At 62.8% G+C, this 55,802-nt stretch carries 55 protein-coding genes (2 of these 55 running past the window's edge); 31 read left to right on the top strand and 24 right to left on the bottom strand.

Translation table 11 applies throughout. The features are described 5' to 3' along the window. A protein-coding gene (locus LU682_RS16500) for a LysR family transcriptional regulator (protein WP_010953735.1) crosses the window boundary here: on the bottom strand, positions 1 to 89 show its start. 826 nt of this gene lie to the left of the window's left edge; the window shows 89 of its 915 coding nt (coding positions 1–89); the start codon lies at positions 87 to 89; its stop codon lies off the left edge, out of view. Between the two features lie 206 nt (positions 90 to 295). On the opposite strand from LU682_RS16500, the gene LU682_RS16495 reads away from it, so the two are divergent. The 3 genes from LU682_RS16495 (at position 296) to LU682_RS16485 (ending at position 4,573) form a co-directional block, all read left to right on the top strand. Beyond that, on the top strand, positions 296 to 1,318 hold the full coding sequence (locus LU682_RS16495) for a zinc-dependent alcohol dehydrogenase family protein (RefSeq protein ID WP_010953736.1): 1,023 nt from the start codon (positions 296 to 298) through the stop codon (positions 1,316 to 1,318). A 514-nt stretch (positions 1,319 to 1,832) separates the two neighbouring features. Next, complete coding sequence (locus LU682_RS16490; protein ID WP_010953737.1) at positions 1,833 to 3,218, top strand: hypothetical protein; 1,386 nt, start codon at positions 1,833 to 1,835, stop codon at positions 3,216 to 3,218. Continuing rightward, positions 3,218 to 4,573, top strand: coding sequence for a GntR family transcriptional regulator (locus LU682_RS16485; RefSeq protein WP_060488910.1), 1,356 nt, complete (start codon positions 3,218 to 3,220; stop codon positions 4,571 to 4,573). The genes LU682_RS16490 and LU682_RS16485 overlap by 1 nt, the downstream gene beginning before the upstream one ends. A gap of 127 nt (positions 4,574 to 4,700) precedes the next feature. Here LU682_RS16485 and LU682_RS16480 read toward each other — a convergent pair whose 3' ends face one another. Then, positions 4,701 to 6,002 carry an MFS transporter gene (locus LU682_RS16480; RefSeq protein WP_049586186.1) on the bottom strand — a complete coding sequence of 434 codons (1,302 nt, stop codon included), beginning with the start codon at positions 6,000 to 6,002 and terminating at the stop codon, positions 4,701 to 4,703. Between the two features lie 66 nt (positions 6,003 to 6,068). Further along, a complete protein-coding gene (locus tag LU682_RS16475) occupies positions 6,069 to 7,382 on the bottom strand; it encodes an L-fuconate dehydratase (protein ID WP_049586184.1) in 1,314 nt (437 codons plus the stop codon). Positions 7,383 to 7,483: 101 nt separating this feature from the next. On the opposite strand from LU682_RS16475, the gene LU682_RS16470 reads away from it, so the two are divergent. From LU682_RS16470 to LU682_RS16435, 8 genes are all read left to right on the top strand, one after another. Continuing rightward, positions 7,484 to 8,431: a LysR family transcriptional regulator gene (locus tag LU682_RS16470; protein WP_010953741.1), complete on the top strand. Its 948-nt coding sequence runs from the start codon at positions 7,484 to 7,486 to the stop codon at positions 8,429 to 8,431. A 27-nt stretch (positions 8,432 to 8,458) separates the two neighbouring features. Next, positions 8,459 to 9,430 carry a LysR family transcriptional regulator gene (locus tag LU682_RS16465; RefSeq protein ID WP_010953742.1) on the top strand — a complete coding sequence of 324 codons (972 nt, stop codon included), beginning with the start codon at positions 8,459 to 8,461 and terminating at the stop codon, positions 9,428 to 9,430. 146 nt (positions 9,431 to 9,576) lie between these two features. Next, positions 9,577 to 11,118 carry a UxaA family hydrolase gene (locus tag LU682_RS16460; RefSeq protein ID WP_060488914.1) on the top strand — a complete coding sequence of 514 codons (1,542 nt, stop codon included), beginning with the start codon at positions 9,577 to 9,579 and terminating at the stop codon, positions 11,116 to 11,118. A gap of 35 nt (positions 11,119 to 11,153) precedes the next feature. After that, positions 11,154 to 12,212 (top strand): Ldh family oxidoreductase, encoded by a 1,059-nt coding sequence (locus tag LU682_RS16455; RefSeq protein WP_049586182.1) that lies wholly within the window; start codon positions 11,154 to 11,156, stop codon positions 12,210 to 12,212. Between the two features lie 20 nt (positions 12,213 to 12,232). Beyond that, a complete protein-coding gene (locus LU682_RS16450) occupies positions 12,233 to 13,450 on the top strand; it encodes a fumarylacetoacetate hydrolase family protein (protein ID WP_010953745.1) in 1,218 nt (405 codons plus the stop codon). Positions 13,451 to 13,549: 99 nt separating this feature from the next. Further along, on the top strand, positions 13,550 to 14,851 hold the full coding sequence (locus LU682_RS16445; RefSeq protein WP_049586180.1) for an MFS transporter: 1,302 nt from the start codon (positions 13,550 to 13,552) through the stop codon (positions 14,849 to 14,851). Between the two features lie 124 nt (positions 14,852 to 14,975). Beyond that, entirely contained in the window at positions 14,976 to 16,625 is a 1,650-nt protein-coding gene (locus tag LU682_RS16440) for a VRR-NUC domain-containing protein (protein WP_010953747.1), read from the top strand. Then, entirely contained in the window at positions 16,622 to 18,883 is a 2,262-nt protein-coding gene (locus tag LU682_RS16435; protein ID WP_049586177.1) for an ATP-dependent DNA helicase, read from the top strand. Before LU682_RS16440 ends, LU682_RS16435 begins: the two co-directional genes overlap by 4 nt. Positions 18,884 to 18,983: 100 nt before the next feature. Here the strand turns inward: LU682_RS16435 and LU682_RS16430 are convergent, their stop codons facing one another. Beyond that, positions 18,984 to 20,165 carry an NnrS family protein gene (locus tag LU682_RS16430; RefSeq protein WP_010953749.1) on the bottom strand — a complete coding sequence of 394 codons (1,182 nt, stop codon included), beginning with the start codon at positions 20,163 to 20,165 and terminating at the stop codon, positions 18,984 to 18,986. Positions 20,166 to 20,380: 215 nt separating this feature from the next. On the opposite strand from LU682_RS16430, the gene LU682_RS16425 reads away from it, so the two are divergent. The 9 genes from LU682_RS16425 (at position 20,381) to ureG (ending at position 27,141) form a co-directional block, all read left to right on the top strand. Continuing rightward, positions 20,381 to 21,295: a site-specific integrase gene (locus LU682_RS16425; protein WP_003253931.1), complete on the top strand. Its 915-nt coding sequence runs from the start codon at positions 20,381 to 20,383 to the stop codon at positions 21,293 to 21,295. A gap of 277 nt (positions 21,296 to 21,572) precedes the next feature. Continuing rightward, positions 21,573 to 22,406, top strand: coding sequence for an urease accessory protein UreD (locus tag LU682_RS16420; RefSeq protein WP_010953751.1), 834 nt, complete (start codon positions 21,573 to 21,575; stop codon positions 22,404 to 22,406). A 9-nt stretch (positions 22,407 to 22,415) separates the two neighbouring features. After that, positions 22,416 to 22,718 (top strand): urease subunit gamma, encoded by a 303-nt coding sequence (locus LU682_RS16415; RefSeq protein ID WP_003253929.1) that lies wholly within the window; start codon positions 22,416 to 22,418, stop codon positions 22,716 to 22,718. 19 nt (positions 22,719 to 22,737) lie between these two features. After that, positions 22,738 to 23,055, top strand: coding sequence for an urease subunit beta (locus tag LU682_RS16410; RefSeq protein ID WP_010953752.1), 318 nt, complete (start codon positions 22,738 to 22,740; stop codon positions 23,053 to 23,055). Further along, positions 23,052 to 24,755 carry an urease subunit alpha gene (gene ureC / locus LU682_RS16405; RefSeq protein WP_010953753.1) on the top strand — a complete coding sequence of 568 codons (1,704 nt, stop codon included), beginning with the start codon at positions 23,052 to 23,054 and terminating at the stop codon, positions 24,753 to 24,755. The genes LU682_RS16410 and ureC overlap by 4 nt, the downstream gene beginning before the upstream one ends. Before the next feature lie 9 nt (positions 24,756 to 24,764). Then, positions 24,765 to 25,268: an urease accessory protein UreE gene (gene ureE, locus LU682_RS16400; protein WP_003253926.1), complete on the top strand. Its 504-nt coding sequence runs from the start codon at positions 24,765 to 24,767 to the stop codon at positions 25,266 to 25,268. 18 nt (positions 25,269 to 25,286) lie between these two features. Then, positions 25,287 to 25,832 carry a HupE/UreJ family protein gene (locus tag LU682_RS16395; protein ID WP_003253925.1) on the top strand — a complete coding sequence of 182 codons (546 nt, stop codon included), beginning with the start codon at positions 25,287 to 25,289 and terminating at the stop codon, positions 25,830 to 25,832. Further along, on the top strand, positions 25,832 to 26,506 hold the full coding sequence (locus tag LU682_RS16390) for an urease accessory protein UreF (protein ID WP_010953754.1): 675 nt from the start codon (positions 25,832 to 25,834) through the stop codon (positions 26,504 to 26,506). Before LU682_RS16395 ends, LU682_RS16390 begins: the two co-directional genes overlap by 1 nt. A gap of 11 nt (positions 26,507 to 26,517) precedes the next feature. Further along, on the top strand, positions 26,518 to 27,141 hold the full coding sequence (ureG, locus tag LU682_RS16385; protein ID WP_010953755.1) for an urease accessory protein UreG: 624 nt from the start codon (positions 26,518 to 26,520) through the stop codon (positions 27,139 to 27,141). A gap of 242 nt (positions 27,142 to 27,383) precedes the next feature. Here the strand turns inward: ureG and LU682_RS16380 are convergent, their stop codons facing one another. The 11 genes from LU682_RS16380 to mcpP form a co-directional block, all read right to left on the bottom strand. After that, on the bottom strand, positions 27,384 to 28,112 hold the full coding sequence (locus tag LU682_RS16380; protein WP_060488937.1) for a DUF899 domain-containing protein: 729 nt from the start codon (positions 28,110 to 28,112) through the stop codon (positions 27,384 to 27,386). A 94-nt stretch (positions 28,113 to 28,206) separates the two neighbouring features. After that, positions 28,207 to 30,408, bottom strand: a complete 2,202-nt coding sequence (locus LU682_RS16375; protein WP_010953758.1) for an LTA synthase family protein — start codon at positions 30,406 to 30,408, stop codon at positions 28,207 to 28,209. 135 nt (positions 30,409 to 30,543) lie between these two features. Next, the gene (gene fapF / locus LU682_RS16370) at positions 30,544 to 31,824 is read right to left on the bottom strand and encodes a fibril amyloid transporter FapF (protein ID WP_010953759.1); all 1,281 of its coding nucleotides are present in this window, start codon (positions 31,822 to 31,824) and stop codon (positions 30,544 to 30,546) included. Positions 31,825 to 31,870: 46 nt separating this feature from the next. Next, positions 31,871 to 32,623 carry a fibril amyloid subunit FapE gene (gene fapE, locus LU682_RS16365; protein ID WP_010953760.1) on the bottom strand — a complete coding sequence of 251 codons (753 nt, stop codon included), beginning with the start codon at positions 32,621 to 32,623 and terminating at the stop codon, positions 31,871 to 31,873. A gap of 45 nt (positions 32,624 to 32,668) precedes the next feature. After that, a complete protein-coding gene (gene fapD / locus LU682_RS16360) occupies positions 32,669 to 33,349 on the bottom strand; it encodes a fibril amyloid maturation endopeptidase FapD (protein WP_010953761.1) in 681 nt (226 codons plus the stop codon). A 61-nt stretch (positions 33,350 to 33,410) separates the two neighbouring features. After that, positions 33,411 to 34,862 carry an amyloid-like fimbrin subunit FapC gene (gene fapC / locus LU682_RS16355; protein ID WP_010953762.1) on the bottom strand — a complete coding sequence of 484 codons (1,452 nt, stop codon included), beginning with the start codon at positions 34,860 to 34,862 and terminating at the stop codon, positions 33,411 to 33,413. Between the two features lie 49 nt (positions 34,863 to 34,911). Then, positions 34,912 to 35,490, bottom strand: coding sequence for a fibril amyloid subunit FapB (gene fapB / locus LU682_RS16350; RefSeq protein WP_010953763.1), 579 nt, complete (start codon positions 35,488 to 35,490; stop codon positions 34,912 to 34,914). Position 35,491: 1 nt separating this feature from the next. Next, complete coding sequence (fapA, locus tag LU682_RS16345; protein WP_010953764.1) at positions 35,492 to 35,929, bottom strand: functional amyloid chaperone FapA; 438 nt, start codon at positions 35,927 to 35,929, stop codon at positions 35,492 to 35,494. Between the two features lie 297 nt (positions 35,930 to 36,226). Then, a complete protein-coding gene (locus LU682_RS16340) occupies positions 36,227 to 36,796 on the bottom strand; it encodes an AAA family ATPase (protein ID WP_010953765.1) in 570 nt (189 codons plus the stop codon). Continuing rightward, on the bottom strand, positions 36,793 to 37,359 hold the full coding sequence (gene pnuC, locus LU682_RS16335; protein WP_010953766.1) for a nicotinamide riboside transporter PnuC: 567 nt from the start codon (positions 37,357 to 37,359) through the stop codon (positions 36,793 to 36,795). The genes LU682_RS16340 and pnuC overlap by 4 nt, the downstream gene beginning before the upstream one ends. Positions 37,360 to 37,582: 223 nt before the next feature. Beyond that, positions 37,583 to 39,217, bottom strand: a complete 1,635-nt coding sequence (gene mcpP / locus LU682_RS16330; RefSeq protein WP_232914890.1) for a methyl-accepting chemotaxis protein McpP — start codon at positions 39,215 to 39,217, stop codon at positions 37,583 to 37,585. A gap of 300 nt (positions 39,218 to 39,517) precedes the next feature. On the opposite strand from mcpP, the gene LU682_RS16325 reads away from it, so the two are divergent. Together LU682_RS16325 and LU682_RS16320 are read left to right on the top strand one after the other, a co-directional pair. Beyond that, positions 39,518 to 40,348 carry an undecaprenyl-diphosphate phosphatase gene (locus tag LU682_RS16325; protein WP_049586319.1) on the top strand — a complete coding sequence of 277 codons (831 nt, stop codon included), beginning with the start codon at positions 39,518 to 39,520 and terminating at the stop codon, positions 40,346 to 40,348. Next, complete coding sequence (locus tag LU682_RS16320; RefSeq protein WP_049586170.1) at positions 40,341 to 40,754, top strand: DUF1294 domain-containing protein; 414 nt, start codon at positions 40,341 to 40,343, stop codon at positions 40,752 to 40,754. The genes LU682_RS16325 and LU682_RS16320 overlap by 8 nt, the downstream gene beginning before the upstream one ends. Positions 40,755 to 40,812: 58 nt before the next feature. Here the strand turns inward: LU682_RS16320 and LU682_RS16315 are convergent, their stop codons facing one another. Together LU682_RS16315 and LU682_RS16310 are read right to left on the bottom strand one after the other, a co-directional pair. Next, positions 40,813 to 41,172, bottom strand: coding sequence for an MmcQ/YjbR family DNA-binding protein (locus tag LU682_RS16315; protein WP_047605158.1), 360 nt, complete (start codon positions 41,170 to 41,172; stop codon positions 40,813 to 40,815). Further along, positions 41,165 to 42,067 (bottom strand): LysR substrate-binding domain-containing protein, encoded by a 903-nt coding sequence (locus LU682_RS16310; RefSeq protein ID WP_003253907.1) that lies wholly within the window; start codon positions 42,065 to 42,067, stop codon positions 41,165 to 41,167. Before LU682_RS16310 ends, LU682_RS16315 begins: the two co-directional genes overlap by 8 nt. Before the next feature lie 133 nt (positions 42,068 to 42,200). Between LU682_RS16310 and LU682_RS16305 the strand changes: the two genes are divergently transcribed. Next, positions 42,201 to 42,812 (top strand): FMN-dependent NADH-azoreductase, encoded by a 612-nt coding sequence (locus LU682_RS16305; protein ID WP_010953771.1) that lies wholly within the window; start codon positions 42,201 to 42,203, stop codon positions 42,810 to 42,812. 68 nt (positions 42,813 to 42,880) lie between these two features. Here the strand turns inward: LU682_RS16305 and LU682_RS16300 are convergent, their stop codons facing one another. The 3 genes from LU682_RS16300 to LU682_RS16290 form a co-directional block, all read right to left on the bottom strand. Further along, positions 42,881 to 44,083: an NAD(P)/FAD-dependent oxidoreductase gene (locus LU682_RS16300; RefSeq protein WP_010953772.1), complete on the bottom strand. Its 1,203-nt coding sequence runs from the start codon at positions 44,081 to 44,083 to the stop codon at positions 42,881 to 42,883. 80 nt (positions 44,084 to 44,163) lie between these two features. Beyond that, positions 44,164 to 44,763 (bottom strand): helix-turn-helix domain-containing protein, encoded by a 600-nt coding sequence (locus tag LU682_RS16295; protein ID WP_010953773.1) that lies wholly within the window; start codon positions 44,761 to 44,763, stop codon positions 44,164 to 44,166. Between the two features lie 39 nt (positions 44,764 to 44,802). Beyond that, entirely contained in the window at positions 44,803 to 46,755 is a 1,953-nt protein-coding gene (locus LU682_RS16290; protein ID WP_010953774.1) for an oxidoreductase, read from the bottom strand. Positions 46,756 to 46,929: 174 nt separating this feature from the next. On the opposite strand from LU682_RS16290, the gene LU682_RS16285 reads away from it, so the two are divergent. The 6 genes from LU682_RS16285 to LU682_RS16260 all read left to right on the top strand — a co-directional run bounded on the left by LU682_RS16285 (position 46,930) and on the right by LU682_RS16260 (position 50,969). Further along, the gene (locus LU682_RS16285) at positions 46,930 to 47,973 is read left to right on the top strand and encodes an ABC transporter substrate-binding protein (RefSeq protein ID WP_060488939.1); all 1,044 of its coding nucleotides are present in this window, start codon (positions 46,930 to 46,932) and stop codon (positions 47,971 to 47,973) included. Positions 47,974 to 47,995: 22 nt separating this feature from the next. Next, entirely contained in the window at positions 47,996 to 48,751 is a 756-nt protein-coding gene (locus LU682_RS16280; RefSeq protein ID WP_010953776.1) for a class II aldolase/adducin family protein, read from the top strand. Between the two features lie 162 nt (positions 48,752 to 48,913). Further along, complete coding sequence (locus LU682_RS16275; protein ID WP_003253899.1) at positions 48,914 to 49,798, top strand: EamA family transporter; 885 nt, start codon at positions 48,914 to 48,916, stop codon at positions 49,796 to 49,798. A gap of 70 nt (positions 49,799 to 49,868) precedes the next feature. After that, positions 49,869 to 50,189 carry a YbjQ family protein gene (locus tag LU682_RS16270; RefSeq protein WP_003258990.1) on the top strand — a complete coding sequence of 107 codons (321 nt, stop codon included), beginning with the start codon at positions 49,869 to 49,871 and terminating at the stop codon, positions 50,187 to 50,189. Between the two features lie 138 nt (positions 50,190 to 50,327). After that, positions 50,328 to 50,516 carry a hypothetical protein gene (locus LU682_RS16265; RefSeq protein ID WP_003253897.1) on the top strand — a complete coding sequence of 63 codons (189 nt, stop codon included), beginning with the start codon at positions 50,328 to 50,330 and terminating at the stop codon, positions 50,514 to 50,516. A gap of 141 nt (positions 50,517 to 50,657) precedes the next feature. Beyond that, on the top strand, positions 50,658 to 50,969 hold the full coding sequence (locus LU682_RS16260) for a hypothetical protein (RefSeq protein ID WP_010953779.1): 312 nt from the start codon (positions 50,658 to 50,660) through the stop codon (positions 50,967 to 50,969). 46 nt (positions 50,970 to 51,015) lie between these two features. On the opposite strand, the gene LU682_RS16255 is transcribed toward LU682_RS16260, so the two are convergent. Both LU682_RS16255 and ampC read right to left on the bottom strand, forming a co-directional pair. Further along, positions 51,016 to 51,348 carry a hypothetical protein gene (locus LU682_RS16255; RefSeq protein WP_003253895.1) on the bottom strand — a complete coding sequence of 111 codons (333 nt, stop codon included), beginning with the start codon at positions 51,346 to 51,348 and terminating at the stop codon, positions 51,016 to 51,018. Between the two features lie 300 nt (positions 51,349 to 51,648). Beyond that, positions 51,649 to 52,791 carry a class C beta-lactamase gene (ampC, locus tag LU682_RS16250; protein ID WP_010953781.1) on the bottom strand — a complete coding sequence of 381 codons (1,143 nt, stop codon included), beginning with the start codon at positions 52,789 to 52,791 and terminating at the stop codon, positions 51,649 to 51,651. Between the two features lie 106 nt (positions 52,792 to 52,897). On the opposite strand from ampC, the gene LU682_RS16245 reads away from it, so the two are divergent. Continuing rightward, the gene (locus tag LU682_RS16245) at positions 52,898 to 53,899 is read left to right on the top strand and encodes a bile acid:sodium symporter family protein (protein WP_010953782.1); all 1,002 of its coding nucleotides are present in this window, start codon (positions 52,898 to 52,900) and stop codon (positions 53,897 to 53,899) included. A 257-nt stretch (positions 53,900 to 54,156) separates the two neighbouring features. Here LU682_RS16245 and LU682_RS16240 read toward each other — a convergent pair whose 3' ends face one another. Both LU682_RS16240 and LU682_RS16235 read right to left on the bottom strand, forming a co-directional pair. Beyond that, on the bottom strand, positions 54,157 to 54,750 hold the full coding sequence (locus tag LU682_RS16240) for an eCIS core domain-containing protein (RefSeq protein ID WP_060488941.1): 594 nt from the start codon (positions 54,748 to 54,750) through the stop codon (positions 54,157 to 54,159). After that, a complete protein-coding gene (locus LU682_RS16235) occupies positions 54,737 to 55,300 on the bottom strand; it encodes a TetR/AcrR family transcriptional regulator (protein ID WP_010953785.1) in 564 nt (187 codons plus the stop codon). The genes LU682_RS16240 and LU682_RS16235 overlap by 14 nt, the downstream gene beginning before the upstream one ends. An 89-nt stretch (positions 55,301 to 55,389) precedes the next feature. Here LU682_RS16235 and LU682_RS16230 point away from each other — a divergent pair, with 89 nt between their 5' ends. Further along, positions 55,390 to 55,802, top strand: partial view of an SDR family oxidoreductase gene (locus LU682_RS16230; protein ID WP_010953786.1) — the 5' portion only. It continues 319 nt past the right edge of the window; only the first 413 of its 732 coding nucleotides appear in the window; its start codon is at positions 55,390 to 55,392; the stop codon falls past the right edge of the window.

Here is a 55,802-nt window from a genome sequence, read left to right as displayed (position 1 = left end):
GCGGCACGGGTCACGCTGCGCTCGTGCATCAGCGTTTCGAACACGATCAGCAGGTTGAGGTCTACACGACGCAGGTCGTTTCGATTCATCGGTGCGCTTCGCCTAATGTGGGGCAGAGGTGAATCTTAAGGCCAAAGGCTGTTACCCTGCACGGGTTTAGGGGGACCAATCGCAGGGAAAGTCAGGTGCCCAATCGATGACAAGCATGTCGACTATTAATGCCCACTGATGGTCTAACGGGCAAAGCCCGGATAGAGTCAGTGGTAATTAGAGGTTCACAAAGGCGAGGTATGCGATGTCCCGCATGATCCGTTTCCACAAGTTTGGCGCTGCCGACGTGCTCCGTTGCGAAGAGCAGGCCGAACCGTCACCCGCTGCCGACGAGGTGCAGATCCGCGTCGAAGCGGTTGGCGTCAGCTGGTATGACGTGCTGTGGCGCCAGAATCTGGCACCGTCCCAGGCGCGTCTGCCAGCGGGGATCGGTCACGAAATGGCAGGGGTGGTGACTGCGGTTGGTGAAGGGGTCGATGATATTGCCGTCGGTGACCGGGTCGCCAGCTTCCCGGCCACCAGTGCCAACGACCACCCGGTGTACGGCGATGTCATCGTACTGCCCCGTACAGCCATCACGCGCTACCCGAATGTGCTCACCCCGATCGAGGCCAGCGTGCACTACACCCCGCTGCTGATCGCCTATTTCGCCTACGTCGACCTGGCACGTGCCAAGGCCGGGCAGACAGCACTGGTCACCGATGCCAGCCATTGCGCCGGGCCTGCCTTCGTGCAGCTGGGCAGGGCCCTGGGGCTGAAAGTGTTCGCCGCCACCAAGGAAGCGGCGCAGCGTGACTACCTGCTGGGCTTGGGCGCAGACAAAGTGATCGTCACCGAAGAGCAAGACCTGCTGCTGCAGATTGGCAAGTACACCGATGGCCGTGGTGTGGACATGGTGCTCGACGGCATGGGCGGCCCGCAGATGTCACTGTTGGGTGATGTGCTGGCGCCGCGTGGCAGCCTGGTGCTGTACGGTCTGCAAGGCGGCAACCAGACGCCGTTCCCGGCTTGCGCGGCATTCCAGAAGAACATTCAGTTCTATGTGCACTGCATCGGTAATTTCACCGGCAAGCCAGAGCTTGGCATCAGCCAGGACCAGGTGGCGCTGCAGCGTGCCTTGCGCGATATCAACCAGTTCACGGCCGACCAGCTGCTGACACCGCAGATCATCAAGGTGTACCCGTTCGAGCAGGTGGTCGAGGCGCATCGTTACATGGACCAATGCCCGTGCGGCGGGCGCGTCGTGCTGGACATGGCGCAACACTGACGGTGGATGGCACAAGCGGCGAACCCGGGCAAGGTCCCGGGTTTTTTGTGCGCGGGATAAAGTGATTCAACACTTAAAGTAGGACTGTTCCTACAATAAATCACGATATGGACTACATATAAGTCCGTAGTTTTCGGGATGTCAGAAATATCCCGGCAAATAATCAGCCTTGAACGCTTTTGCCTTGCGAGTCACTGTGAACTGACACGGATGCTGAATGGTTTTTTTACCCTGAACTGTATCTTCAATTCGCGCTGCCTCCCTCTCGATAATGGCCCAATGATAGTTTGTGCAAGGAACGTGGGATGAGCATGGCTATGCCTGATATGGAGCAGTATGTGACAGCGACAGGCCATCGCAGGGGCGGTTTTTTCTCGATGGCTTGGCGACAGTGAAGGGTTACGTCATTACTTTCATTTTGTTGTAGGAAATTTCTTCTAGGTAAGTTTGGTGCATGTTCACGCTCAAATGTTGGGTGCATGCGCTGGCTGCATGAAGTTGATGAGGTGATTGCGTGACTGCTATTCACGACCAGGCGATGCATTATATCTACCAGCAAGTACTCGAGCGCTTGTTGAATCACATGTCCCAGGCGCAGCGCGCTTCCTTGCAGTTGCTGATACAACGCCTGTTGGTCGCTGCAGGTGGGCCGGAGTACATCGGTACTTTCAGCTTGCAGGTATTGCAAGGGAGCGACCGCCATAGCAGCCGGCTGCTGGCCATGTTGCGTGCCGCGCAACTGAGCATTGCCCTGCGTTCGCCGGTAACTTTCCAGCTGCGGGTATTGGTGGTCAGCCTGCCGGTTGCCGATAACGCCACGCTGGAAGCTCACGAGCGCAGTTTCAGTGCGTTGTTCATGCAGGATGACCCGCGGGTGCAATTGCAGATGATCGAGGGGCGCGCAGTGGTGCCGTTCAGTCGTCGGCTCTCGGTAATGCCTGAGCGCTGGCTGCTGGCGAGGGACGCGATGTTGATGTTCGGCCACATGATCGATGCCAGGCCGGAAGCCCTGCTGGGTTGCCGCCTGTACCTGGAGCTGGCGGGCGCCGTGGTTCAGGCGTTGCAGGCAGCGGTGCCTCCCGATGCGTTGGTCACCGCCATGCCCGGGCTCCAGCGGCGCCGATACCTGGCGTGGGCCCGGCGCAGCCTGCGCCTGGCCGGCGTGCATGCCCCGCATGCAGTGCACCAGTGCCTGGCGGCGCTGGCCCAAGGGCTGAGCCGATTGCACGGTGCTGTTGGGGGCGCACCGGGTGGTCAGCACGAGCCGGTTCCAGGCGCCGTACCGGAGCGTGCGCCGGTGCGGCTGATCGCTATTGATGACCTGTTGCCGCACTTGCTTGAAGAGCAGCAGCTTGACGCGATGCTGGGTTGTCACTTCGAGACGGCTGCGGATGCTTTGCCGCTGTCCGAATTCGTCGACTCGCTAGCCACGGCACAGCTGCATGAACTGCGCGCCCGCAGTCTGGAGCCGCTGGCCGGGCGCCCAGCGCTGAGGCTGGCAGGGCAGGCGGGTGGCAGCAAGCAGCGTGACGCCGTGCCGTTGCTATTTGGCAAAGCCTACGGCATCAACCAGGCCCAACTGGTGTGCCTGCTGTTCAGCCCGTTTGCCAGGCAGGGGAAAAACCTCGAGCGGTTCTTGCAGTGTCGGCACGCCGACATGGTGGTGGCGTTGCCGTACCTGCACAGGGCCTTGCAAGGCAAACCCTGCCCCGATGCAGTCAAAGCCTGGCTGGTGAATACCAGTGGCTTGCCGTTGGGGCAACTGCGGCAAATTTATGATGGGCAGTTGCCGTTGGCGGGATGGCGCCTGCTTAACAACCTGGCCCGCCGCGATGTACACCTGAGGCTGCTGCCACAGCTGGCGTTGGGGCGGCGGCGTGGTGTTGCGGGGCTGCCTTGATGGGGCGAGCGGCCCCAGGCGAGTTCGCGTATCGCAAGGTGTATCGCTACCTGGAAGCGTTGATCGAACAAGCTGCAGGCGTTGGCACATGCCGTTTGCCATCATTGCGTGAGCTGTCCCGGCGGCTGCGGGTGTCGTTGGCCACGGTCCAAAGTGCCTACAGCCTGCTGGAAGAGGAGGGCCGTGTACACTGCCTGCCGAGGTCGGGCTATTACGTACAGAACGGCGGCAAAGATCAGGCTGTGGCCTTGGCCCGGCAGCCTCCCTTGCCGACGCAGCCACTGTTGGAGCGCATGCTGCTTGGTCACGAACGGCGTTTGGCCCGTCAGCGTGATCGCAGCGTTGCGTCCTGGGAAGCGCTGGGTAGCGCCCGTTTGCGCAATGCCGTGGCTGAGCGATACACCCGCTGCTCCAACCAGTACTGGCATGCCGATGACGTCCATCTGGCCCCCGATGTGCTCGCGTTGCTGGAGACGCTGCTAGCGGCGCTGGCCCTTCAAGGTGGTACCGCATTGGTGCATTCGCCCTGTTGCTGGCAAGTGTTGCGCGCCCTGGCGCGTGCCGGCATGCGCGTGCTGGAGGCACCACTGGATGCCCGTGGCAACCCCGAGCTGCACGCGTTGGCCAAGCTGCTGGGTAGCGAGCCGGTAAGCCTGCTGGTCATGCCGTCTTGCCTGGGCATGCCACAAGGGCGGCTGGTTTCCCCGTATTACCAGCAGCAGCTTGGTCTTTTGCTTGGCCAGCACCCTGTATGGCTGCTGGAAAACGACCTGGACAGCGAGCTCTGTTACGACGGGCCGCCGAGCACACGCCTGCGTGACTGGATCGACCCGCGCTGGCTTCTGGTGATGGGCACGTTCGAGGCCGCAGTGGGGGCAGAGGCGCCGTATGCCTATTTACTGAGCCATGACACCGTGTTGGCCAAGGCATTCGCTGAACGGGCGTTTCGGCTTGCGCCGCTACGTTTACAGGCGCTTGCTCACATGCTCGGCAAAGGGGAAATCGAAACGCAGCTGGGCCAGCAACGCACAGACTTGCAAAGGCGTACGCAATACCTGGCGCATGTACTGCAATCGCAATTCGGCCAACGGGTGGTCTTCGACATACCGCAAGGTGGGCAGATGCTGTGGGTGAGCTTTTGCCAGCCGCTGGCGTGGGACGGTATTGCCGCAGCGTTGGCAGGTTCTGCACTGCACGCACTACCGGGTGAGCAGTTCGGCCTGCCGGGGCATTACCCTCAACACCTTGCGCTGATCTGGCTGGGTGGGCGCCCGGATGAACTGCAATTGGCGGTAAGGCGACTGGCGCAGGCGCTTGAGGTGCGCTGCGGGCGAAACACCCGCTTCACAAGTTGAAATCAAGACGCTTGCAGGTGCTGCCAAGTGCTGCGAGAGGGCCGACAGGTGAAATGACGGCCTGAAAACCTCAAGGCTCATTCGCAGCACAAAGAGCCACCTGCAGGCGGCGTAAATTGAGTTCTCCTCAGGGTTGCTCTTGCCCCTGACGCAAACGGGTACTGACCAGCGCCGCACATACCAGCAACGCGGCAATGATCCACAACCCGTTGCGGGTGCTGCCGGTGGTCTGCTCGATCAAGCCCATCACCGACGGCCCGACGAAACCGCCAAACAGACCGCAAGTGGTGACGAAGGCCAGGCCCGCCGCCAACGCGCTGCCGCTCAGTCGGCTGGAGGGGAAGACGAAGATGATCGACTGCACCACGAACAGCATCAGCGCGGTCAGGGAAAACCCGATCAGGCCGATGAACGAGTTGGTCAGCGATGCCAGCAGCAATCCGGCCGCCATGGTCAGCAGGCCAAGGAACAGCAGCGTGCGGCAGCGGCGCGGCGAGGTGGCCAGGCGTGGCAAGGTCGCTGCACCAATGGCTGCTGCAATCCACGGCACCGCTGTCAGCAGGCCGACCTGGAAGGGCGAAAGCGCAGCGTAGGTGCCGATAATGCCCGGCAGGAAGAAAATCACCGTGTAGATGGTGATCTGGTGCACGAAGTAGACCGCGATTGCCAGCCAGATCTGCCGGTCGCGGAACATCTGCCCCAGCTTGCTCTGCTGCGGTGCGGCGGCCTGCTCTGCGGCCAGGCGGCGCTCGATGTCCTGGGCGTCGGCAGCCGTCAGCCAAGGCGCCGAGGCCGGACCGTCCGGCAGCTTCTTCCACACCACATAGGCCAAGGCTACGGCGGGCAGGCCTTCGAGCACGAACAACCATTGCCAGCCATGCCAGCCCAGTACACCATCCAGCTCCAGCAGGGCACCGCCCAGCGGGCCGCTAAGGATGTTGGCCACGCACACACCCAGCAGGAAGTACCCCGTGGCACGGGCGCGTTGTTCGCGGTCGAACCAGTAGGTCAGGTACAGCATTACCCCGGGGAACAGGCCAGCTTCGGCTACCCCCAGCAACAGGCGCATGATGTAGAACGAGGTTTCACCCTGAACGAAGGCCATGCCTGCCGAGAGCAAACCCCAGGTAATCATGATACGGGTGATCCAGAAGCGCGCGCCCACCCGGTGCATGATCAGGTTGCTGGGCACTTCGGCCAAGGCATAGGTGAGGAAGAACAAGCCCGCGCCCAGGCCATAGGCTGCTGCCGAAAGGCCCAGGTCGATGCCCATGCTGGCTTTCGCCAGGGCGATGTTGGTGCGGTCAAGAAAGCTCATCACGTAGACGACGATGAGCAGTGGCATCAATTTGCGTAGCAGCAGGCCGTTCAAGCGCTGCTCATGGGTGGTGGCAGGGGCGCAAGCCGCTGCGCGGGTGAGGGTTGTCATTGTTTTTTTCCCCGTGAAAAGTGCTGGTGGTGTGCCGCGCAGCAGCGGCACACTCAGGTCTGTGGGTCAGGAACGGTTGATGTCGAGCCACACGGCGCCGTTGGGGTACTGGTAACGTTCCAGGGTCTCAGCGTGCATCTCGATGCTGTAGCCAGGGCGTTGTGGCGGCATGTAGCGCCCGCGATGGATCACCACCGGGTCGATGAAGTGCTCGTGCAGGTGGTCGACGTACTCCAGCACCCGGTTGTGCAGCGAGGCAGAAACCGCGATGTAGTCGAAAAGCGCGATGTTCTGCACATATTCGCACAGCCCGACGCCACCGCCGTGCGGGCAGACCGGCACGTCGTACTTGGCGGCCATCAGCAGCACGATCAGGACCTCGTTCAGGCCACCCAGGCGGGCTGCGTCCAGCTGGCAGAAGTCCAGTGCACCGGCCTGGAACATCTGCTTGAACATCACCCGGTTGTGGCAATGCTCACCGGTGGCGACACCGATTGGCGCAATGCGCTGGCGAATGGTGGCGTGGCCAAGAATGTCATCGGGGCTGGTCGGTTCTTCGATCCAAAGCGGTTCGAATGCGGCCAGGCGGCGCATGTTGGCCACCGACTCTTCGACGCCCCACACTTGGTTGGCATCCATCATCAGGGTGCGTTCCCAGCCGATTTCGTCGCGCAGGATGCTGGCGCGGCGGATGTCTTCTTCCAGGTCGGCCCCGATCTTCTGTTTGATGTGGGTCCAGCCGTCTGCCACGGCCTCGCGGGCCAGTTTGCGCATTTTCTCTTCGCTGTAGCCCAGCCAGCCCGGGGCAGTGGTGTACCCGGGGTAGCCTTCACGCAGCATGTGTGCCTCGCGCTCGGCTTTGCCCGGCGCCTGGCGGCGCAGCAGGGCGATGGCCTCTTCGGGGGTGAGCACGTCGGTGACGTAGCTGAAGTCCAGGCAGCGCACCAGCTGCTCCGGCGTCATGTCGGCCAGCAGTTTCCACACGGGCTTGCCTTCGTGCTTGGCCCACAGGTCCCACACTGCGTTGATGATGGCGGCGGTGGCCAGGTGGATCACGCCCTTTTCCGGGCCCAGCCAGCGCAACTGGCTGTCGCTGACGGTAAAGCGATGCCAGAAAGCGCCCATGTCGGCGCTGATTTCTTCGAGCGTAAGGCCGACGATCAAGGGGGCCAGCGACTGCACCGCTGCTGCGCATATTTCGTTGCCACGGCCGATGGTGAAGGTCAGGCCGTGGCCTTCGAGGGCGGCAGCGTCGGTGTGCAGCACCACGTAGGCCGCCGAATAGTCGGGGGCACTGTTCATGGCGTCGGAGCCATCCAGCGACAGCGAAGTGGGGAAACGGATATCGCGAACGCTCAGGTGGGTAATGCGTATGCTCATGGTCGACTCTTGTTCTGTTCAGGCACAGGGAGACCTGACTGTAGGTTGTCGAGCGATACAGGCATAATCGCCAAATCTTAATCAGTGATACCGGATTCGATATGTCTCGCTTGCCACCTGACAAGGCTCAGGCGCCTGCCAGCCTCGGTGCCTTGAAGATTTCCAGCCGTCAGATCACGTTGCTCAATGCGCTGGGCGAATTCGGCAACCTGCGCCGCGCCGCCGCCGCGATGCACACCACGCAACCGGCCGCCAGCCTGTTGCTACAGCAGCTTGAGGAGCGCCTGGGGGTACGTCTGTTCGAGCGCCTGCCCCGGGGGATGCAAGCGACGCTGTATGGCGAGGTGATGATTCGCTATGCGCAAAACGCATTGCATGAGTTCGATCATGCCCAGGCGCAAATCGCCGAACTGGCGCGCGGAGCCTTGGGCCTGGTGCGGGTGGGCAGCGTCATGGGCCCGGTACCAGGCGTGCTGACCAAGGCGGTGCTGGCCTACAAGCGCGACCAGCCCAAGGTGCGTATCTCGCTGGAGGTGGGCACCAGCGACACCTTGCTGCCGGCCTTGCTACGCGGTGATTTCGATATGGTGGTGGGGCGCCTGCCGGACCAGAGTGACAGCCAGGAACTGAATATCGAGCTGTTCGACGGCGGTGAGCAGATGCGCATAATTGCTCGCGCAGGTCATCCCTTGGCGACAGCCACAGGGCTGCAGTTGGCCGACCTGGTGAGCTTGACGTGGATCTTGCACCCCATCGGCAGCCCGATGCGCCGTCGCGTCGAAAGCGCATTGCAGGCCGGCGGCATGGTGCAGTCGCTGGATATCGTCGAAACCGCTTCGATCCTGGCGACCACTGCCATGCTCGAAGCGTCCGAAATGATTGCGGTGGTGCCCAATGACGTGGCCCAGCATTATGCCCGCTATGGCATGGTCGCCGTCCTGCCGGTGGAGTTGCCACTGGCGATGGCCAACCTCGGCGTGCTGACCCTGCGCTCGCGGCCCAACTCGGTTGCCCTTGATACCTTGCTGCGTTACCTGCGGGCACAATAACTTTCACCTGCATGAGGCCCTGCGTCTATGCCGCCGGACATGACCCATTCCAGCTTTTGCAACTGGATCCGCTACAAGCACCTGGTGTTGATCGACACGCTAGCGCGCACGCGCAACATGCACGCCACCGCCACGCGCATGAACCTCAGCCAGCCGGCGCTCAGCAAAATGCTGCGTGACCTTGAGGAGCAGTTCGGCTTTGCCCTGTTCGAGCGCCTGCCGCGCAGCATGCCACCCACCGAGTTGGGTGAATACGTGGTGCGGTACGCCCAGGGTGCCCTGGCCGAGTCGCAACAGTTCGTCGACCAGGTCAACCGCCTGCGCAACGGCGGGCACGGTTTCATCCGCGTTGGCGGGATCTTTGCCGCGACCGCATTGGTATTGCCGCAGGCCATCGCCGCCATCAAGGCGCGAAGCCCGTTACTGTCGATTGAAGTGGTGGAGCATTCCAGCGATCACCTGCTGACCATGCTCGAGCAGAACAAGCTGGACATCATGATTGGCCGCTTCACCGAGGAACGCTTCGGTCAGCTGTTCGACTTCCAGCCGCTGGAGCCCGAACCCTTCAGCCTGGTGGTGAACAGCGAGCACCCGCTCAACCAGCTCGATAACACACCGCTTGAAGCGCTAGGCGATTGGCCGTGGGTGCTGTACCCGGTGGGTACGCCCATCCGCAACCGCCTGGAGCAGGCGTTCCGGGTGGCCGGAATCGCCACGCCTGCCGACTGCGTGGAGACCATCTCCATGCCGATGTTCCTGCAGTTGCTGCAATCGGCACCGATGATTGCCATGCTGCCGCGCTCGATGGTGGCCGCGCAGTTGGCCAGCGGGCAGTTCAAGGAGCTGCGCAGCCCTTTGCAGGTGCCCGCGCTGGAGTATGGTGTGGTCACCCGCAAGGATGAACCGCTCAGCGCCTCCGCCAGGGCGTTTGTCGAGATTCTGCTGGAGGGCGCGCAACGCCGGCGGCAATCTTCGGAAGACACTGCGTTCTGCCCCTAGCCGATTGAAGATCACGTACCGAAATACCCTTTCGATAACTTCAGGTTATCGCTCGATCGGATCATCTCATTGGGAATGCGGCACCAGGCTTCTTACAGTGGCTACAGCCATAACAAGAAGTCAGCCGCTCCGCCCTGAGAGGTCCCATGCAACTGATTGCCAAATCCGGTGACCCCGCCGTCATCCGCCTCAACCCTTTGGACAACGTCGTCATCGCCCGCCAGGCCCTGCTGCCAGGCGTGCGCCTGGATGCCGAGGCGATTACCGTGCGCCAGCCCATCCCTTCAGGCCACAAGCTCGCCACCGAGCCTGTGGCGCAAGGCCAGCCGTTGCGCCGTTACGGGCAGATCATCGGATTTGCGTCCCAGGCGATCGACGCTGGCGACCATGTGCATGTGCACAACGTGCAGATGGGCGATTTTGCCCGCGACTATGCGTTTGGTGTCGATACCCGCAGCCTGCCAGGCAGCGCCGCGCAGTTCCAGGGCATCGTGCGCGCCGATGGCCGTGTCGCCACCCGCAACTACATCGGCATTCTCACCTCGGTGAACTGTTCGGCGACCGTGGCCCGGGCCGTGGCCGACCATTTCCGCCGTGACATTCACCCCGAGGTGCTGGCCGACTACCCGAATGTCGACGGTGTGGTCGCCCTGACCCACAGTGCCGGTTGCGCAGTCGACCCGAGCGGTGAAGCCCTGGGCCTGTTGCGCCGCACCCTGGCCGGGTACGCCGTCCACCCCAACTTCGCTGCCGTGCTGATCATCGGCCTGGGCTGCGAAACCAACCAGATCGAAACCCTGCTGGAAACCCAGGGCCTGCAGGCGAGTGCGCAACTGCGCGCCTTTACCATCCAAGGGATCGGGGGCACTTCGAAAACCATCGCTGCCGGTATCGCCCAGGTCAAGGCGCTGTTGGCCGAGGCCAATCAGGTACGGCGCCAGCCGGTCAGTGCCCGCCACCTGGTGGTCGGCCTGCAGTGCGGCGGCTCAGATGGCTATTCGGGGATCACCGCCAACCCGGCACTGGGCAATGCCGTTGACCGCCTGGTGGCCGCCGGTGGTACCGCCATTCTCTCCGAAACCCCGGAAATCTATGGTGCCGAGCACTTGCTCACGCGCCGCGCGGTAAGCCGTGAGGTGGGGGAGAAGCTGGTGGCGCGCATTCGCTGGTGGGAAGACTACTGCCAGCGTATGAACGCCGAATTGAACAACAACCCCTCGGCCGGCAACAAGGCAGGGGGGCTGACCACTATCCTCGAGAAATCCCTGGGCGCAGTGGCCAAGGCAGGCTCCAGCAACCTGGTCGATGTGTATCAGTACGCGCAAGCCGTGCGTGCCCAGGGCCTGGTGTTCATGGACACCCCCGGCTACGACCCGGTCTCGGCCACCGGTCAGGTGGCCGGCGGGGCCAACCTGATCGCCTTCACCACCGGCCGCGGCTCGGCCTACGGCTGTGCCCCGGCGCCATCGATCAAGCTGGCAACCAACAACCGGGTGTTCGAGCACCAGCAAGAGGACATGGACGTCAATTGCGGCGGCATCGCCGATGGCTCCACCAGCATCGAGGAGCGCGGCGCATTCATCTTCGAGCAGATGCTGCGCATTGCCTCCGGGGAACGCAGCAAGAGCGAACAGCACGGCTACGGGCAAAACGAGTTCGTCCCGTGGCAGATCGGCGCCGTGACCTGATCGACCGCTCCCGTCCCATTTGCGAGGCAACTGCAATGATTCAAACCACACTGTACAACGTGCAAGCGCTTACCACGTTTGTCGAGCAACTGTTCATGAAAGCCGGAGCCGACGTGGACGTCGCCCAGGTAGTGACCCGGGTGTTGCTAGAAGGCGAGCTGCTCGGCCACCGTACCCATGGCCTCAACCTGGTCAGCCGCTACATCGACGGCATGCTCAGCGGCCAGGTCAAGGCCCGCGCGCAGGCGCTGGAACAGGTCGCCGACAGTGGTGTTTCCAGCCTGTTCGACGGCCACTACGTGTTGGGGCCCTATTGCGTCAGCCGGGCACTGGATTGCGCGGCCGCGGGCGCGATCAAGCAGGGCATCGGTATTGCGGTAGTACGCCGCGCTGCCCATATCGGCTGCCTGGCCGCCTACCTCAAGCCATACACCGACCAAGGGTTGCTGGCCATCGTCTACTCGTCGGATCCGTCGGTGGGGCTGGTCTGTGCTCATGGCGGCATCGACCCGGTGTTCACCCCCAACCCGATTGCTGCCGGTATCCCGACCCAGGGTGAGCCGATCCTGCTGGATGTCAGCATGTCCACCGTCACCCTCGGCCTGGTCGGCCAATGCCGCGATGCCGGCCGGCGTCTGCCGCACCCTGTGCTGGTGAGCAATGACGGGCAGCTCAGCGATGACCCGGGCGATTTCTTTACCCGCCCGCAAGGCAGCATCCTGCCGCTCGGCGGCCAGGCCTTTGGCCACAAAGGTTTTGCCCTTGCGCTGTTGGTCGAAGCCCTCACCTCGGGGCTGGCCGGCCGTGGGCGCAAGGATGCACCGGATCAGTGGGGCGCCTCGGCCACTGCGCTGGTGATTGACCCGCGCATGTTCGGCGGCCTGGAGGCGTTCCTCGACGAAACCAGCTTCCTGGGGGGATTGGTTCTGGCAAGCCGCCCGCTAGACCCCGAACGCCCGGTACGCCTGCCCGGGCAAGCAGGCCTTGCCCTGCGTCGACAGGCCTTGGAGCAGGGCGTGAGCCTTTCGCCGCAGCTGATAGCCGACCTTGAGCGCGTGGCTGGGCAGTTGCAACTACCGGGACTTTTCCAATGATGCAAAGCAAGGGAACACAGATGACTGATCGAACGAACGCCAATCAACCGCTGCCACTGAGCCATGATGCCAGCGTTTTCGACCGCGGCAGCTGGGTAGGGCGCGTCTGGTTGCCGGAGCAGGGGCCGGCGGTGGTGCTGGTGAAAGCCGGCGCCGTCTACGATATCAGCACCCACGTGGCGACCGTCTCGGCGCTGCTGGAAGTGGACGATCCGGTGGCCTACCTGCGTGCCTTGCCGCTGGCCGAACCCTTGATTGCACTGCCGGCATTGCTGGGCAACAGCGATCCCACACGGCGCACCCCGCACCAGCCGTGGCTGCTGGCGCCGATCGACCTGCAAGCGGTGAAGGCCGCTGGTGTGACCTTCGCCACCAGCCTGCTGGAGCGTGTGGTAGAAGAACAGGCCAAGGGCGACCCGGCCAAGGCCGACGCCATCCGTGACACCCTGGCCAGCCGCATCGGCGCCGACCTGTCGCAGATCGTGCCCGGCTCGGCTCAGGCCGAAGCGCTGCGCAAGGTGCTGGTAGAGCAGGGCCTGTGGTCGCAGTACCTGGAGGTGGGTATCGGCCCGGATGCCGAAGTGTTCACCAAGGCCCAACCGCTGTCCGCGGTTGGCCACGGCGCCGACATCGGCATCCACCCCAAGTCCAGCTGGAACAACCCAGAGCCGGAAGTGGTGCTGGCCGTGTCGAGCAATGGCAGCATCAAGGGCGCCATGCTCGGCAACGACGTCAACCTGCGCGACTTCGAAGGGCGTAGTGCGTTGCTGCTGTCCAAGGCCAAGGACAACAACGCTTCCACTGCACTGGGCCCGCTGCTGCGGTTGTTCGACGAAAGCTTCGGCCTGGACGATGTGCGTGCTGCCGAGGTGGACCTGCGGGTGGAAGGCGAGGACGGCTTTATCCTCTCCGGGCGCAGTTCCATGCGCCAGATCAGCCGTGACCCGCAAGACCTGGTGCAGCAAACCCTCAACGAAAACCACCAGTACCCTGACGGCCTGGTGCTGTTCCTCGGTACCCTGTTCGCCCCCAAGCAGGACCGCGATCAGCCGGGTAACGGCTTTACCCACAAACCGGGAGACGTGGTGAGCATCAGCAACCCGCAACTGGGTACCCTGTGCAACCGCGTGACCACCAGCGATCTGGCACCGCAGTGGGACTTCGGCCTGCGCGCGTTGATCGACAACCTCGGCCGACGTGGCCTGCTGGAGGTCGCGGCCACCGCCCGCCCGCTTTGAACGGCTCGCTGCGTCAGGGAGGGGCGCAGCATCATCGAGGGATCGTCAAGGCGCTGACAGCGCGGCAACAATAATAATAAAGGTCATCACATGAACCCAATGAAGAAGTACCAGCGCATTACCGTCGTGTTCCTGCTGCTGATCGGCATCGTCAACTACCTGGACCGTAGTGCGCTGTCGATCGCCAACACCTCCATCCAGAAAGACATGATGATCAGCCCGTCGCAGATGGGCATCCTGTTGTCGGCGTTTTCCATTGCCTATGCCTTTGCCCAGTTGCCAATGGGCATGATCATCGACCGCCTGGGCAGCAAGATCGCCCTCGGCGCGTCGTTGCTGGGCTGGTCGGTTGCCCAGGCGGCGTTTGGCATGGTCAACAGTTTTGCCGGTTTCATGGGGCTGCGGGTGTTGCTGGGGATTGGCGAGGCGCCGATGTTCCCATCGGCGGCCAAAGCATTGTCAGAGTGGTTCGACGCCAACGAGCGCGGCACCCCGACCGGTGTGGTCTGGTCGTCGACCTGTCTTGGCCCCTGCCTGGCGCCGCCGTTGCTGACGCTGTTCATGGTCAACTTTGGCTGGCGCGGCATGTTCATCATTACCGGCGTGATCGGCGTGGTACTGGCGCTGTGCTGGCTGACCTTCTACAAGAGCAAGGCCCGTTTTCTGGCAGAGCTTGCCGCCGAAGGCAAACCGCTGCCGAGTGAGCGCCAGGCCGCCGCTGCAACCGCGCCGAAGGCTTCGTACTTTGCCGGCTGGCTTGATCTGTTCAAGCACCGCAGTACCTGGGGCGCGGTGTTGGGTTTCATGGGGGTGATCTACATGCTCTGGCTGCACCTGACCTGGCTGCCGGGCTACTTCGAGCGCGAGCATGGCCTGGACCTGTACAAGACCGCCTGGGTGGTGTCGCTGGCGTATGGCTTCGGTGCGGCGGGTACCATCGTTGCCGGGCGCTTCTGTGACTGGCTGGTAAGGCGTGGCATGAGCGTGCTGGGCAGCCGCAAGTTCAGTGTCATCACTGGCCTGGTGCTGGCAGCGCTGTTCACCTTGCCACTGTCGTTCGTCACCGGCCTGACGGGGTGCATCATGCTGCTTTGCCTGGCGCTGTTCAGCATCAATATGGCCAGTGCCACCGCCTGGATGATCGTCAACACCATTGTCGACAGCCAGCGCGTGGCCTCGTTTGGCTCGATCCAGAACTTCGGCGGTTACATCGCAGGCTCGGTGGCACCGATCGTGACGGGCTTCAGCATCCAGTACTCGGGCTCGTTCACCACAGCGTTCATGATCAGCGCGGTGGTGGCGCTGTGCTCGGCGGTGGCGTACTTCCTGCTGCTACAGGCACCCATTGGCAGTGCCAAGGTCGAGGCGGGCGGGATGGCTGGCGCAACTGAACAGGCGTGAACGCTACGGGGGCTGCAGTGCAGCCCCTGAACCCTGGTTGATCGTGAGGCGACCCGCGGCGCTTGTCATGGAGGGGTATCTGTATGTATAAACAGTGCCTGTTGCCGCAACCTGACCTCCGCCCGTGATCGCCCATTCCGTCGACGACCCGTTCTACTACCTGCATAACTTCCGCCAGGTCGTGCTGTGGGTCGAACAGCGCTACCAGGACCTGCTGGATGACCAGGAACTGGCCTTCATCCGTGCCTTCAGTCAACTGCAAGCGCCAGCCCAGGCCTTGATGGTGCGCATGGTGATGCGCAAAGGCGAGTTGTTTCGCAGCGATCGGCTCGACTACGCCGAAATCGGCGATACTGCGCTGGCGCTGCAGCCGTTGCTGGCCCTCGGCTGGGTACGGGAGCCCGAGCAACTGGACCTTGAGCAGCTGTTCGCGTTGCTGCGCAAGGAAGAACTGGCCCGCTGCTTCGCCCGGCAACTGAACCGCCCGCGCGCGGCCAAGCATGAGTTGTTGGCACAGCTGCAACCCCTGGCGCTGGCAGCCCGGTCACTGGTCGAATGGTTTCCTGACAGCGATGTGCGCATCCTCCAGTGGTGCCTGCAACCTTTGTGCGACCGCATACGCCTGCTGTTTTTCGGCAACCTGTACCAGGACTGGTCAGACTTCGTCCTCGCCGACCTGGGCTTGCTGCGTTACGAGCAGGTGCCGTTCAGCCCTGATTCGCGTGCCTTGCAGCAACGTGACGATGTCGACCTGGCCATGGCGCTGCACCATTGCGCCGAGCGCCTGGAGCAGGGCGGCGACCCCCTGCCGATCCTTGCCACCCTGCAGGGCCTGCACAGCAGCAACCCCTGGCTGGCCCGGCGCCATGCGCGGCTGCAATTCGCCGTGGGCCAACAATGCGAGCGGCTGGGTGAATGGGACCTGGCCACGGCGGTGTATGCGCAATGCAACCATCCCCAGGCGCGCATTCGCCAGGTGAGGGTGCTGGAGCGCAGCGAACAGTGGCACCAGGCCCATGCACGGGCGTTGCAACTGGCAGCGGCACCTGCCAATGCGCTGGAGGAGCAGGCGCTGCAACGCATGCTGCCACGCCTGGCGCGCAAGCTCGGCGGCCCGCCACAGCGGCGCCAGCGCACCACGCCGCTGGAACTGATAGAGCTCGAACTGCCCCGCGGGGACGCTGCGCTGGGCGTTGAAGAAGCCGTGCGTCAGCACCTGATGCAAGAGGGGGGGCAGGCGCATTACGTGGAGAACACGCTGTTCAACAGCCTGTTTGGCCTGTTGTGCTGGGAGGCCATCTTCGCCCCGGTGCCCGGCGCATTTTTCAACCCGTTCCAGGCCGCGCCACAGGACCTGCACGACAGCGACTTCCAGCAGCGGCGCAGTGCGCTGTTCGAACGCTGCCTCGGGCGGCTCGACGAGGGTAGCCATCGCCAGGCGATTCTCGACTGCTACGTGGCCAAACAGGGATTGCAGTCGCCGTTCGTGTCCTGGTCCATGCTCAGCGAGGAACTGCTGGAGCAGGCCTTGGCGTGCCTGCCGGCCGCAGCGCTCAAGCAATGTTTCCTGCGCCTGTTGCAGGACATTCGCAGCAACCGTGCCGGCATGCCCGACCTGATTCAGTTCTGGCCCGAGCAGGGCCGTTATCGCATGGTCGAGGTCAAGGGGCCCGGTGACCGCCTGCAGGACAACCAACTGCGCTGGCTGGCGTTCTGCAGGCAACACGGCCTGCCGGTCGCGGTGTGCCACGTGCGCTGGAGCGAAACACCTTGAGCTACAGCGTAGCGGTGCGCGCCTTGTGTGAGTTCAGCGCCAAGGTCGGCGACCTGGACCTGCGCTTCACGCCATCGCCCACCGCCCAGGAGGGTATCGAAGGGCATCAGCGGGTGGTGGCACGGCGGGCTGCTGGCTACGAGTCGGAAATCGCCCTTGAAGGCCAGTTCGAAACCCTCAGGGTGCGGGGCCGTGCCGACGGATATGACCCTGCCAGCAATCGTCTGGAAGAGATCAAGACGCACCGTGGCGATCTGGCGCGTCAACCGGCCAATCACCGTCAGTTGCACTGGGCACAGGCCAAGGTCTATGGCTGGTTGATGTGCCAGGCACGACAACTGCCGGCCATCGAGGTGGCGCTGGTGTACCTCGACGTGGACAGCGACGGCCAGACGCTATTCACGGAGCACTGTTCGGCTGCCGAGTTGCAGGCCTTCTTCGAAACCCAGTGCCAGCGCTTTCTGGGCTGGGCCCGATGGCAGCAACGACGCTTGGCCGAACGTGACCAAGGCCTGCTGGCGCTGAGTTTCCCCTACCCACAGTTCCGAAAGGGCCAGCGGCAGTTGGCTGAAACCTTGTACAAGGCGGTGAGCACCGGTCGTTGCCTGATGGCCCAGGCCAGCACCGGCATTGGCAAAACCCTTGGTACCTTGTTCCCGCTGCTCAAGGCCATGGTGCCGCAGCAGCTGGACAAGCTGTTTTTTCTCACCGCCAAGACACCAGGCCGGGCACTCGCCCTGGATGCCCTGCGCCAGATCACCGATGCCACGCCGCAACCTGCCCTGCGCACACTGGAGCTGATCGCTCGCGACAAAGCCTGTGAATACCCGGACAAGGCCTGTCATGGTGAGTCCTGCCCATTGGCCGCAGGTTTCTACGACCGTTTGCCGGCTGCGCGCGAGGCTGCGGCAGCACTGCCGTTGCTCGACCGCGCCAACCTGCGTGAAGTGGCCTTGGCGCACCAGGTGTGCCCGTACTACCTGGGCCAGGAGATGGCGCGCTGGGCCGACGTGCTGGTCGCTGACTACAACTACTACTTCGATGCGCATGCTTTGCTGTTCGGCCTGACCCAGCTCAACCAGTGGCGAGTGGCAGTACTGGTGGACGAAGCGCATAACCTGGTCGAGCGGGGGCGCGGCATGTACAGCGCCAGCCTTGACCAGGGCCAGCTGCTGGCGTTGCGCCAGAGCAAACCGCCTGGGCTGGTCAGTGCGCTGGACCGCCTGAACAGGCAGTGGAACGCGCTGTATAAAGAGCAGCGTGCGCCGTACCAGGCCAGCGAGTCGCTGCCCGAAGGCCTGCTGCGCGCCCTGCAGCAGTGCGTCGGGGTGATTCAGGAACAGATGAACCAGGCACCCACGCACATCGACCCCCAGGTGTTGCAGTTCTACTATCAGGCCTTGCAGTTCTGCCGGGTTGCCGAGCTGTTCGACGAGCATTTTCTGTTCGACATCAGCCAGCGCCAGGGCCCGCGCAAGCGGCGGCTGGCCACGCTGTGCCTGCGCAATGTCACCCCGGCGCGGCTGCTGGCACCACGCATGCAGGCGGCGCGCAGTGTGACGCTGTTTTCCGCCACGTTGAGCCCGCGGCACTTCTACAGCGACCTGCTGGGCATGCCAGCCGATACCGCCTGGCTGGACGTGGCCGCGCCGTTCCGTGCCGAACAGCTGGAAGTGCGCATTGCCAGCCAGGTGTCCACCCGTTACCAGCAGCGCCAAGCCTCCCTGGCGCCGATCGTTGACCTGATTGCCCGGCAGTATGAGCGCATGCCGGGTAACTACTTGGCGTTCTTCAGCAGCTTCGAATACCTGCAACAGGTGGCAGGGCTGTTGGCCGAGCAGCATGGGCAGATTCCGCTGTGGTCACAGGAGCCGGGCATGGACGAGGCGGCCCGCCAGGCATTTCTCGATCGCTTTGTCGCCGATGGCCGAGGTGTGGGCTTTGCCGTATTGGGCGGCGCTTTCGGCGAAGGGGTGGATTTGCCCGGCACGCGGCTGATTGGCGCGTTTGTCGCTACCCTGGGGCTGCCTCAGGTCAACCCGGTCAACGAGCAGTTCAAACAGCGCCTGGGGCGGCAATTTGGCGCGGGTTTCGATTACGCGTACCTCTACCCGGGCGTGCGCAAGGTGATCCAGGCGGCGGGCCGGGTTATTCGGGGTGACCAGGACCGTGGCGTACTGGTGCTGATTGACGAACGCTTCGCCGAGCCCCGGGTGCAGCAGATGTTTCCAGGGTGGTGGGCGGCGGCTATTGTCTAGCGGTCTTTCGCCTTTGACGATCAGTCGCAATCAGGGGGGGGGATCAAACCACCCACCAAGTTCCCCTCATGGCACACCGCCGCAAGGCGGCCCAAGCACGTCAACCGGGCATTCCGTCTGCCCGGGGCCGGAGCAGGATGGGCAGGTAATGGCGCAGGAACAGCAACAGCGCCAGGCTCCAGCACAGTGCCGAAACGCTTACCCCCAGCGATGTGAACAGCGGCAGAATCACCCGGGCCAAGGTCGCCAGTTGCATCAGGGCAAAGGCCCAGGCAATGCTGGTCGGCACCTGCAATGGCCTGCCGGTGTGGCCCAGGCTGACCCGCGCCATCATGGCCAGGATCAGCCCGGTCATGGCGCCAACGGTCAGCGCGTGGGTCACCAGGCTCGGGTTCAGAGCCACCCCGCTATGCCACAACGCCATGCCCAGGCAGGCCAGGGCGAGCCAGGCGTAGGCCAGGTGTAGCGACCACAGCAACGGTACGCGCCACAGGCCACGGTCGTGCCACAGCACCAGTCGGGTCGCGTGCAGCGCGAACAAGGCAAAAAACAGCACCGCCAGGCTTGCTTGCGGCGTATCGGCCAGGCCGGTGGCAAACGCCAGCGGTACTGCGACGCTGAGCAACAGGCAGGCTCGGTCCAGCCATGGGCGGGCAGGGGCCGCGTCAAGCTGACCCAGGCCACGGCGGGTAAAGAAGGGTATGACCCGGCCGCCGAGTACGGTCATCATCGCTGTCACCAGCCACAGCCCGGCAAATATTCCACGACGCTGCCACAGTTCGTCCTGGTGCAACCAGCCGGCCAAGGTCAACCACTGGCAGGCGGCAATCAACAGCACCAGTACGACGATCGGGTAGTTGTTGCGCAGGCGCCGTTGCAGGACCGGTCGTGCCAGGCTCAATGCCACCAATGGCAGGAAGCTGCCCTCGACCAGTACCAGCAAGCTACCCGGTAGTGGCATGAACCAGCTTACCCGCCCCAGCAGCCAAAGCAGGAACAAACCCTGCAGCGCCCGCCCGCTCAAGCCTGGGATGCCGCTCCAGTTCTGCACGGCGGTCAGCAGAAAACCTGCGATAATGGCGGCGGCGAAGCCGAAAAGCATCTCGTGGCGGTGCCAGGCGAGCATACCCCCGGGCGGTGCAGGGGCCGGTGCCCCAGCCAGTACGCCAGCCCACAACAGCAGGGCGGTCAGCGCAAACAAACTGCCACCCAGGAAGAACGGGCGAAAACTCAGGCTCCAGACGGCTTGGCGTGGGCGTGAAGCAGTGGGTTGCAAGAGCATGGGCAGTCCTTGGTTCGTTCAGTAGGCTTCAATTGGGGTAAGATCACGATCCGTGCCAGTTGCAAAGCCCTTGAATATCAAGGTGATGGCACTTATCAGGGTCCGAATGACACGCGTGTGTTGCGGTCATTCAGACTGGCTTGTATGTCGTTTTGACTTGCTTCAGGGTTTGCCTGGTTCAGTGCCGGCTGACGCTTCGCTACAGGATTCACGTTTTGTCCGACCTCTCGAAAAATCCGCTGCTGCAGTACATGGCCCGTCTGGCCCCATCCAGCCAGCAAACCATGCGCTACATTCTTCAGGACGCCGCCGACCGGCTAGGTTTTGTCGACTGCAACATTGTCGATGTGCCTTGGCATCGGCTCGAGCCGGGCCATGTGATTGCACTGGTGGCTGCCCTGCGTGCCGATGGCTTCGCGCCCAACAGCTCGTCGCTGTACGTCAACGCGATTCGCGGGGTGATGAACGAGGCCTGGCGTCAGGGCCTGATCGACCACGAGCAGCTGTTGCGTATTCGCGAGGTCAAGCCGGCCACGGGCAGCCGCTTGCCGCCAGGGCGCAACCTGCGCCGCAGCCTGATCCGCGAGCTGATGGATGTGTGCGCCGCCGACCCGCGGCCACAGGGGGTACGTGATGCGGCGATCATTGCCTTGCTGTACGGCACCGGCATGCGCAAGTCGGAGTCGGTCGACATCGACCTCGACCAGGTCGACTTCGAGGCGCGCAGCCTGCAGGTGGTGGGCAAGGGCAACCACCAGCTGGTCAAGTACGCACCGCCGTGGGCGTTCGAGAAGCTGCAGGCCTGGCTTGAACTGCGCCGCCAGGACCTGCCTGCCGGGGCGGAAGATGACCCGTTCCTGTTCAACCGCATCCGTCGCGGCAACCACATTACCCGGGCACGCATTACCAAGCATGCGATCTACTACATTGCCCGCCAGCGCGGCGCGCAGGTGGGGGTGAAGATCATGCCGCACGATTTTCGCCGGGCATTCATTACCCGGGTGATCGAAGAGCACGACCTGTCGATTGCGCAGAAGCTGGCGCACCATGCCAATATCCAGACCACGGCCATCTATGACCGGCGTGATGACAACGAGCGTCGGCGTGCCGTGGACCGCTTCGATTACTGAGGCTTGATATTGTGGGGCTCAAAGCAGCCCCATTTTCACGTATGCCGGCACCGAAACAGGGCCGACACACGCCCCTGCTTTGTGCGCCATTGCCCCGCATGCCCGATGCCAGAGCGGGCACCGCACAGGTTTAATCATCGTTCACCTGCGAAGTTGGCCCGCAACCTGCTATATCCAGCCTGCGAATTTGATCGAGTGGTCAGGCCGTGCGCGCTAGCAGGCGCCCGCGCCGGACCCTCTAAACGGCCAGCAGGCCACGGATTTCAGGGGCCGCAGGATGTCGCTCGCGGAGCAGATCGAACAACAGCAAGACGATGCAGGCTGGAGTGCTCACCTGCAGTTGCGCTTTGTCCAGCGTGACGGCGTGACCCGCCTTGGTGCGTGGAAGCATTTCGGACCTCTTTTGGTGCAGCGGCCTTTCTATCCTGAAGGTGCGCCGTGCCATGTCTATGTCCTGCACCCGCCAGGCGGCATCGTCGCCGGCGACCGCCTGGAACTGGACATTCACCTGGAGCCGGGTAGCCACGCGCTGCTGACCATGCCCGGCGCCAGCAAGTTCTACCGCAGCATTGGCCCGACCGCGCGGTTGGCCCAACGCTTCCATCTGGCCGCGGGCAGCACCCTGGAGTGGCTGCCGCAGGACAGCATCTTCTTCTCCGGCGCCCGCGCCAGCCTCGCCAGCCGTTTTACCCTTGAACCGGGCGCCCGCCTGCTGGCCTGGGAAACCCTGTGCCTGGGCCGTCCGGTCATGCACGAGCGTTTCGACCACGGCGCCCTCGACAGCCTTTTGCACATCGAACTGCCTGACGAGGTTGGCCTGCATGAGCGCCTGCGTCTCGAAGGCGGGCACCTGGGCAAGCTGGGTGGGCACCCGCTACTCGCCACCTTCTGCGCCGCACCTGCCAATCAGGCCGTGCTGGAGCAGGTTCGCCCGCTACTCGATGAACTGGGCAACCCGGCCGGTGCGACCCTGCTCGGGTCGTTGCTGGTGATCCGGGTGCTCGACCATGACAACCAACACCTGCAACGCACCCTGCAACGCCTGTGGCATGTGCTGCGCCCGGCCATCCTTGGCCTGCCAGCCTGCCCGCCGCGTATCTGGGCTACCTGAGAGAGCACCATGGAGCTTACCCCGAGAGAGAAAGACAAACTGCTGCTGTTCACTGCCGCGCTGCTGGCGGAGCGGCGGCTGGCCCGTGGCCTGAAGCTCAACTACCCGGAGGCCGTGGCGCTGATCAGTGCCGCGGTGCTCGAAGGCGCCCGCGATGGCCGCACAGTCGCCGAACTGATGAGCCTGGGGCGTGAAGTGCTGACCCGTGAGCAGGTGATGCCCGGTATCGCTGAAATGCTTCACGACGTGCAGGTCGAAGCGACCTTCCCGGATGGCACCAAGTTGGTGACCGTGCATGACCCCATCGTCTGAAACCGCCAAGGAGCGTCGCATGATCCCAGGTGAAATCCAGGTCGCCGCGGGCGACATCGAGTTGAACAGTGGCCGGGAAACGGTCAGCGTCAGTGTGGCCAACCATGGCGACCGGCCGGTGCAGGTCGGCTCGCACTACCACTTCTATGAAGTCAACGACGCGCTGGTGTTCGACCGGGCGCCCACCCTGGGCTTTCGCCTGGACATCCCGGCCGGCACTGCCGTGCGCTTCGAGCCGGGTCAGGCGCGTACCGTGCAACTGGTGGCTTACGCCGGCAAGCGTGAGGTCTATGGTTTTCAGGGCAAGGTGATGGGCGCGCTGGAGGGCAGGGCATGAGCCATATTTCCCGTCAGGCCTATGCCGACATGTTCGGGCCCACTGTTGGCGACCGCGTGCGCCTGGCCGACACTGCGCTATGGGTGGAGGTCGAGAAAGACTTCACGATCTACGGCGAGGAGGTGAAGTTCGGCGGCGGCAAGGTCATTCGCGATGGCATGGGGCAGGGCCAGATGCTGGCGGCCGAGGCCATGGACCTGGTGTTGACCAATGCGCTGATCATCGACCACTGGGGCATCGTCAAGGCCGACATCGGCATCAAGCATGGACGCATCGCGGTGATCGGCAAGGCCGGCAACCCCGATGTGCAGCCGGGCGTGAACGTGCCGGTCGGGCCAGGGACCGAGGTGATCGCGGCCGAGGGCAAGATCGTCACCGCCGGTGGTGTCGATTCGCATATCCACTTCATTTGCCCACAGCAGGTGGACGAGGCATTGAACAGCGGTGTCACCACGTTCATCGGCGGTGGAACCGGGCCGGCCACTGGCACCAATGCCACCACCTGCACGCCCGGCCCCTGGTACCTTGCGCGCATGTTGCAGGCTGCCGACAGCTTGCCGATCAACATCGGGCTGCTGGGCAAGGGCAATGCCTCGCGGCCAGACGCGCTGCGCGAGCAGATTGCCGCAGGCGCTGTCGGGCTCAAGCTGCATGAAGACTGGGGCTCTACGCCAGCAGCCATCGACTGTTGCCTGGGCGTGGCCGAGGAAATGGATATCCAGGTGGCGATTCACACCGACACCCTCAACGAGTCGGGCTGTATCGAAGACACGTTGGCGGCCATCGGCGACCGCACCATCCACACCTTCCATACCGAAGGTGCCGGTGGCGGCCATGCCCCGGACATCATCCGTGCGGCGGGGCAGGCCAACGTGCTGCCATCCTCGACCAACCCGACCCTGCCTTACACGATCAACACCGTGGACGAGCACCTGGACATGCTCATGGTCTGTCACCACCTGGACCCGAGCATCGCCGAGGACGTGGCCTTCGCCGAGTCACGCATTCGCCGCGAAACCATCGCTGCCGAGGACATCCTCCACGACATGGGCGCCTTTGCCATGACCTCGTCCGACTCCCAGGCCATGGGCCGGGTTGGCGAGGTGGTGCTGCGCACCTGGCAGGTGGCGCACCAGATGAAGCTGCGTCGCGGGCCGCTGGCACCGGACACCCCGTACAGCGACAACTTCCGGGTCAAGCGCTACATCGCCAAGTACACCATCAACCCGGCACTCACCCATGGCATCGGTCACGAAGTGGGCTCGGTGGAGGTCGGCAAGCTGGCCGACCTGGTGCTGTGGTCGCCAGCGTTCTTTGCGGTCAAGCCGGCCCTGGTGCTCAAGGGCGGGATGATCGTCACCGCGCCCATGGGCGACATCAACGGCTCCATACCCACCCCCCAGCCGGTGCACTATCGGCCGATGTTCGGCGCGCTGGGGGCGGCTCGGCATGCCACACGCATGACATTCCTGCCCCAGGCGGCAATGGACCGCGGGCTGGCCGAGGAGCTGAACCTGCGCAGCCTGATTGGCGTGGTCAACGGTTGCCGGCGGGTACGCAAGCCGGACATGGTCCACAACACCCTGCAGCCGCTGATCGAAGTCGATGCGCAGACCTATCAGGTGCGTGCCGATGGCGAACTGCTGGTCTGCGAACCGGCCAGCGAACTGCCGCTGGCCCAGCGCTATTTCCTGTTCTGAGGAGCACAAATGATTGTCTTGAGCCGCCGTATATCCGAACCCGGTACGCGGGTTGTCAGTGGCACTGTCACCCTTGACGTGGACAGCCGTATCAAGAGCCGCCTGCGAGTAACCCTGGACGATGGCCGCGAAGCCGGGCTGATGCTGGAGCGCGGCCACCTGCTGCGCGGAGGTGAACTGCTGGCCGATGCCGAGGGCACCCAGCTGATCCGCGTGCTGGCTGCGCCCGAGGCGGTGTCGACGGTGCGCTGTGCCGATCCACACCTGTTGGCACGCGCCGCCTACCACCTGGGTAACCGCCATGTGCCGCTGCAGATCGAACCCGGGCTGTTGCGCTTCCAGCACGACCATGTGCTGGACGACATGCTGCGGGGGCTGGGCCTGACGGTAGAGGCGGAACAGGCCCCGTTCGAGCCTGAAGCGGGCGCTTACCAAAGTGCACCGCATGGCCACAGCCACAGTCATGCCCATGGCCACGATCACCCGTTCGTACGCCTGCCTGCCCATTCCTGAACTGCCCTGGAGCAACCGATGAAAAAGACTTTCGCCTTGTTTCTGTTGATGCTGGCACTGCCAGCCTTTGCCCATCCGGGCCATGACAGCAACCCGCTGCAGGACGGCCTGCTGCACCCGCTGACCGGGCTCGATCACCTGCTGATGCTGCTGGGTACCGGCGTGCTCGCCGCGTTGACCCGTCGCAACCTGACATTGCCCCTGGCTACCCTGGCGGCCATGTTCGGTGGTGCCGTGTGCGGTCACCTGTTCGGCGATGTGCTGGGCATGGAAACCCTGATTGCCGTGTCGCTGCTGGTGGCTGCCGGGGCGGTGCTGCTGCCGAGCCGCCAGTCGCTGCTGGCCATGGCCATGCCTGTGTTCGCCTTGTTCCATGGTTGGGCACATGGCGTAGAAGCCACGCCGAGCGCGTTCTGGCAATTCAGCGCGGGGTTTGTCGTGGTCAGCGGCTTGCTGCTGGCGGCGGGCTTTGCAGTCGGTTGCCTGCTGCGCCGCCACAGCGGCCTGCAGAAGGCCTTTGGCGGTGGCCTGTTGGCCGGCGCCGCGCTGGTACTGGCCGGTTGATGAACAGCGACCTGGCGCTGCTGCGCCTGCTGCAGTTGGCCAGCCCCGGCTTGCCGGTGGGTGGTTTTACCTATTCGCAAGGCCTGGAGTGGGCGGTCGAGGCCGGCTGGGTTCGGGGCGTGGACAGTTTTGCCGGCTGGCAGCGTGAGCAGGTTCACGACACATTGGCCTGCCTCGACTGGCCGGTGCTGGCGCGTCTGTACCACGCCTGCCAGGCTAAAGACGCCGAAGCGTTCGGCCACTGGAGTCGGTTCTTGCTGGCCAACCGCGAAACCGCCGAGCTGCGCCTGGAAGAACAGCAGCGCGGCGCAGCGCTGGCGCGGTTGCTCGACGGCTGGCAACTGGGCCAGGCACCGGCCTGGCGCGCCAGCCTTGAGCTGACTCAGTTGGGCGGTATGGCCTGGCTGGCTGCACACTGGGCCATCCCGCTGCGCCAGCTGGCATTGGGCCATGGCTTTGCCTGGCTGGAGGGCGCGGTCATGGCCGGGGTCAAGCTGGTGCCGTTCGGCCAGCAGGCTGCCCAGACCTTGCTGCGCGACCTTGGCGCCGACTTGCCCGCTGCACTGGACCAGGCGCTAGCCCTGGGCGATGACCAGCTCGGCGGCGGCCTGCCGCTGCTGGCCATCGCTTCATCGCGTCACGAAACCCAATACACCCGTTTGTTCCGTTCCTGAGGACTGCCTGCATGCAAAGCTATCAACAACCCCTGCGCGTCGGTGTCGGCGGCCCGGTCGGCTCTGGCAAGACCGCACTGCTGGAAGCGCTGTGCAAGGCCATGCGCGATCACTACCAGATCGCCGTGGTTACCAACGACATCTACACCAAGGAAGACCAGCGCATCCTCACTGAGGCCGGCGCCCTTGAGCCGGAGCGCATCGTTGGCGTTGAAACCGGCGGCTGCCCGCACACGGCCATCCGTGAAGACGCCTCGATGAACCTGGCGGCGGTCGAAGCGCTGGCGCGCAAGTTCGGTAATCTTGAAGTCATTTTCGTGGAAAGCGGCGGTGACAACCTCAGCGCCACGTTCAGCCCGGAGCTGGCTGACTTGACCATTTACGTGATCGACGTGGCCGAGGGCGAAAAGATCCCGCGCAAGGGCGGCCCAGGCATTACCAAGTCTGATTTCCTGGTGATCAACAAGACCGACCTGGCGCCTTATGTAGGGGCGTCACTGGAGGTGATGGAGCGCGACACCCAGCGCATGCGGCCGCAGCGGCCCTGGACCTTCAGCAACCTGAAGAAGGGCGAGGGGTTGCAGGCCGTGATCGATTTTATCGTCGAGCGCGGGATGCTGGGGGTGCGAGGCTGACAGATCGAGGACTCTGTGCGGGCATGTCCGCACAGAGACCAACGCGGTGGCTGGCACCGGCTCTGCCGGTGTTCGCGGGTTTACCCGCGAATACGGTAGCGGCCGCAACAATGAACGGCGGGTGGAAATTGGCCAGCAGGGCCGGCCTCTTCGCGGGTAAACCCGCTCCTACGGGGCGACCGCGCAGGCCGTCGAATGTTGAGCAGGACAGTTGCCCCCCACAGGTGTGCGTGTTGCCAGCATCATCTGTGACAGCAGTGAGGCTTGTCCGGTTGCCCTTCATAGCGGTCATGGTGCCGCACCCAGTCCATGGTCCCACCTTCGTTACGCCCCAGTGGCGCAATGTCGAGGAAGTTGTAGGTGTTGACCAGAATGTCCAACCCGCGGGCGTAGGTTGAGTAGGTGTGATACACGCCGCCGTCGCCTTCGCGGAAAAAAGCACTCAAGCCGGGCAGCTCGCTTTCATTGCCCTCATACGGCTCATAGTTGTACTGCCGCTGGCCTTCGCTGCCGACACTGACGCCAAAGTCCTCGTTGAAGTCGCTGCCATGCGACGAATACCACGGGAACTGCCAGCCCATGCGCTGGCGAAATGCCTGGAATTCGGCATACGGCGCCCGTGACACCGCCACCAGCGACACATCGTGGTGGGCCAGGTGCAGATTGGCGCCGTCAAAGTGGTCGGCCAGAAAAGAGCAGCCGGGGCAGCCCTCGCTCCAGCCTTCGGCGAACATGAAGTGGTAAAGCAGCAACTGGCTGCGGCCTGCGAACAGGTCGGCCAGACTCAACGCGCCATTTGGCCCGAAGAAGCGGTAATCCTGCTCGACCTTTACCCAAGGCAGGGCGCGACGGGCTGCAGTTAGCGCGTCGCGGTGGTGGGTAAACGCTTTTTCGTGCAGCCACAGTTGCTGGCGAGCCGCCAGCCACTGGCTGCGGGAAACCACCGGGTGCCTGCTTTCGCGTGTGCTCATGGTGCTGTCTCCTCGCTGGGGGATTCACACCTTGGTCGAGTACGACCAGGTCGATTCGACAAGCACCGGTGGCCGGGCGATGAGCGGTATCTGCTCAGCCCGATTGGGCGATATGCCCCTCGGCCCGTTCATCGGCGCCGTCATCCTCACCAGGCAGGGCGGTGATCACGCTAAAGTCGCTGACTTCTACCTTGCCGCCGCCATAGCCCAGCAAGTGGAAGGAAAACGCCTTGCGCTCGGTCGGGTTGTCGAAGCTGAACTCCATCTCCAGTGGCGCGTCGGTGGTGACCTTTACCTCTTCTGGCAGGCCCAGCGGCACGTCCTGTTCCAACTGCTTGGCCTTGAGCCGGATGTAGGCCGCACGTTTGGGGTCCAGCGAGCGGACCTTGACCCGCACGCGGGTGTGCGAGCCTCCGGGCATTTCCAGATACTGGGCGCCAATGAGGTTGTCGGCCCAGTCATCGTCAATGCGCTTGCGCAACTTGATCGGCGAAGGGCCGCCGAACTGGTAGCGCAGGTTGAGCGGGGTTTGCAGCAAGGATTGGTCGAGTACCACGGCCAAGGCACCGATCTGTTGGCCCAGCAGGCTGTCGGCCGGCCCAAGGTAGCGGGCCTGGTCGGCGATGAAGCCCTCACTGGCATAACGCCGGCAGCGCTGTTGGAAGTCACATTCGGTGAACAGGCCCTGGCCGTTGTGGTAGCGCAGCATGCCGTTGGTGTAGGAGATCATCTCGCGGCCGCTGTCGTAGTCGCGGTACAGCGAGCGACCGCCAAGCGCGACGGGAATGGGCAGTGCGAAGTAGTCGAGCAGCGAGGTGGCCAGGTCGATATGGCCGTAAGTGCCGCGCTTGATGGTTGGCAGTTGGGCCTGCTCCGGCGCCAATGTAAGGTTGAAGCCCCAGGACGAGGCCAGGCGCACGCCATCGATGCCGTGAGACTCGTCGGAAGTCACCACCACCAGTGTGTCCTTGAGGACGCCCTGGCGCTCGAGATTGTCAAGAAATGCCCCGACTGCGTCATCCAGGTAGGCGACGGCTGCCTGTTTCGGTGTGTCGAAGCGCTCGAGGTACTCGGCCGGCGCCGAATAGGGCTGGTGGGTGCCCACGGTGAGCAGCGTCAGCATCCATGGCTTGTCCTGCTTCTGCAACTGGCCCACATAGCCCAGGGCGCCTTCGAAGAAAGCGCGGTCATCCTTGCCCCATGGGAAGTGCAGGTAGTTCTTGTTGCTGAACCACTCCTGGCCATGCACCGCATCGAAACCGATGTGCGGCATGATGCGGTCCTTGGCCATGAAGCGCAGGCCTGCGCCTTGCAGGTAGTGGGTGGTGAAACCGGCCTGGCGTAATTGTGCCGGCAGACAGGCCTGGTTGCGTTGGTTCTGGGTCAGCAGTTCCACGCCCTTGGGCGTGCCGTTGGCCAGCTTGTCGTAATCGCCGCACAGCATCGCATACAGGCCACGGATGGTCTGGTGGGTGTGCAGCACGTAGTCTGGGGTGTTCATGCCGCGCTCGGCCCATTTGCTGAGCTTGGGCATCAAGTCTTCGTTGAAATGGCTGTTCAGCGCCTGGCGGTTAGGCCGCAGGTAGGCGCCCGGGATGCCTTCCAGGGTAATCACCAGCAAGTTGCGGGCGCTTCCCGGGCCGGCAAGCAGCCTTTGCCCATGCAGGTCGGATTGAGTCAGGCCGCTGCTGGCCAGCGGGGTGAAGGTTTGCGTGTGGCCCATCCAGCCTTCGACCTGGCGTTGCAGGTTACCGACCCCGGCAGACATCAACTGGTGGGGGAGGTTGTATTGCCGCCACTGGTCGGCATCGGAAGGTAGCAACTGCTGGCTGCCCCAATGCGCGCCGAACAGCAGTACGGGTATGGCCCAGGCTTTGCGCGGCAGTGGCTGGCTACGCCGAGCACGGCTGCGCCACGCAAAGGCCAGCCAGGCCAGCAGGCCGCCACCCAGGGCCCAGGGCAGCCAGGCATGGGCCAGGCCGCCACCGGTCGAATTCTCCATGAATTGCGGGTCGGTCAGGTAGTTAAGGTCGGCGCTGGTGGGCAGTCGGCCCACTGCGCTTACCAGTTCGGCCGAGGCCACCCACAGCGCCGCCCAGGCCAGCAGCACGGGCAGCGCCAGCCACCACGGCCTGCGGTGTAGCAGCACTATCAACAGGCTGCCGAGGGCGAGATCGGACAGGTAACCGAACGGGTTGGACCAACCCAGCATGGCGCGCGTACCCAGTGGGATCACCAGCACCAGAGCCGCCAAAGTGGCAAGCCGGGTGCTTGGGTGGTCGGACAGGTTCTTCACAAAAACTTCCCTTTTGCCATTAAATCGTCATGCATCTGTGCTTGATGATATCAGGCCAGGGCAGGGAAGGCGGCCAGTTACAAGGCTTGTAACCAAAGCCGGGCCCGTTCGCACAGGCCCGGCCGATGGCAACTATCAGAAGTAATAAGGGAATTTCAGGCTGAAAGAAAAGTCAGGTGCGTCATCGGTCAGACCAATGGACAGGTTGGGCACGATGGTCAGGTTGTCGGTGGCGGCGAAGGTCAGGCCAATATTGAAGTTGGCGGCGTTGTAGTCACTGTTGGAGATCGATTGCCAGTCGCCGCCATCAGGTTTGATCTTGCTCTTGCGGGCGAACTGGTCGGATACCGAGAACGACATGCTCATCTTTTCGTTAAGGGCAAAGGCGATGCCCCCGCCGATCTGCCACGAGTCGCCAAGCTTGACGTCACCCGGTACCTTGCTGTTCACCTGCGGACTGATGTCGCTGAACGAGTCTTGCATGTTGTAGGTGTAGGACAGGCTGCCGAACAGCACGGCCGGGTCGAAGGTCTTGACCAGCGAGATGCCCGGTGTGATCGACCATACACCGTTGCCGGTCGGTAGGCTTTCCGGTACCGCGAGGTTGTTGTTGCCGTCCACCTCGCGCAGTTTGATGCCGTAGGGGTCTTTGCCGGTCGGTGCCTTGATGCGCAGGGTGGCCACTGCGTCAGGCCAGGTTTCGTCCTCGTCGAGGAATTTGTAGGCCACCCCGACGTTGATATCGCCGATTTCCGGGTCGCGGGTCACGCTGGCATCGGAAGTGGTTGCCCCGGCCCCCCCCGCACCACCGGACGAGTAGGTGGACTCGCGGTAAACTACGGGGACGTTGATGTCGAACTGCCAGCGCTGCGCCAGGTTATAGCGGGCAGTCATGTCCAAGGTCCAGTTGTCAGCCTTGATCCGGTCGAGGTTGATGCTGCCGAGGAAGATCGAGTCCAGTGCCAGAAAGCCATTGAGGGTTAGCGCACGGGTATCGTAATGGGTATAGGTGACGCCGGTTTCGAAGCTGAACTTGCCCCCGCCAAAGAATCCGCTGGCTTCGTCATACAGGTTGGAAACGCTTTGCGCCGGCTCGGAATCGGCTGTCAGCGCCTGGCCGTAGGAGCTCCCTGTAGTGCCCGGTGCGCCAGAAGCGACGGTCTGAGCACCTTTCACCCCCTCGGCCGGAGACTTGACCAAGCGTTTGGGTTGCGCGGCAGCAGGGGCCTCCTCGACCTGGCGCACACGTTGCTCCAGCACCATCAGTGCCTGTTGCTGTGCCTCATAGCGGCGTTTGAGTTCAATCAGTTCCTGCCTCAGCGCTTCGACTTGTGGGTCGGCGGCTGCGTAAAGTGCGGTGGCGGGGGCCAAGGTCGTCAAGCACACAAAAGCTCGGAGCGTAAAAGATCGGTACATGGAGTTGCCGTCCCTTCCAACTACTTTCGATGAGACTGAGCGTAGATCAGTATCCGAAGGTGCGAAGACCTTTGAGCTGGTCGAGGCTACCGTTGAGGGAAGCCGCTGTCGGCACGCTCTCGCGCATGACAACGTTCAGGGTGGTGACGTTGTTGACCAGGTTGCCGTTGCCAAGCAGCGTCGAGTTCTGCAGCAGGCCACCTTGGGCCAGGCGTTGCACGCTGCTGCCCTGGTTGTTGCTGGCATTGATGTTGAGCTGCACACCCACACCGCTGGAAGACACACTGAGCGCGCCGGCGCCATTTTCCCCGACCAGGGTCTGGCCGGCGGCCAGTACCTGGCCTTGCTGTTGTACGGCGGGTGCCTGGTTGGCTTTGGTCACGTTGATATCGACGTTGTTGTAAGCGGCGTTGTTGTCACCGGCTGCACGGACCACCTGGGTTACACCTTCGGTGGTGGTCAGGCCGTTGCCGCCCGTTACCACGCCAGTCCCGGCAGCAGAAGCGTTGCTCGGCGCCGGACCTGCGCCTTTTTTGTCAATCATCGAGACATAGAACTGGGGTTTGATGGTCGATTGCTGAACCTGCAGCGTGGACGTTGCCCCGATCACATCCCCTTTTGTATTTTGCCAAGTACTGGACATGACGATGCCGAAGCTCACGATTCGTCCGGGCATCACATAGCGGCCTCGCAGGTTCGCCAGCTCCTGGTCCTTCAGTTCAATGGGTTTCAACGCCTCTGCGTGACTGGGCAAGCTGGCTGCCAGGCAGGCGATGGCCAACCACAATGAAGTCTTCATGAAATGCTCCCTGGAGCCTCATGCTCCTTGTCATTAGAACAGTCGTTAGAAGAAGTCGCTTCTGATGAAGCCGAAGTCCAGCAGCTCTGAGTCCTGCACGGGGGTGAAGTTGTTCACCCGGCCCTTGGCGGTCAGTGGCAGGGGCGGGTCGAGCAGGATGTTGTTCTTGTCGTAACCCTGGCCGATCACCGCGAAGATGATGCCGTTCCAGCCCTTGAGGAAATCGTCGACCTTGTATCGTTTGTGGCCCAGCACCGGATCACCGATGTACACCCAACCTTTGTCGACTTTCTGCATGACCACGAAGTGCTTGTAGCCGCGCACATCCATCAGCACTACGACGGGAATGCGCACACTGTGCAGGGTTTCGGGCGCCACCCGGTAACCGCGGGCACGCATCCCGAGGCTTTCGACGTAGCGCTTCATGTCGAGCATCGAGAAGCCTTGCGTGCGCACAAGGTCCTGGTCGGCGTGGGCCAGCATGCCTTCGATGATCTGATGTTCGTCCACATCCAGCCAGTAGGCCTGGCGCAGGATGGTCGCCAGCGCGGCCGCGCCGCAGCTGAAGTCGGTCTTTTGTTGCACCAGGTCGGCGAACTTGCGTTCGCGCAAGCTCTGGATCGGTTTGAACACCACGGCCCCGCCCGGCAGGACGGACAGCGGCATTTGTGCAGCTTCGCTCACGCTGGCCAGGCACAGCAAAAACGCCAAGGCGAAAATACGCATGATCGGATGCCTTACGGTGTGTTGAAGAAAGGCCCCCCGAAGGGGGCCTCAAGCACAGCGGTCAGAACGAAGTGTTGGAGATGGCCAGCGAGTTGCTTTGCTGGTTGCCCACACCGGCTGCTACGTTCACGCCCAGGTTACCGCTGCCACCGTTCACCGAACCGCTAAGGGTTGCAGTGTTGGTAACTGGGTTGGCCCAGCCGGTCGGGGTCAGCACTTGGAAGGACACAGTATTGCTCAAGTCGTAGGCGCTGCTTTCGCTGTAGCTCTTCGAAACGTCGTTCGAGGATTGTTTTGATTGCTCGCCAGACTTCGAGAACTCGGACGCCGAAGCATTCTCGTACGAAGAGTCGTGAGACTTGGTGTACGAAGACTCTTTGGACTTGTCGTACGACGACTGATGCGCCTTGTCGTAGTTGGAGTCGAATGCTTTCTCGAACGACGAGTCGTATGCACTTTCGTGCGACTTGTCGACCGACACATCCAGCGACGCATTCAGCGAGCCATCGAAGGAGCTGGAATCGGTACGCTCGAAACGACCAAAGTCGGTGGTACGGGTACGCGAGGCGCTAACGTCAGCGTCCAGCGAAGCTGCCAGGCTGGCGCTGCTCGACGCGCTGTGGCTGCCGCTGGCAGAGCCACTGGCACCCCAGCCGAACGAGCCACTTGCGCTCGAGTTGTGGGAGCCGCTGGCATTGCTGGATTGCGAGCCGCTGGCGTTCCAGCCACTGGAGCCGCTGGAACTGGCGCTTTGCGCACCGGCGACGCTGAAGCTCGAAGACGAGCTGCGGTCGTCGGTCGAGTTGAAGCTGCCTTCCTTCGAGCTTGAACCGCTGGCCGACTTGGTGATGGTAATCGTATCCACCCGATAGGTGCGGTCGGCACTGTTGTTTACAATCAGGCCTGGGCCGTCCTGATTGGCCGAAGCCGTGGCAGTGGCGTTACCCAGCGGAGCACCGGTGTTGGCGATGGCCATGGTGTTTTTCTGCTGGTTGAGGTCGCCACCGGCAACGTTGATGCCGATGTTGCCCTCAGCCCCGCTGGCTGAGCCGCTCATCACCGCCGAAGACTGGGTCGAATAGTTGTCGACCCGGTTGTTTCTGCTGGTTTGCACAACGTCAGCTGTGGCACTGGCCATGCCGAACACGAAGCTGTTGTCCAGGCTCGAGTCGGAGCCTGCGTTGGCAATGGCAGCGGCGTTGTCTTGCTGGTTGCCGTTACCGGCCGCCACGTTTATGCCAACGTTGCCGCTGGAGCCGGTGCCAGAGTCACTCATCTCGGCTTCGTTGATGGTGCCTTGATTGGAGATGCGGTTGCGGGTACTGGTTTGGGTATCCCAGGCATTGGCCGTTGCATACACAGGGATCTTGGTGGGTGGAGGATTGTGATGACCATTGTTATGGTGGCCGTTATGGTGGTCATTACGCCGATCATTTTGCCCAGCTTGTACAGCAACAGCCATGACCGCAGCAATTGCGAAAACCAGAGGCTTGATTGCCATCGAGGGTTTCATGGTGATTCTCCGTACGCTATTAGGTTAAGTGTCGTTCTTAACTGCAGGGTCAATCCGCGACCCGGATGCTCAAGGTGTTGGCCATTCGGTTTCCCACCCCGGCACTCTGGTTCAACTGGATCACCCCTCGGCTACCGGTGAAGGCCTGGTCACTGGTAGTGACCTGGCGATAGCCTGCTGGAATGTCAGTTGCTCCTGAGTTGTTGATCAGCGCCACGTTCTGTTGCATGAGGACGCTGTCGTCGATGCTTTGCGGTTGTGCACCAATGCTGATGCTCAGTGCGTTGGCTTGCTGGGTGTTGGCACCTGCGCTCTGGTTGACGCCCAGGGCGCCGCTGCCGTTGCTGAAAGCGTTGCCCTGGATGGTTGAGCGGGCGTCCATCGCGGGGTCGGCGGGCGTGTCGAGCCGTTGTCTGATCTGGGTGCTTGCATTGGCTTCGGGGCCGACGGCGATGGCGCGCGCATTGACCTGCTGCTGTTTGTCACCTGCGGCCTGGTTGACAGAGAGGTTGCCCTGATAGCGGCTGCCGGAGCTGTCGATATCGGCGTTGTTGATGACCGGAACCAGGGATTGCGCAAAGGCCGGTGCAGTGCAAAGGGCGGCCAGCATCAGCAGTGTGCGCTTCATCTCACTTGCCCCCGCCGGTCAGAATCTGCAGCGGCGCGAGGCCACGCTGCACGCTTGAGTTGACCATGTTCGAGATACCGTTACCCGACCCCGTGCCGCGTCCGCCCGCCAAGTTGGGAAGCTGGTTCTGGTTGCCGAGGTTGCCACCCAGGTTGTTGGTCTGCTGGGTGACCAGGTTGCTGATGCCTGCACCACTGCTGATGCTGGCGAAATCGCCATCGCTCAGCTCGTTGGTTTGCTTGAGCACGTGGGCAGAAGGGTTGGCATTGATGGTGGTAGGGCTCGGGTCTGGAATCAGCGGCGGGATGGTCGCGTTGCGCACCTGCACATCGCGCTTGATGATGATGATCCCCTTGTCCGCCTGAGCCGTCAGGCTGAGTGACCCCAGTACACAACCCACCAGTAATAGGTGATAGAGGCGTTTGTCACGTTTCCTCACGACGGCAACTCCTTCTTTGAGCGCTGGCCCTGTTCAGCGATGCGAACGATAGAGCAGAAGGTGTGCCGCTTTTTAGAATACGTTTCAGATCAGATAGTTAGGAAAAGAGGTTGATAAAATGCGGCGCATGCTGTCTCAGGCTTGAAACAGCTTGCCCTGCGCGTTGCCGGCAAAGTCAGCTGTGGCCTTGATGGGAAGGGTTTTTGCAAGTGTGTTTCACGGGCTTGACACTGCCCCCAGGACGGGGGGAAGCCCCGCAATTTCGGGGGCTTTGCCCCACCGGGGTGTGTCAGTGGTTTAACACTCTGTCGGGCATGATGGCGCATCGCTATTAAGCAGCTTAGCAACCGATTGCAGGGCCAGCAATTGGCGTTGCGGCCAATTGCCATCAAGTATTTGGTGCGGTTGATTGTGCCGCCTCAGCCACGCCTGGCTGTCGTCGAAAAAGCGCTGACGATCACTGAGGTCGGGTTGGCAACGCTGCCCATCGGCAATCCAGTCCACCCCTTGCGGGCTGAGCAACAGGTGGAGGTCGTAACGCCGTGCCAGCAGTGCCTCTTCCAGCCAGGTTGGGCAGTCGCCGAACAGTGCGTGGCTCCAGAGCATGTTGCTTAGCAGGTGGGTGTCCAGAATTAGCAGCGGGGGCGCCTGCTCCCGCGCACGGTCCTCCCATGCCAGTTGTCCGCGGGCGATGGCGGGAATATCGGCGTAGCAGGTGTCGCGGCATTGCTGGTCGATGAAATGACGCACGTATTCGCCCACCACCAGGCCACCAAAATGTGCCTGGATCACCCCGCTAAGCCAGCTTTTGCCACTGGATTCTGGGCCGCACAGTACCAGCACTTTCATTGCTTGCGGCGCACTCATGGCTGTACCACCGCCGGGTCGCGCCGCCATTCCAGCCAGCCGCGTACGGCAATCAGGGTGAGCACGGCGAAGAAGCCTGCGGTGAAATACAGCTGCTGATGCAGGTATTGGCCCACATAGACGATGTCGACCACGATCCACAGTGGCCAGCACTGCAGGCGTTTCTGCGCCATCCACAGTTGCGCGACCAGGCTGAATCCGGTCAGGGTGGCATCCAGCCAGGGCAGGGCGGCATCGGTCCAGTTGGCCATGGCCGCGCCCAGGGCGGCGCTCAGCAGCACCCCGGCGGCCAGGCCTGTGAGCAGTGCCGGGCGTGGCAGACGGGAGACCTGGCGGGCGTCTTCAGCGTGGTCGGGGCGCTTCCATTGCCACCAGCCGTACAGTTGCAGGATGGCGTAGGCCACTTGCAGCAACATGCCCGAGTAGAGCTTTACTTCGTAGAACAGCCAGCCATAGATCAGCACCATGACCAGGCCGATCGGCCAGCACCAGGCGTTCTGCTTGACCGTGAGCCAGACAGCGGTAACGCCGAGGAGGGCGGCAATGAGTTCAAGGCCGGACATCGGCGATCCTTGGAGGCTACGGGGAAGGGGCGAGATTGTAGCGGGTCGGCCGGTGAAGGTGTAGGGCGCAACTCAACCCTTTGTAGGAGCGGGTTTACCCGCGAATACGGTAGCGGCGGCAACGGTGAACGGCGGGGGGAAATTGGCCGGCAGGGCCGGCCCTTTCGCGGGTGAACCCGCTCCTACGACGGCTTGTGCCGAACCACCGATGGACGACGTAGGCTCAGACCCGGAACTGCCGCAACAACTGCTCCAGCTCTTCGCTCAACCGCCCCAATGCCACCCCGGCATCGCTGGACTGACGCGCCGCATCGGCGGTCTGCTGCGACAACCCGGCAGTATCCAGCACATTGCGGTTGATCTCTTCGACCACATGCGACTGCTGCAAGGTGGCGCTGGCAATGGAGGCGTTCAATGCGGTGAGGTTGTTCAGCGCCTGGTTGATGGCGTCCAGGCTGGCGCCGGCCTCGCGGGCTTGTTCGACGGTCTGGCGCGATGCCTCGCTGCTGGTGTCTATGGCCTTGACCGCAGCGTCCGACTGACTCTGCAGGTGCTCGATCATGGTATGAATCTCGGCCGTCGATTGTGCTGTACGCTGAGCCAACAGTCGCACCTCGTCGGCGACCACGGCAAAGCCCCGGCCTTGCTCGCCAGCCCGTGCCGCCTCGATGGCGGCATTCAGCGCCAGCAGGTTGGTCTGTTCGGCAATGGAACGAATCACGTCCAGCACGCCGCCGATGCGCGTGCTGTGGCCGGCCAGGTCGCGGATTACCTGTACGGCCTCATCGATGGTCAGCGACAGGCGGTCGATCTGCGCCAGGCTGCCGTGGATAGCCTGCTGGCCGTGCGTCACCTGTTGTTGTGCCGTACGCATTTCTCCGGCGGCCTGTTCAGCGGTCTTGGCCACGTCCTGCACGGCGTAGGTCACCTCATTGACTGCAGTGGCCACCTGGTCCATCTGTAACGATTGCTGGGCACTGCGCTGTTGTGCGGCACCTGCATTGTCACCGACGTGCCCGGCGGACTGGGCCAATGCGTGGGCCGCGCCTTGCAGTTGGCCGACGACACCTTGCAGTTTGCCGTTGAAACGGTTGAAGTGCTCGCCAAGGTGGGTGATCTCGTCGCTGCCATGGGTGTCCAGGCGCCGGGTCAGGTCGCTTTCGCCGCTGGCGATGTTGCCCATCGCCTGCACTGCTTCCTGCAGCGGGCGGGCGATGCTGCGGGCAATCAGCATGACCACCAGCGCCATCAGCAGGGCAATGCCCACGCCAACCAGCGAAGCGTCGCGCAACTGGCGAGCGAATTCGGCCTGTACGTCATCGACGTACACGCCCGAACCGATGATCCAGCCCCACGGCTTGAACAGCTGAATATACGAGGTCTTGGCTACCGGCTCACTGGCGCCGGGCTTGGGCCAGCGATAGTTGACCGGGCCGGCGTCCTGCTGGCGGGCGAGGGCGACCATTTCGTTGAACACGGCGAAACCATCGGGGTCGCGGATGGCGGAAAGGTCCTGGTCGTCGAGCTTGGGGTTGGCCGGATGCATGATCATCTTCGGCCCCAGGTCGTTGATCCAGAAATAGTCGTCATGGTCGTAGCGCAGCGCGCGCACTACCTGCAGCGCCTGTTGCTGGGCGGCTTCGCGGCTGAGCGTGCCGGCAGCTTCCAGGCCTTGGTAATAGGCCAACACACCCGCGGCGGTCTGCACCACGTGGCGGGTTTTCTCCGCCTTGGCCTGGTACAGGTCACCATGGATCTGCCGCAGCATCAGTAGGCCCAGTACCACCAGCATGGCCACCGCCACCACAAGGATCAGCCACAGGCGCCGACTGATTGACATCGATCTCAGAGTGTTCATCCATCAGCTCCCGCATTGTTCTTTTTATTGAGGTGCATCGAAGCATGCTTTGCAGTGAGCCCACACCCGACTAATGGCTAAGTGCTATGTTGGTGATAGTCTGCAACGGGTCAGGTAGAGCGATTGCCAAGGGGCTCTGTCAGGATTTCGGCCGCGCAAGATGAAACCTTTAACAGGCGTGAACTTTTCTACTGGCGTTGCGCCCAACAGTCGCTGTAAAACAGCCGGGCCGTGTAAGGCAATTTCAAGCAAATCAAGAACAAGGGGCCTGCGACAAGCAGCGCTCCATCCGGGGGAATGATGGATTTTTGGACTGCCTTCCAGGCAATCATCTTAGGCGTGGTCGAAGGGCTGACGGAGTTTCTGCCGATCTCCAGTACCGGTCACCAGATTATCGTCGCCGACCTGATCGGTTTTGGCGGCGAACGGGCCATGGCTTTCAACATCATCATTCAGCTGGCGGCGATCCTGGCGGTGGTGTGGGAGTTTCGCAGCAAGATTTTCGAAGTGGTCTTCGGCCTGACCAACCAGCCCAAGGCGCGCCGCTTCACGGGCAACCTGCTGTTGGCGTTCATGCCGGCGGTGGTACTGGGTGTCCTGTTTGCCGACCTTATTCACGAATACCTGTTCAACCCCGTCACCGTGGCAGCAGCGCTGGTGGTGGGGGGCGTCATCATGCTCTGGGCCGAGCGCCGTGAGCACCGCGTGGAGGTGGACCATGTGGACGACATGCGCTGGAGCCATGCGCTGAAAATAGGCTTCATCCAGTGCCTGGCGATGATCCCGGGCACGTCGCGCTCCGGTTCGACCATTATCGGTGGCTTGCTGTTCGGCCTGTCGCGCAAGGCAGCGACCGAGTTCTCGTTCTTCCTGGCAATGCCGACCATGGTCGGTGCGGCGGTGTATTCGGGCTACAAATACCGCGACTTGTTCCAGCCCGGCGATCTGCCGGTGTTCGCGCTCGGCTTCGTGACCTCGTTCATCTTCGCCATGATTGCCGTACGGGCGTTGCTCAAGTTCATTGCCAACCATAGCTACGCGGCATTTGCCTGGTATCGCATTGTGTTCGGCCTGTTCATTCTGGCGACCTGGCAGTTCGGTTGGGTCGACTGGTCCACGGCACATGGCTGAGGCGCTGCGTGGGCAACGGGCTGAAGGCGTGCGCAACGTGCGCCTGAAGCTGCTGCTGTTGGGCGTGCTTTGCCTGTTGCCCGGCCTGGGGGCGGCGCGCATGGCCTGGAACGATCAGGCCTGGTGGCCATTGGCGTTGTACCCGGCCATGAGCCTGATCAGCCTGTTGCTGTATTGGCAGGACAAGCGGCAGGCACGTAACCAGGCCTGGCGTACACCCGAGAAAGTGCTGCATGCCAGTGAGCTGCTCGGTGGTTGGCCGGGGGCGCTGTTGGCGCAGCAGCTGTTTCGGCACAAGACCCGCAAGGTTTCGTTCCAGGTGGTGTGCTGGGGGATTGTGCTGCTGCACCAGGTGTTCTGGGCAGACTGGCTGTTTCTTGACGGGCGTTATCTGCCCCTTGGTTGATGTGCAGTTGTACCGGCCTCTTCGCGGGTAAAGCCGCGAAAGGGCCGGAACAGGTCGATCACATGACCAACCCCACCTGCAACCGCTTGGGCAACCGACGCACTACCAGCTGGTGCGACCGCTGCAACACCTCACACAGTTCATCACGCCCCATGGGGTAGGGCGGCGCCATGCTGACCCACCGCGCCCGCGCCAGGTACGGCGCCGGCCGTATCCCGGGTCGATCGCAATAACCCAGAAACAGCTCGTCGGCTACCTTGAACGACAACCCGGCACCCGCCAGGTCGAGCACCGCGAACATCTTGTTTTCTGCCACCGAAAACACTCGGATGCCGCCCCATTTGTAGTCTTCCCGCGCACCCGGCAGGCTCAGGCAAAATGCCGCCACCTGGGCCTCGCTCATCTTCCGTTCAGACATACCGCTCTCCACAAGCCTCGAATGACGCCGCCAGGTGGTCGATCCACACCCGGACCGCAGGCAGCAGGCCGCGCCTGTGTGGGTAAACGGCCTGCAGGTAGCCACCCGGCAGCGACCAGTCTGGCAGCAGGCGCACCAGTTCGCCGCGTTCCAGTTCCTCTTCACAGAACATGCTGGGCAGCGCAGTGAACCCCAGGCCGGCACGTACAGCAGCGTTACGTACTACGAAATCGTCGATCGCCAAGCGTGGCTCCAGCGCTATTTCCTGCTGTTTGCCATGGGGGCCGAACAGGCGGAAGTGTACCAGCCGGTCTGCTTCGGCTGCGCCCAGTACGGGCAATGATGCCAACTCGCCCGGTTCGCGAATGTGGTCGGCAAAACCGGGTGCGGCCACCAGTTGCATTTGCGCCTGGCGCAGGCGGCGGGTGACCAGGGCCGGGTCTTCGTCGCCCAGGTCGCGTACGCGCAACGCCACATCAATGCCTTCGGAAATCAGGTCGACCCGGCGGTTGAGCAATACCATGTCCAGTTGCACCAGCGGGTACTGCTCGAGAAAGCGGCTGATCACATCCGGCAGGAAGGCGTGTGCCAGTGCCACCGGGCACGATACCCGTAAACGCCCGCGCGGCTCACTGCTCATGCTGGCCACGGTCTCGTCGGCGGCTTCGGCCTCCAGCAACATGGCCTGGCAATGATGCAAGTAACGTTCACCTACTGCGGTGAGCTTGAGTTGCCGTGTGGTGCGCTGCAACAGGCGTGTGCCCAGGCGCTCTTCAAGCTCAGCGATACGCCGCGACAGGCGCGACTTGGGGATGCCCAGCTGGCGCCCGGCGGCGGCAAATCCGCCGGCTTCGACGACACGCGCGAAGTAGAAGAGGTCGTTAAGGTCTTGCATGGGAAAGTCTCACTGTTCCATCTGTGGGACAAACTAACGCATTTTTGCTTACTTATCAGCTATTGATCATCTCGGTAGGATTCTCCCCATCGTGATCGCCCACAGCTGCGGTCTTCACTCACAGGAGAGTCCCATGAAACTGTTGCACATCGATTCGAGCATCCTGGGCGACAATTCCGCCTCGCGTCAGCTGAGCCGTGAAGTGGTCGAAGCCTGGAAGGCTGCAGACCCAAGCGTTGAAGTGGTTTATCGCGACCTGGCTGCCGATGCCATCGCCCACTTCTCCGCTGCCACCCTGGTCGCTGCAGGCACCCCTGAAGACGTACGCGACGCGGCCCAGGCTTTCGAAGCCAAGCTGAGCGCCGAGACGCTCGAAGAGTTCCTGGCTGCCGATGCCGTGGTGATTGGTGCGCCCATGTACAACTTCACCGTGCCGACCCAGCTCAAAGCCTGGATTGACCGCGTAGCCGTCGCCGGCAAGACCTTCCGCTACACCGAAGCCGGCCCGCAAGGCCTGTGCGGCAACAAGAAAGTGGTGCTGGTTTCCACTGCGGGTGGCCTGCACGCTGGCCAGCCGACTGGCGCCGGGCATGAAGACTTCCTGAAAGTGTTCCTGGGCTTCATCGGGATTACTGACCTGGAAATCGTCCGGGCCCACGGCCTGGCCTATGGCCCGGAGCAGCGCAGCCAGGCGATCGATGCTGCACAGGCGCAGATTGCCAGCGAGCTGTTTGCGGCTGCCTGATCAAGGGAGCGTTTGGTTGCAAGCGTGGCCCTGTCGAAACACAAGGCCACTCCAACCTGTAGAAGCGTTCAGGCCACCGGGATGAGCGGATCAGCTGCCGCCAGGGCCGATGCCCGGTCAGCCGCTGGCGGATAAATCCACACTGAATTGATCTGGCGCTTCAGCGCCTTGGCTTCGGCCTTGTCCTCCGGTGGCGAAACCTCACGGTCCCATCCTTCGGTGTACACCGCGCCCCAGGCCCCCAGGTCCAGGCACGTCACGTACTTGGGCTGGCTGTAAGCCGTTGGTGCTACGCCAAGCAACTCGGCAGCGGCATTGTTGCCCGCATGGCGCCCCAGCGCAATCGCATGTTGGCACGACATCACGGCATGATTGCCAAGCTCGTCACAGGTGGCGTAGGCCACGTCTCCAGCTGCATACACGGCATCATTGCCCTTGACCTTCAGGTTGCCATCGACATGCAAGCGGCCGCGGTTGTCGCGCTCGCCGCTGATCTGTTCGGTGAGCGGGTTGGCCTTGAAGCCAACCGTCCAGACCACCGTGCTGGCGTCGATCCGCTGGCCGTTGTCCAGCTGCACACCGGCAGGGTCTACCGAAACTACTGTGGCACCGCAAACCCACTCCACGCCCAGTGCCTCGCATGCCTGCTCGATGGCTGGGCGAATGCCGTCACCCAGGGCTGCGCCAATCCTGGCGCCGCGGTCGATTACCACTATGCGCAACGCGGCGTCTTCACCCAGTATCGCGCGCAAGCGGGCCGGCAATTCGGTGGCCGTCTCGATGCCGGTAAAACCGCCCCCGGCTACCACCACGGTATTGCGTGCCGGCGTGTTCGGCAGGCTGGCCAGTGACTTCAGGTGGGCTTCCAGGCGTGCGGCGCTGTCGAGCTTGTCGACGTCGAAGGCATGCTCGATGCCGACCATGTCAGGGCGCTCGAGCTCACTGCCGCAGGCCATGATCAGACGGTCGTAGGGCAGGGTGCAGCGAGTGCCGCTGCGAGTGCGATAGCCCACGCGGCGGGCCGCTTCATCGATGTGGTAGGCCGTGCCCTGCACGAAACGGACATTGACAGCGTCGAACAGCGCCTGCAGTGGTGCGGCCATGGTATGCACGTCTGGCTCGTAGAAGCGCGGACGCACATGCAGTTCAGCCTGGGGCGCGAGCAAGGTGACCTCGACGCCCTTGCTGCCGTTGAGGTCAAGCTGGCGGATGGCGCTGAGTGCGCTCCACAGGCCGGCAAAGCCCGCACCAATGATCAGGATCTGCTTCATGGTTGTGCTCCTTTGAAGTTCGGTGGACAAGGTAGACCGTATTGCCGGTCAACGGTGTTACCAGGGCTTGCTGGAGTGCTTCAGAATGTTGGCGGCGTGATCACCCAGATCACCACGGCATCCACTTCACCGGGGTTGCCGTAGCGGTGAGGTTCCTGGCTCGAGAAGCTGAAGCTGTCGCCTTCACTCAGCTGGAAATACCGCTCGCCTACCCACAGCTCAAACGTGCCGCTGAGCAGGTAACCGGCTTCTTCGCCGTCGTGGCTGTAGCTTTGCTGGCTGTAGGTACCTGGCGGGAAACGTGAGTGCAGCATCTCCAGCTGGCGGTTGGGCTGGGGGGTGAGCAGTTGATCGACGATGCCATCTTCGTAATGCACGCTCAGGCGGCTGTTGCGCCGCACCACATAGCCTTGGTCTTCGGGCGCGGTGGTGGCCTCGCTGGCGAAGAACCACTGGATGGTCACGCCCAGGCTGCGGGCGATGTTGAACAGCGCCGGGATCGACGGGTAGGAGAGGTTGCGCTCCAGCTGGCTGATGTAGCCTGCGGTCAGTTCACTGTGTGCGGCCAGCTCCGCCAAGGTCATGCCGCGGCGCTTGCGCAGGCCGCGGATGCGGGTGCCGAGGAACTGCGGCGCGGCGCCCCCGGGTTCGCTGGCGGGGGGCTGGGGGGGTTGGCTCATGCGCGTCGGTCCATCGCAAAAGCCGCAGTATGTACAGCCTCAGAGCGCCCAGGCAACCGTCAGGCCATCGTGAATCGCTTCTTCGGCCGTGCGCGGCGCCAGGCAGTCGCCAATCCGCCGTACGTCCACCACACCTGCCAGTTCAGTGGCCAGGCGGTCTTGCGGTTGATGCCCCATGCACAGCACCAAGGTGTCGATGCCTTCGAAGATCATCGGATCGCCGCTGGCGGTGTGCTGCAGGTACACCGTGTTGTCGTCGCTGCCGTACAGGCGTGCGTATGGGGTGACAGGGATACCCAGGCGATGCAGCTCGCCGGCCAGTTGGTCACGTACGTAAAGCGGCAGGCTCTCGCCGCAATGAGTGCCGTTGACCGCCAACTGGACCTGATGGCCTTCGCGCACCAGGCGTTCGGCGATACCGGGGCCGATCCAGTCACAGCGCCAGTCGATCACCAGCACCGAACGCCCCGGTTTCACTTCATTGCGCAGCAGTTGCCAGGCGTCCACTACCTGAAGCTCGCCGGTACGCTCGAACGCCGGCCAGTAGGGGGTGGCTCCGGTAGCAGCAATGACCAGATCAGGGCGCTCACGTTCGACCAGTGCGCGGTCGACCCGGGTGTTGCGCACCACTTCTACACCTGCCAGGGCCATTTCCCGTTGCAGGTTGGTACTGGCACCCCCGAACTCGCTACGCCGTGGCAGTAGCTGGGCCAGTAGCACCTGCCCACCGAGCTGCGGGCCCGCCTCGTACAGCGTGACCTGGTGCCCGCGCGCGGCGGCCACGGCGGCGGCCTTCATGCCGGCCGGCCCGCCGCCGGCGATCATTATGCGTTTGGGCGAGGAAGTGGGCGTGAGGTGCCCGTACTGCAACTCACGCCCGGTTTCCGGGCGCTGGATGCAGGAAATGGGCAAGCCACGATGGAAATGGCCGATGCATGCCTGGTTGCAGGCGATGCAGGCGCGCACGTCTTCGACCTGGCCGCGTTCGGTCTTGGCTGGCATCGACGGATCGCAGATCAGCGCCCGGGTCATGCCGCACACATCAGCCTGGCCGCGGGCCAGGATCAGCTCGGCTTCCTGGGGCTGGTTGATGCGCCCGGTGACGAACAGGGGGATAGCCAGCTGTTGCTTGAAGGTGCCAGCCTCGCGGGCCAGGTACGCCGGTTCGATGGCCATCGGTGGCACGATATGGACCGCGCCACCCAGCGAGGCCGAGGTACCGGCGACGATATGCAGGTAGTCGAGCTGGCCCTGCAAGGCCATGGCAGCAGCCAGTGACTCGTCCTCACTCAGGCCCTGGCTGTCGCGCTCGTCAGCGCTGATGCGCAGGCCAATGATGAATTGCTCATCGGTGGCCGCGCGCACTGCGGCCAGCACTTCGCGCAAGAACCTCAGGCGCTGATCCAGGTCACCGTTGTAGCCATCACTGCGTACGTTCACCCGCGGGTTGAGAAACTGCGCGGGCAGGTAGCCATGGCTGGCCACCACCTCGACGCCATCCAGGCCGGCCTGGTGCAGGCGGCGGGCGGCGCTGGCGTAGCCCTGGACGATTTCGTCGATCATTGCCTGGTCCAGCGCCCGTGGCATCACCCGGAAGCGCTCATTGGGCACCGCAGACGCCGAGTAGGCTACCGCCAACAGGCCGTCTGCCGACTCCATGATCTCCCGCCCAGGGTGAAACAGTTGCGACAGCACCACGGTGCCGTGCGCATGGCAGGCCTCGGCAAGCTGGCGGTAGCCGTCGATGCAGGCATCGTCAGTGGCCATTAGCACATGCGAGGTGTAGCGGGCACTGTCGTGCACCCCGGCGACCTGCAGCACGATCAGGCCGACGCCGCCGGCAGCGCGGTCGCGCTGGTAGGCGATCAGCTTGTCGTTGACCAGGTTGTCGGTGGGCAGGCAGGTGTCGTGACCGGTGGACATGATGCGGTTTTTCAAGCGTTTGCCGCGGATCTGCAAGGGCTCGAACAGGAGTGGGAAGGCGGTCTGCATCAGGCGGCTCCGGTGCGGTGTTGTTATTTTTACTTATAAAAGTGTAGCGATAGTAAAAAATCAACTTGTTTTTTTACTTACGTCTGTCTAGGTTTTCCTCACTCGCATGGCGAGGGTGTGACCTCAGAACAACAAGAAAACGGGCCCGTCGGGCACCGCCAGGAGGAAACTACGATGCAGCTATATCCACGTGTGACCGGCCTTTGTGCAGCCTTGTTGGCCCTTGGCCTGAGCAATGCGCAAGCTGCGCAGCAGATGGTCGTGGTCGGTTATGGCGGTGCGGGCCAGAAGGCCCAGGATGAGGCGATCTTCAAGCCCTTCGTTGGCCAGGACGGCAGCCAGCTGATCCAGAGTGAATACAACGGCGAAATGGCACGGATCCAGGTCATGGCCGACACCGGGAATGTCGATTGGGACGTGGTGCAGATCGAAGGCCCTGACTTGATGCGCGGCTGCGACGAGGGGATTTACGAGCGCCTGGATTGGCAGCGCCTGGGCCATGCAGCCGAACTGATCCCGGCAGCCGCACAAGATTGTGGGTCGGCCGCGCTGGTCTGGAGCGTGGCTATTGCCTACGACCGCAGCAAACTGGCCCAGGCGCCGGCGTCGTGGGCCGACTTCTGGGACGTCGACAAGTACCCTGGCAAGCGCGGCCTGCGCAAACGTGCGGTGTACAACCTGGAATTCGCGCTGTTGGCTGACGGGGTCAAGGTCGAGGACGTATACCGGGTATTGTCCACGCCGGCAGGTGTCGAGCGGGCCTTCGCCAAACTCAGTGAACTCAAACCCCATATCCAGTGGTGGGACGCCGGCGCTCAACCCGCGCAATGGCTGGCAGCCGGTGACGTGGTCATGACCTCCACCTACAGCGGACGAATTGCGGTGGCGGCGCAGCAGGGCAGCCCGTTGGCCGTGGTATGGCCTGGCAGCCTGTACGGTATGGACTATTGGGCGATCATCAAAGGCTCGCGGCATGTCGACCAGGCCAAGCGGCTGATTGCCTATGCCAATCAGCCGGATACCCAGGTGCGGTATGTGCAGCAGATACCCTATGGGCCAACCAATACCCAAGCCGCGGCCAGGCTTGACCCGGCGCTGGCCAACTGGGTACCCACTTCGCCACAGAACCTGCAAGGGGCGCTGGCCATGAACGTGGAATTCTGGGTCGATCATGGCGAAGAACTGGAGCAACGCTTCAATGCCTGGGCCAGCAAATAGCGTTCAGTAAAGGGGCAACAAGATGACTGAAACGGAACTAAGCCTGCGTCGGGAGCTGGCTGCCTGCTACCGGCTGATCGCGCACTTTCGCATGAGCGATCTCATCTTCACGCATATCTCTCTGCGCCTGCCTGGGCCGGAGCACCATTTCCTGATCAACCCGTACGGCCTGCTCTTCGAGGAGATCACAGCGTCCAGCCTGGTGAAGATCGACCTGCAGGGGCGGCCGGTGGGGGCTGCCTGTCATCCGGTCAACCCGGCCGGGTTCGTCATTCACAGTGCCATTCACGCTGCCCGCGAGGATGCCCGGTGCGTGCTGCACACCCACACCCGCGCAGGCTGCGCGGTGGCCGCATTGGAATGTGGCCTGCTGCCGGTCAACCAGATGTCCATGGAGTTTTACGGCAATGTGGCTTACCACGCCTATGAGGGCGTCGCGCTGGACATGGATGAACAGCAACGGCTGGTGGCCGACCTGGGCAACAAGCCGGTGATGATGCTGCGCAACCATGGGCTGTTGACCACGGGGCGCAGTGTGGCTGAAGCCTTCTTGCGCATGTACTACCTGGAGAAGGCTTGCGAGATCCAGTTGGCGGCACAAAGTGCTGGGCAACTGATATTGCCGTCGACCGAAGTGTGCGTGCGTACCGAACGGCAGTTCAACGCGCCGGGGAGAGGGTTGAAGCAGGGGGAACTGACCGACCCGGATGCGCTGCACTTGGCGTGGGCGGCGTTGTTGCGAATGTTGGAAAAGGTGGCGCCTGGTTATCTGGATTGAACCTGTGCTTGCTGATTTGGCAGTTAGTCCTCCAGCCGACAGCGGGCGGACGGAACAGTCACTGTAGTGCAACCATTGGTTTCAACTGTGCTGGTCCCTTCTCAAGGAATACCGTTATGCTGTAACGAAATATGTCTAAAAAGCCTGCAGAAGGAAGTCGCAATGCCACTCAAGGACCTGCTTATCGCCCTGGTGGTGATTGTCGCCTGGGGCGTCAACTTTGTGGTCATCAAGGTTGGCCTCGACGGGCTGCCACCGATGTTGCTGGGGGCATTGCGTTTCTTGCTGGTGGCGTTCCCGGCGATCTTGCTGGTCAGGCGGCCCAAACTGCCGTGGCGCTGGCTGATCGCTTACGGTGCGACCATTTCACTGGGCCAGTTCGCGTTCCTGTTTCAGGCCATGTACAGCGGCATGCCGCCAGGGTTGGCTTCGTTGATCCTGCAGTCGCAAGCCTTCTTCACCCTCGGTTTTGCTGCGTTGTTTCTCGGTGAGCGGCTGCGCCTGGCCAGCGTGCTGGGGCTGCTGGTGGCGGCCGGCGGCCTGGCACTGATCGGCAGCGAAGACGGCGGCCATGTGCCCATGCTGGCGTTGGTGCTGACCCTGTGTGGCGGTGCGATGTGGGGCCTGGGCAACATCATTACCCGACGGTTCGGCTCGGTCGACCTGGTCGCGTTGGTGATCTGGGGTGGGCTGATACCGCCACTTCCATTCCTGGCACTGTCCTGGTGGCTGGAAGGCCCCGAGCGCATTGGCCATGCCTTGGCCAATATCAGTTGGAGTTCGGTGCTGGCCCTGGCGTATTTGGCCTTTGTGGCCACCATGCTCGGCTACAGCCTGTGGAGCAAGTTGCTGTCGCGTCACCCGGCAGGCAAAGTGGCGCCGTTCTCGCTGCTGGTACCGGTGATTGGCCTGAGTTCGTCGGCGTTGCTGCTGGGAGAGCGCCTGACCGCTACGCAGGGCTGGGGCGCATTGCTGGTGATGGCCGGCCTGCTGGTGAATGTATTCGGTGCGCGCATCGGTCAGCGTTTGCGGGCTGCCAACGCGTAAAGCGCTTAAATCTACCGAACTGCGCTCTGTTAGAATCGGCCTCTTTTTGCCAGGCCAACGGAGCGCATCCATGATCATTTCCACCACCAGCCAGCTCGAAGGCCGCCCGATTGCCGAATACCTGGGCGTGGTCAGTTCTGAATCGGTGCAGGGCATCAACTTCGTGCGCGATTTCTTTGCACGGTTTCGCGACTTCTTCGGTGGCCGTTCGCAAACCCTGGAAAGCGCGCTGCGCGAGGCCCGGGAGCAGGCCACTGAAGAACTCAAGGCCCGGGCACGACAGTTGCAAGCCGATGCGGTAGTGGGGGTGGATTTTGAGATCAGCATGCCGTCGGTACAGGGCGGCATGGTCGTGGTATTTGCCACCGGTACGGCAGTGCGCCTGAAGTAAAGCCCTTTGCCATTGGTCGGCTACAAGGTTCTTGTCCGGTCGGTCCGCAAATGACCAGCTAGTCTCACTTTCACAGGCCGCGTTTCCTGGGCAACTTGTCTGGTTGCCGACGCGACCGCCACTGGAGGGAGACTGGGCATGAGCGAATCCTTTTTCGAAGACCTGAACGATGCGTTCCCGATCAACAGCCAGGTGCGTTGCGGCCAGGCGGCATTTCGCCTGGGTTTCGCCCACATGACGCTGGATGATTCCGAACAGCTCCAGCCTGCACATTTGCAGCGCAGCAAAAAAGGCCGCTTCATGCCGCGGGTACCGCTCAAGAAGTGATCCCGCGTCTGCACACACCCCGCCCAACGGCGGGGTTTTTATTGCCATTCGTTGATCCGCCTCATGGTATTGCCCGGTAGCGCTCGCCGGATGGCCCGGCCTGTGGTTTTCTGACGCGGCATTCCAGCAACGGAGGATTGAATGCTCATGCGAGTCAGGGAAGAAACCTATTGGCAGTGGGCCGACGCACAGCTGCACAGCCGCTGCCACGACGAAGCACTCAGCGACGGCACCACACTGGACGTGCAGGTGCGCTTGTCGCGCCTGGGGGCGACGCAGCTGTTTCTGGGGTTGTACGCCGGGGATGGGCGGGCGTTGCTGGAAGAGTATTACCCCGCGCTGCCGGGCGAGACCATGACCCGTGCGCTGGTGTGGGGTGTCGACCGCGCCCGGGCGATGGCAACAGGCGCCTTGCCTCTGCCGGAAACCCGTCTGCAGCGGCGCCAGGCATGAAAAAGCCCGGCCTATGCAGGCCGGGCTCTGGTAAGGGTGCGAACCCTCAATTCAGCGGTTCGATCACCTTGACTGCCTGCTGCTCGCGGGCAGCGGGCCATTCTTGTTGCAGGGTCTGCAGCACGCGGCCAACGAATTCAGTGTCGGCGGCGGCTTTCTTGCCGACGTAACCTTGGCCACGGCGGTAGACCTTGAAGCGGGCACGCATGCTGGGCAGGTGCTCTTCAAATTCATCTTCGACGGTGTTCGGTGGCAGGCGGTCGAGGCGCACTTCACCGGTTTGGCTAACCCACAGCAAATGGTCGTCAAGGCTGTCCTTGCGCACGGCGAACAGCTGGGCCAATTGGTCGATAGTCGGATTGTTGTTCAAGTTCATCATAAAGCCCCCATTACCCATTCATAGGTGATTTTCACAGTTGGCGCTATTACGGTGTAGCGCACTACCAAGGCTGCTACAGCAGCATCGCAACAGGGGCTTTCTCACGCTGCCTTTTGGACAGTTTCCCTCTCCACGGACGGCCTGCGTTACCGCGCAGGCCGTCTGGAACACCCTTGCCACCGCTCCCGATCGGGGAGACGGCTTCATCATGCCCAAGCGCGATGAACGGCGTCAACCATTTTGTAGTGAATATTTTTGCTCACTACATTCTGTCGTTTTGTCCGACAATCAACGCGAGCGTTATAAGCCGGAAAGGATGTCGAAGGCGGCTTGAACCCGCGCCTGGTTGGGGTAATTCCGATTGGCCAGCAGCACGACTGCCAGCTGTTCTGCCGGCACGAACGCGGCGTACGCGCCGAAGCCGTTGGTGGCGCCGGTCTTGTTGTACCAGGCTGCCGGTAGCGCGGGCAGGGCCGGTTGCAAGCGAGTGGTGGCCTGCGGTTCGCGGATCAGCTGTGGGCTGTTGCCATCGATCAGTGTGCTCAGCGTGACCGGGTAGGGGTAGCGTTCCCAGCCCAGGCCTTGCGTCATGGCGCCAACCTGGAAGTAGCCCTGCTGGGTAATGGCGGTGGCTTTCGCCAGGGCCGGTGGCAGGCCCTGCGGCTGCATGTGCAACCGCACATAGCGCAGCAGGTCGCTGGCGCTGGTTTTGATGCCGTAGGCCTCATCGGCGTAAGGGCCGGGCCCTACACGCACCGGCTTGTCGTCGGCGTCATACCCTTGGGCATAAAGCCCCTGGGCGCTGGCCGGAACCTGAAGGTAGGTGTTTTTCAGGCCCATCTTCGTCAGCAGGCCCTCACTCATCAGCGTGGAAAACGGTTGGTGCTGCGCACGGGCGGCCAGGTCACCGAACAAACCCAGGCTGGGGTTGGAGTAGCAGCGCTGGGTGCCAGGTTTGGCACGAGGTTGCCAGTGGCGGAAGAAATCGACTACCTGTTGCGGTGTTTGTACGGTGTCGGGGAACTGCAGTGGCAGGCAGTCGGCGCTATAGGCGCCCAGTTCCAGCACCGTCGCGTCGCCGATGGGGACGCCGGCCAATGCCGGGTGATAGCGCTTGGCCGGGGCCTCGAGGTCAAGCTTGCCCTCGGCGCTGGCAAGCGCGGCCAGGGTGGCCGTGTAGGTCTTGCTCAGCGAACCGATCTCGAACAGCGTATCGCGGCTGACCGGTACGTTGTCGGCCTTGCTGGCCACACCGTAGCTGAAGTAATGCGCGTGGTCGCGTGCATAGATGGCCACAGCCATGCCGGTGATGCCTTGTTCCTGCATGAGCGGGCGGATGATCTGGTCGACCTTGGCCTGTAACTGGTCGTCGGCCTGGGCGCTGGCAGGGCCTAAGGCAAGGGTAATGGCGGCTGCAAGTGCAGCCAGACGTGGGCGGAGCATGGTGAGTCCTTTTGTGGAGCGTGTCCGTTGAGCGATACCACTCGGGGTTCCGGCGTTAGCGACGGGGAGCCAAAGACCTTATCGTCTGCCCACCCACCATGACAAGATGGATACAGTGATGAAGTATTTGCGCATGTTATTTGACAATTTCACCCTGGCCTTGCTCGGTGTGGTACTCATCGCCACCGTACTGCCTTGCTCGGGCGATGGCGCGGTGTATTTCGGCTGGCTGACCAACCTGGCCATTGGCCTGTTGTTCTTCCTGCATGGCGCCAAACTGTCCCGTGAAGCCATCATTGCCGGTGCCGGGCACTGGCGCCTGCACCTACTGGTGTTCTCCTGTACTTTCGTATTGTTCCCGCTGCTGGGCCTGGCGTTCAAACCTCTGTTCGTACCGCTGGTGGGTAACGAGCTTTATCTGGGCATCCTGTACCTGTGTGCCTTGCCTGCAACCGTGCAGTCGGCCATTGCCTTTACCTCGCTGGCCCGCGGTAACGTGCCAGCGGCCATCTGCAGCGCGGCGGCCTCCAGCCTGCTGGGTATCTTCCTCACCCCGTTGCTGGTGATGCTGCTACTGGGCGCCGGTGGTGATACAGGTTCCGGCCTGGATGCGGTGTTGAAGATCACTTTGCAGCTGCTGGTGCCGTTCGTTGCCGGGCAGGTCGCGCGGCGCTGGATCGGCGCCTGGGTCAAGCGCAATGCGCGCTGGCTCAAGGTGGTGGACCAGGGTTCGATCCTGCTGGTGGTGTACACCGCCTTCAGTGAGGCCGTGGTTACCGGTTTGTGGCACACCGTATCGCCGCAGCACTTGGCGGGGTTGTTCGTGGTGTGCGCAATTCTGCTGGCAGTGGTGCTGTTTGGCACCCGCTTGCTTGGCAAGGCGCTGGGCTTTGACCTTGAGGATCGCATCACCATCCTGTTTGCCGGCTCCAAGAAAAGCCTGGCTACGGGTGTGCCCATGGCCCAGGTGTTGTTCGTGGGCAGTGGCATTGGCGCGATGATCCTGCCGCTGATGCTGTTCCACCAGATACAGCTGATGGTGTGTGCTGTGCTGGCGCAGCGTTATGCCAGCCGTGAGCAGGCGGTGGAGGCTTCGGCGGTGTCTTGAGCGCCTTTACGTTCCCATGTAGATGCTGTGTTGGCGGTCAAGCTTTTCTGCGGTGCTGAGAGCTGAAAAGCTTGGTCGTATCAAAGGGTTGATAGCCGCGAAGAGGCCGGGCCTTCTGGCCAATCTCCACCCGTCGTTCATCGTTGCCGCCGCCACCGTATTCGCGGGTAAACCCGCTCCTACCTTGGTTCGCGCTAACGGCTGAATTTTGCGCCGGGCAAGACAGGCGCTGTAGATGTGGAGCGCAATGGCAGCGATCAGCGGGCCAGGCCTGAACGACGCTCGCGCAGCGCCTTGTCGACTTCGGCCTCGATCTTGTAGGCCGGCCCCTCCAGGTCGTCGAAGTTGCGCGTATAGCGTCGGGCAAATTCCTCCACGCCCAGCTCCTGATACTGCTGCACATGCTTGAGCTCGTGCGCCCACAAGGCCACGTTGTCCTCGGCATCGGCGGTCCGGCGGAAGATGATCGTGTCGATCAGTGTAACGGCGTTCACATCGGGGTTCTGCATTAGCGCATTGGCTGCGCTGATCTGTTGCTCATCCCCCACCCGGAAGCGCGCCGCGTCGAGCACGGCAAAGTCATACCAGGGTTCCAGCTGCGCCCGAATATGCAACGGAATCGGCTGCACACCGCTGGCCGTGGCTTCGTCGCGGGCCTGGCGCAAGGCGTATGCCAGGCTGGACGAGGCCATGACCTCCACATCCTTGAGGATCTGCCCGGCCTGGCCTGGGTCGATCGGGGCGCAGAAGCAGCCCATCAGGCACACTTGATACTGCCCAGGCGGGCAGGCCTGTTCGGCAAGCGCAGGGAGGGCCAATAGCAAACCCAGCAGGGCACTAATCCGCCTCATGCAGGGCCTGTTCGACAAACTGGCGGCTGGCGCCCAGTACCTGCGCTTGCACGCTTTCACTGGCCAGCATGCGCCCGACCAGCAATGCCCCTACGCACTGGCTGATCAGCACCCAGGCCAGCTGCTCATCCTCCAGGGTTGTGCTCCAGGCCCGGTGCAGTTCTACCAGCCAGTGCTCAGCCACTTCACGCACCGGCGTGTCGGCCCGGGCGATTTCCACACCCAGCGGCGGCAACGGGCATCCACCTTCGGCATTGCGCAGGTGGACCAGGCTCAGGTACTGCTGCAGGCAGCGGCCCAGGCGTTCACGGTTGGCTCCCTTGCTGGCCAGGCGTGCCAGGGGGCTGTTGCTCAGCTCCTGGCGTACCACCTCGGTAAACAGGTCGTCCTTGGACGGGAAGTGGTTGTAGAAGGCACCGCCGGTCAGGCCGATCGCTTTCATCAACCCGGCCACGCCGGTACTGGCAAAACCCCCGCGCTTGGCCAGCGCGCCGCTGCTGGCCAGCAACCGTTCGCGGGTTTGCTGTTTGTGTTCGTTGGAGTAGCGCATTCACATGCCTCGGCAAACAGGCTTGACGATGACCGCGATCATAACATAGCGTTCGTTTACTAAACGATCATTTACCAATGGAGGCAGGCATGTCAGAACAACAAAAAGTCGTGCTGGTGATCGGGGCGGGCGACGCCACTGGCGGCGAGATCGCCAAGCGTTTTGCGCGTGAGGGCTATATTGCCTGCGTAACCCGTCGCCAGGCCGACAAACTGCAGCCGCTGCTGGAGGAAATACACGCCGCTGGCGGCCAGGCCTACGGTTTTGGCTCTGATGCGCGCAAGGAAGAGGAGGTGGCCGAACTGGTAGAGACTATCGAGCGTGATATAGGTCCGATTGAGGCATTTGTCTTCAATATCGGTGCGAATGTGCCGTGCAGCATTCTCGAGGAAACCCCACGCAAGTACTTCAAGATCTGGGAAATGGCCTGCTTTGCCGGTTTCCTCACCGCGCAGGCGGTGGCCCGGCGCATGGTTCAGCGTGAGCGCGGCACAATCCTGTT

Source organism: Pseudomonas alloputida (assembly GCF_021283545.2).
Classification (GTDB): Bacteria; Pseudomonadota; Gammaproteobacteria; order Pseudomonadales; family Pseudomonadaceae; genus Aquipseudomonas; species Aquipseudomonas alloputida.
The sequence above is the reverse complement of the archived record's forward strand: the minus strand, read 5'-3'. Positions and strand labels throughout refer to the sequence as shown.

Excerpts from the sequence above, each read along its gene's own strand:
- LU682_RS16485 (WP_060488910.1), top strand. The coding sequence starts at position 3,218 with ATGGGGCGAGCGGCCCCAGGCGAGTTCGCGTATCGCAAGGTGTATCGC.
- LU682_RS16275 (WP_003253899.1), top strand. The coding sequence starts at position 48,914 with ATGCCACTCAAGGACCTGCTTATCGCCCTGGTGGTGATTGTCGCCTGG.
- fapB (WP_010953763.1), bottom strand. The coding sequence starts at position 35,490 with ATGAAGCGCACACTGCTGATGCTGGCCGCCCTTTGCACTGCACCGGCC.
- LU682_RS16430 (WP_010953749.1), bottom strand. The coding sequence starts at position 20,165 with ATGCTCTTGCAACCCACTGCTTCACGCCCACGCCAAGCCGTCTGGAGC.
- mcpP (WP_232914890.1), bottom strand. The coding sequence starts at position 39,217 with ATGAACACTCTGAGATCGATGTCAATCAGTCGGCGCCTGTGGCTGATC.
- LU682_RS16415 (WP_003253929.1), top strand. The coding sequence starts at position 22,416 with ATGGAGCTTACCCCGAGAGAGAAAGACAAACTGCTGCTGTTCACTGCC.
- LU682_RS16390 (WP_010953754.1), top strand. The coding sequence starts at position 25,832 with ATGAACAGCGACCTGGCGCTGCTGCGCCTGCTGCAGTTGGCCAGCCCC.
- fapD (WP_010953761.1), bottom strand. The coding sequence starts at position 33,349 with ATGCGTATTTTCGCCTTGGCGTTTTTGCTGTGCCTGGCCAGCGTGAGC.
- LU682_RS16265 (WP_003253897.1), top strand. The coding sequence starts at position 50,328 with ATGAGCGAATCCTTTTTCGAAGACCTGAACGATGCGTTCCCGATCAAC.
- LU682_RS16290 (WP_010953774.1), bottom strand. The coding sequence starts at position 46,755 with ATGCAGACCGCCTTCCCACTCCTGTTCGAGCCCTTGCAGATCCGCGGC.
- LU682_RS16245 (WP_010953782.1), top strand. The coding sequence starts at position 52,898 with ATGGATACAGTGATGAAGTATTTGCGCATGTTATTTGACAATTTCACC.
- LU682_RS16260 (WP_010953779.1), top strand. The coding sequence starts at position 50,658 with ATGCTCATGCGAGTCAGGGAAGAAACCTATTGGCAGTGGGCCGACGCA.
- ureE (WP_003253926.1), top strand. The coding sequence starts at position 24,765 with ATGATTGTCTTGAGCCGCCGTATATCCGAACCCGGTACGCGGGTTGTC.
- LU682_RS16235 (WP_010953785.1), bottom strand. The coding sequence starts at position 55,300 with ATGCGCTACTCCAACGAACACAAACAGCAAACCCGCGAACGGTTGCTG.
- fapF (WP_010953759.1), bottom strand. The coding sequence starts at position 31,824 with ATGTACCGATCTTTTACGCTCCGAGCTTTTGTGTGCTTGACGACCTTG.
- LU682_RS16460 (WP_060488914.1), top strand. The coding sequence starts at position 9,577 with ATGCAACTGATTGCCAAATCCGGTGACCCCGCCGTCATCCGCCTCAAC.
- fapC (WP_010953762.1), bottom strand. The coding sequence starts at position 34,862 with ATGAAACCCTCGATGGCAATCAAGCCTCTGGTTTTCGCAATTGCTGCG.
- LU682_RS16305 (WP_010953771.1), top strand. The coding sequence starts at position 42,201 with ATGAAACTGTTGCACATCGATTCGAGCATCCTGGGCGACAATTCCGCC.
- LU682_RS16270 (WP_003258990.1), top strand. The coding sequence starts at position 49,869 with ATGATCATTTCCACCACCAGCCAGCTCGAAGGCCGCCCGATTGCCGAA.
- LU682_RS16340 (WP_010953765.1), bottom strand. The coding sequence starts at position 36,796 with ATGAGTGCGCCGCAAGCAATGAAAGTGCTGGTACTGTGCGGCCCAGAA.
- LU682_RS16495 (WP_010953736.1), top strand. The coding sequence starts at position 296 with ATGTCCCGCATGATCCGTTTCCACAAGTTTGGCGCTGCCGACGTGCTC.
- pnuC (WP_010953766.1), bottom strand. The coding sequence starts at position 37,359 with ATGTCCGGCCTTGAACTCATTGCCGCCCTCCTCGGCGTTACCGCTGTC.
- LU682_RS16285 (WP_060488939.1), top strand. The coding sequence starts at position 46,930 with ATGCAGCTATATCCACGTGTGACCGGCCTTTGTGCAGCCTTGTTGGCC.
- LU682_RS16295 (WP_010953773.1), bottom strand. The coding sequence starts at position 44,763 with ATGAGCCAACCCCCCCAGCCCCCCGCCAGCGAACCCGGGGGCGCCGCG.
- fapE (WP_010953760.1), bottom strand. The coding sequence starts at position 32,623 with ATGAAGACTTCATTGTGGTTGGCCATCGCCTGCCTGGCAGCCAGCTTG.
- LU682_RS16410 (WP_010953752.1), top strand. The coding sequence starts at position 22,738 with ATGATCCCAGGTGAAATCCAGGTCGCCGCGGGCGACATCGAGTTGAAC.
- LU682_RS16315 (WP_047605158.1), bottom strand. The coding sequence starts at position 41,172 with ATGTCTGAACGGAAGATGAGCGAGGCCCAGGTGGCGGCATTTTGCCTG.
- LU682_RS16420 (WP_010953751.1), top strand. The coding sequence starts at position 21,573 with ATGTCGCTCGCGGAGCAGATCGAACAACAGCAAGACGATGCAGGCTGG.
- LU682_RS16395 (WP_003253925.1), top strand. The coding sequence starts at position 25,287 with ATGAAAAAGACTTTCGCCTTGTTTCTGTTGATGCTGGCACTGCCAGCC.
- LU682_RS16450 (WP_010953745.1), top strand. The coding sequence starts at position 12,233 with ATGACTGATCGAACGAACGCCAATCAACCGCTGCCACTGAGCCATGAT.
- ureG (WP_010953755.1), top strand. The coding sequence starts at position 26,518 with ATGCAAAGCTATCAACAACCCCTGCGCGTCGGTGTCGGCGGCCCGGTC.
- LU682_RS16280 (WP_010953776.1), top strand. The coding sequence starts at position 47,996 with ATGACTGAAACGGAACTAAGCCTGCGTCGGGAGCTGGCTGCCTGCTAC.
- LU682_RS16300 (WP_010953772.1), bottom strand. The coding sequence starts at position 44,083 with ATGAAGCAGATCCTGATCATTGGTGCGGGCTTTGCCGGCCTGTGGAGC.
- LU682_RS16380 (WP_060488937.1), bottom strand. The coding sequence starts at position 28,112 with ATGAGCACACGCGAAAGCAGGCACCCGGTGGTTTCCCGCAGCCAGTGG.
- LU682_RS16255 (WP_003253895.1), bottom strand. The coding sequence starts at position 51,348 with ATGATGAACTTGAACAACAATCCGACTATCGACCAATTGGCCCAGCTG.
- LU682_RS16480 (WP_049586186.1), bottom strand. The coding sequence starts at position 6,002 with ATGACAACCCTCACCCGCGCAGCGGCTTGCGCCCCTGCCACCACCCAT.
- LU682_RS16470 (WP_010953741.1), top strand. The coding sequence starts at position 7,484 with ATGTCTCGCTTGCCACCTGACAAGGCTCAGGCGCCTGCCAGCCTCGGT.
- LU682_RS16320 (WP_049586170.1), top strand. The coding sequence starts at position 40,341 with ATGGCTGAGGCGCTGCGTGGGCAACGGGCTGAAGGCGTGCGCAACGTG.
- LU682_RS16475 (WP_049586184.1), bottom strand. The coding sequence starts at position 7,382 with ATGAGCATACGCATTACCCACCTGAGCGTTCGCGATATCCGTTTCCCC.
- LU682_RS16240 (WP_060488941.1), bottom strand. The coding sequence starts at position 54,750 with ATGAGGCGGATTAGTGCCCTGCTGGGTTTGCTATTGGCCCTCCCTGCG.
- LU682_RS16325 (WP_049586319.1), top strand. The coding sequence starts at position 39,518 with ATGGATTTTTGGACTGCCTTCCAGGCAATCATCTTAGGCGTGGTCGAA.
- LU682_RS16465 (WP_010953742.1), top strand. The coding sequence starts at position 8,459 with ATGCCGCCGGACATGACCCATTCCAGCTTTTGCAACTGGATCCGCTAC.
- ureC (WP_010953753.1), top strand. The coding sequence starts at position 23,052 with ATGAGCCATATTTCCCGTCAGGCCTATGCCGACATGTTCGGGCCCACT.
- LU682_RS16310 (WP_003253907.1), bottom strand. The coding sequence starts at position 42,067 with ATGCAAGACCTTAACGACCTCTTCTACTTCGCGCGTGTCGTCGAAGCC.
- LU682_RS16445 (WP_049586180.1), top strand. The coding sequence starts at position 13,550 with ATGAAGAAGTACCAGCGCATTACCGTCGTGTTCCTGCTGCTGATCGGC.
- ampC (WP_010953781.1), bottom strand. The coding sequence starts at position 52,791 with ATGCTCCGCCCACGTCTGGCTGCACTTGCAGCCGCCATTACCCTTGCC.
- LU682_RS16455 (WP_049586182.1), top strand. The coding sequence starts at position 11,154 with ATGATTCAAACCACACTGTACAACGTGCAAGCGCTTACCACGTTTGTC.